Here is a 56,302-nt window from a genome sequence, read left to right as displayed (position 1 = left end):
GGTCTCGATCGCGCCGGGGGCGATGGTGTTGACGTTGATATTGGCTTGCGCCAGCTCGACCGCCATCACCTTGGTGAGGAGTTCCAGCCCCGCCTTGGCCGCGCCGTAGGCCGCCCGTCCGTTGCCGCCGCGCTGGCCCGACAGCGACCCGATGTTGACGATCTTGCCGCCGCCGACGCGCACCATCTCCCGGGCGCAGGCCTGCGCCACCATGAAGGCGCCGGTCAGGTTGACGCCGATGATGCGGTTCCAGTCGGCGAGGCTCGTCTCGAGGAACGGGGTGTTCGCGCCGATCCCCGCATTGTTGACCAGGATGTCGACGCGCCCGTGGGCGGCGAGGATCCGCTCCATCATGGCGGCGACCGAGGCCGGGTCGGCGACGTCGACGGAGAGCGGCATCGCCGCCGGGCCGATCCCGGCGGCGGCCTCCGCCGCGCCCGCCCCGTCGAGGTCGGCGATGACGACCTTCGCGCCCTCGCGGGCGAAGGCCGTCGCGACCGCGAACCCGATGCCCCGCGCGCTGCCGGTCACGAGGGCGATCTTGCCTGCGAGCCTCTGCGTCATGCCATCGGTCTCCTCACGCGGGGGCGCGGCCGCCCTGCTTGACGGCCGGGAAGAAGTCGGGCCGGCCGACCTGGCCGCCCTTGAGGGCCAGTTCGAGCCCGTCGAGCGGCGTGTCGGCGCCGTGGGCGCGGCAGAGCGGCGAGCCCGGATCGAGGGGGCTGAGCGCCGTGAGCGCGTCGATCCCGAGCTGCATCGCGGCATGGCCCGAGGTGTCGCCGCCCGCGATCACCGCCCGGGTCAGGCGGGCCGAGAGGACGATCTCGCGCAGGGCCCGCCCGAGCCCCGATCCCAGCCGCTCGCTCGCCAGAACCGGATCGAGCCCTGCAGCCTGCACGGCCTCGCGCAGGGCGGCGACGGCCGGGTCGTCGGGACCCGCCGCGCTGTAGATCAGGGGGTCGCGGCCGGCATCGAGCGCGGCCCGCGCCTCCGCGACGGCCCGGCCGATCTCCTGCGCGAAGGCCGCCGCGTCGACGACCCGCCTCGCATCGAGCCGGATGCCCGCGAATCCGTGGTCGAGGGCGTGCGCGATCTGCCCGGCCGTCGCCGGCGAGACCGAGCCGGACACCACCGCGATCCGGGTGGCCGCCGCGCGCCGGGCGACCGGCGCCTCCACCGGCAGGAGGCCGGCGGCGCGCCAATAGGCGACGAGGGCGGCCTCGACCCCCTGCGACCCGACCGCGAAGACAGGGTCGCCACCCCGCTCCCAGATCAGCCGGCCGGCCTCCGCCAGGGTCTCGGAATCGAGCACGTCGAGGGAGACGATCGCCGCGCCCTCCTCCCGGGCCCGGGCGAGGGCCGCGTCGGCCTCGCCCCGCTTCATCGCCACGAAGTCGACGAGGCCGATCGGCAGCGCGGTCTGGCGCGCGAGGTGGCGCCCGAGATCCGCCTCGTCCATCGGCGTCACCGGGTGGCGGGCCATGGTCGGGTGGCGGTCGAGGCGGTAGCCGGTGCCGCCCGCCATCGCGAACAGGTGGCCGAAGCTCTGGTAGCGCCCCATCCCCGGATCGGCGACGACCATCGGGGTCCAGTCGCCCGGAAAGATCCCGCGGGCGATCTCCGTCGCCCGGCCGATCGAGCCGACATGCGGGGCCGAATCGAAGGTCGAGCAGGCCTTGTAATGCGCGACCGGCGCGCCGAGCGTGGCGAGGAGCCGGAAGGCCGGGGGCAGCTCCCGGTCCATCCAGGCCGGCGGCTGCGAGCGCGCGACCCCGGCGATGCCGACGGCGCGATGATCCCGGAACGCCCGGAGGCGCTCCGCGCTCGGGGGTGCGAGGAAGAGCACGGTCTTCAGCCCCGCGAAGGCCAGCACCTCCATCGCCGCCGAGGAGCCGGTGAAGTCGTCGCCGTAGAAGGCGACGAGGGGGCCGTCGGGCAAGGGGCGCGGCAGGGAGCGGGGCGCGCTCACGCCGCGCCCTCGAGCGCCCGGGCCAGCGCCGGATGGGTGCGGGCATGGGCGTTAAGGTCGATGCCGGCGACCGCCGCCTCCCAGGCCTGGCGCAGGGCCGCGACGCCCTCCCCCGGCCCGCCCGGATGGGCGACGATGCCGCCGCCCGCCGTGACGATGAGATCGGTGGAGCCGAGGGCCGCGAAGGTGCCCGGCGCCTGCCGCACCGTCTGGCCGGAGGAGAAGACCGGCATCGCCAGGCACGGCTTGTCGGGAAAGAGCGGGGTCAGGCAGGTGCGCGCCGAGGTGACGACGCTGTCGTCGTCCTCCGCGAACTTGTTGTCGAGGCCGTTGACGTGCATGTGGTCGGCGCCGGCGAGGCGCCAGATCTTCTGCCAGGCGACGTAGGACCAGCCGAGCAGCGGGTGGCGGGTGAGGTAGCCCCAGCCGTTGCGGTGGGCGTGGATCGGCAATTCGGTCATGCGGGCCAGCGCGATCATGCCGACGAGGCCGACCGAGTTGAGGCTCGCCATGATGCAGGTGCCGCCGAGATCCCGCACGAGGTCGTGGCGCTTGCGCATCTCGTCGATCTCGCCGGTGAGGTTGAAGGCGACCATCACCTTCTTGCCGGTGCGCTCGGCGTGATCGTTGACGACGCGCATCACCGCGCGGGCCCGCGCCTCGAAGGGGCAGTGCGGCCCGTCCGCCTGCAACTCGTCGTCCTTGATGAAGTCGATGCCGCCCTCGCACAGGGTCCTGACCAGGGCGGCGGTCTCCTCGGGCCCGAAGCCGACGCTCGGCTTGATGATCGTGCCGATGAGCGGGCGCCCCTCCACCCCGGCGAGGCGGCGCGTGCCGGGAATCCCGAAGCGGGGTCCCGGATAGGCCGCCGCGAAGGCCTGGGGCAGGCGGATGTCGAGGAGGCGCAGGCCCGTGAGCGGGCGCAGCTCGAACAGGTTGCCGGCCACCGTGGCGAGGAGGTTCGGCAGGGAGGGGCCGAGATTCTCGATCGGCCAGGACAGGGTGACGCGCGCCCGGCGCAAGCTCTCCGTCGCGACCCGGGCGGTCGTCGGCAGGGACGGGGCGTCGACCGGCTCGTCCAGCACCTCCAGGCGCTCGACCCGGGCGGCCGAGCGCGCCTTGAGCTCGGGAGTCTCGCCGGGGACGGGCACGAAGGTGCCGCTCGACTGCTCGCCGGCCATCGTCTCCGCCACCCGGCGGGGATCGCTCGCGGTCTCGAGGAGGTAATCCGCCTCGATCCGGATCGGGGGCGCCGTCACGCGGCCCGCCGGGCGTCGAGGGGGCGGAACGGGGCGGCGTTCGTGCGCGCGTCGGGCGCGAGTCCGGTTGCGGCCTGCACGGATTCCTCCCAGTCTCCTCCCGGGGCGGCGCCGGCCCGTCTCCAGGATCCGGCTCTCCGCCTCCCGCGCGCCGGTTGCCGGCGTCGGCCCGGTTCGCGCCCCCGCATCGTCGGGGGCGCTTCCGGCGATGGGCAGCCTAGCGGAGGGCGGGGTCCGCGCAAACGCGACTTCGCCGCACCGGCCTGTGAGGAAAACTCATGCGCTCCTCCCCGCGCGCATGGCCGCCCTCAGACCCTCCGGCCCCCGATTCCGAGCCGTCGGATCAGCAGGAAGGCCGCCGCGGCGGACAGGGCCGCGATCAGGATCGCGATCGTCGAGCCCTCCTCCAGCTCGGCCAGCGGCAGGCCCTTGGTGTTCATCCCGAACAGCCCGGTGACCAGGGTCGGCGGCAGGAAGAGGGCGGTCAGGACCGACAGGGTGTGGAGCTGCCGGTTCGATTGCCGGGCGAGCAGGCCTGACAGCTCCTCCTGCAGGAGCCGGCTGCGGTCGGCCAGCACGACCATGTCACGGTCGAGGGCGTCGAGGCGCTGGGCGATGCGGGCGGCCGCCTCGCGGGTCGCCTCCGGCAGGTCCTCCCCGTCCTCCTCCAGGCGGTGAAACACCGCCCTGAGGCCGTGGAGCTGGCGGTGCAGCCGCACCGCGTCGCGGCGGATCGGCCCGAGCTGGCGGGTCTCGTCGCGGATGCGCTCGTCGAGGATGTGGTCCTCGATCCCGTCGAGGCGCTCGGACAGGGCGGTGCCGCGGGCGCCGATCGCCGCCGCGACCCGGCCGATCAGCGTCTCGAGGAGCGCCACCGGCCCGGCGAGCGACCGCCCCTCCGCCACCGCGTCGCGCACGGCGTCGGGGCCGAGGATCGGGTGCCGGCGCCCGCTGACGAGGTAGTTCGCGCCGAGCACGAAGTGCAGCCGGCCCGTCGCGTCGGGCAGCCGCTCCGGTGCGGCCGGAGCGTCGGCGTCGCGGGAGAGGTCGGCGATGACGCCGCCGACCTGGCCGTCCTCGACCGCGACCCGCTGGTGGGGATCGCTGGCGAAGGCCACCGCGGCGAGGTCCGGCGGGCCGAGGCGCCCCTCCGCCACGAGGCCCGGCACCCGCGCGTCGTTGAGGTTGACGTGGAGCCAGACGAAGCCCTCGCCGAAGCGGCCGAGCCCCGGGACGTCCTCGCCGGGCGCGACGAGGCGCCCGCGCCCGGCGGCGTCGAACCGCATCGCCCAGATCAGGCCCGGCAGGGCGGGCTCGTCGCTGAGGAGAGGGGCCATCCGGGCGTCCTTCGCGTCCCCGCCTGTCCGAGGGGGAACGACCGGGGACGCCGCCGCACCCGGCGGCCGTGGCTAGGGGGCAGGCGCGACGGTTCGATGACGGGTCCTCACCCTTCCATCGCCTCCAGCTCCGCGATCATCCCCTCGATCATCGACAGGCCGATCTGCCAGAAGGCCGGATCGCGGGCATCGAGCCCGAACGGTGCCAGCAGCTCGCCGTAGGGCTTGCTGCCGCCGGCGGCCAGCAGCGCGAAGTAGCGCTCGACGAAGCCTTCTTCCGCCGCCGGGTCGCCGCTCGCCCGCTGGTAGACGCCGTAGAGCGAGTTCACCAGGCAGTCGCCGAACGCGTAGGCGTAGACGTAGAACGGCGAGTGGATGAAGTGCGGGATGTAGGCCCAGTACGGCTCGTAGCCCTCGTCGAGGCGGATCGCGGGTCCCAGGCTCTCGGCCTGCACCGACATCCAGAGGGCGCAGATCGTCTCGGCGGTCAGCTCGCCCTCGCGGCGGGCCAGGTGGACCTTGCGCTCGAAGGAGTAGAACGCGATCTGGCGCACCACCGTGTTGATCATGTCCTCGACCTTGGCGGCCAGCATCGCCCGGCGCTGCACCGGGTCGGTCGTGGCTTCGAGCACCCGGCGGAAGGTCAGCATCTCGCCGAACACGCTGGCGGTCTCGGCGAGCGTCAGGGGCGTCGGCGCCATCAGGGCGCCGTTGGGGCCGGCCAGCACCTGGTGCACGCCGTGGCCGAGCTCGTGGGCGAGCGTCATCACGTCCCGCGGCTTGCCCTGGTAGTTGACCAGCACGAAGGGATGGGCCGAGGGCACCGTCGGGTGCGCGAAGGCGCCCGGCGCCTTGCCGGGGCGCACGGGCGCGTCGATCCACCCGCCGTCGAAGAAGCGCCGGGCGATCTCGGCCATCTTCGGCGAGAACGCGCCGTAGGCCGACAGCACGGTCTCGCGCGCCTCGGCCCAGGGGATCGTGCGCTGCTCGACCTTCGGCAGCGGCGCGTTGCGGTCCCAGTAGGCCAGGCTGTCACGCCCGAACCAGCGCGCCTTCAACCTGTAGTAGCGGTGCGACAGGCGCGGATAGGCCGCCTGCACGGCGGCGACCAGGGCCTCGACGGTGTCGCGCTCGACACGGTTGGCGAGGTGGCGGGCATCCGACACGTCCGAGAAGCCACGCCAGCGGTCGGAGATCTCCTTGTCCTTGGCGAGCGTGTTGGTGATGAGGGTGAAGACCCGCAGGTTCGACCGGAAGACGCTGCTGAGCGCGCCCGCCGCGTCCCGTCGCACGGTCTCGTCGGGGTCCTGGAGCTTGTTGAGGGTGGGCTCCAGCGTCAGCTCCTCGCCCCGCAGGGGGAAGCGTAAGGACGCGATGGTCTCGTCGAACAGCCGGTTCCAGGCCGAGCGGCCGGTCACCGACTTCTCGAGGAAGAGCTTTTCCGCCTCGTCGCTCAGCTGGTGCGGCTTCTCGCGCCGGATGTCCTCGAGCCAGGGGCGGTAGCGCGCGAGCGGCGGGTGGGCGGCGGCGGCGTCGATGCTCGCGTCCTCGATCCGGTTGAGCTCGAGGGTGAAGAACAGGAGGTCGCTGGCCGCGTTGGTCAGCCGCTCCTGGGTGTCGCCGTAGAACTTCGCCCGGCCCGAGTCGGTGGTGTCGCCGGAATAGACCAGGCCCGCATAGGACATCAGCCGGCCGAGGCGGTCCTCGATCGCCTCGTAGGCGGCGACCGCGGTGCCGAGGTTGTCCGAGGCCTCGGTGCCCGCCGCCAGGTCCCTGACGCGGCCGCGATAGCTCTCCGCGAAGGCGCGGCACTCGGCCTCGGCCTGCGCGAGATCGTCGGCGAAGGCGGGATCGTCCAGGCCGGCATAGAGGTCCGACAGGTCCCATTCCGGCAGCGGCCCGAGATCGACGGCGCGGGCCGTGGCCTGGGCGGTGCTCAGGGCGCTGTCCGACGGCGCGGCGGCACTCAGCGGCATGGACGATGTTCCTCTCGGGGTCGCAAGGCGGGGTCGCAAGGCGGGATCGCAAGGGATGCGCGTGCGCCCGGACATATCGGACGGCAGGCGCCCGCGATCAACCGACACGGCCGCGACGGCGACGCCTTGCGGCGCTGCGGCCCCACCCTGGCGTAACCTTCCGTTGGCGTTAAGGGCCACTTCACGGTTGTGGCGCAGCATACGGGTCGAAACGAAACACCCGCGCGATTCGCGCTGCGCCCCCGACCCGCTCGCAGGGATCGGGGCGCACGGCGCGGGAGAGCGGTCCCGCCCGGGGAGCCGGAAGGCTCCGGTTCCCCGCCGCGGTGCCGATCCCTCGAGGAGAACAGATGACCACCACGGTCCTCATCGTCGACGACGATCCCGTGCAGCGCCGGCTGGCGGAGGCCATGGTGCGGCGCCTCGGGTTCGAGCCCGTGACGGCCGAGAGCGGGGCGGCGGGGCTCGACGCGCTGCGCGCGCCCGATTCCAGCATCGACGTGGTGCTGCTCGACCTCGCGATGCCGGGCGGCCTCGACGGGCTGGGCGTGCTGTCCGAGCTGCGCAAGGCCGGCATCGACACGCCCGTCATCGTCCAGACCGCCAACGGCTCGATCGACGCCGTCGTCAACGCCATGCGGGCCGGCGCCGTCGATTTCGTGGTCAAGCCCGCCGGCCCCGAGCGGCTGCAGGTCTCGATCCGCAACGCCCTCCAGGTCGACCAGCTCCAGGACGAGATCCGGCGGATGCGCCGGCGGGCGTCCGGCGCCCTCAGCTTCCGCGACCTGACCTCGAAGAGCCCGGATATGGGCCGGGTGATGCGGCTCGCCGAGCGGGCGGCGAAATCCACCATCCCGGTGCTGATCGAGGGCGAATCCGGCGTCGGCAAGGAGGTGCTGGCCCGCGCGATCCAGGGCTCGGGCGAGCGCCGCGGCAAGCCCTTCGTCACCGTCAATTGCGGGGCGATCCCCGACAACCTCGTCGAATCGACCCTGTTCGGCCACGAGAAGGGCGCCTTCACGGGCGCGACCGAGCGCCATCTCGGCAAGTTCGTGGAGGCGTCGGGCGGCACGCTGTTCCTCGACGAGATCGGCGAACTGCCCCTCGACGCGCAGGTCAAGCTCCTGCGGGCGCTGCAGGAGGGCGAGGTCGATCCGGTCGGCGGGCGCAAGAGCGTGCGGGTCGACATCCGGCTGATCTCGGCGACCAACCGCTCGCTCCTCGACCTCGTCAAGCAGGGCCGCTTCCGCGAGGACCTGTACTACCGCCTCAACGTCTTCCCGATGACCCTGCCGCCCCTGCGGGCGAGGCGCGAGGACATCCCGGACCTCGCCCGCTCGTTCTGCGCCCGGTTCGCGGCGGAGGAGGGCAAGCGGGTGCGGGGCATCGCGGCGGAAGCGATGGCGCTGATCACCCGCTACGACTGGCCCGGCAACGTGCGCCAGCTCGAGAACGCGCTGTTTCGGGCCGTGGTCCTGGCGGACGGCGACGAGCTGACGGTGGCGGAATTCCCGCAGATCGCCGCCCAGGTCCAGGGCTTCGACGTGCGCATTCCGCCATTGCCGGCGGCGCCCGAGCCCGGCACCGGGCCCGCCCCGGTGCGGGAGATCGTCCGGGTCGAGGTGCGCGACCCCCACGCCCTCTCGCTGGTCGCCGAGGAGACCGGCGAGATGAAGACCATGGAAGGGCTCGAGGGCGAGATCATCCGCTACGCCCTGCAATTCTACCGCGGTCGGATGTCGGAGGTCTCCCGCCGCCTCGGCATCGGCCGCTCGACCCTCTATCGCAAGTTGAAGGAACTCGGTCTCGACGACGAGAAGGCGGAGGACGCCGCCTGATCCGGGTCTGCGTGACCCGTCGTGGTCCGAAGAAAACCGCATTTGGCGAGTCTTCAGCCGGAATCCGGCCGCATCCCGTGCGGCGATCACTGACCCTGCGGCAGGCCGGTCTGGCCGAACGCTCCGGCGGCATGCCGCCGGAGTGTGGCAGGTGTGCGATGGCACGGCATCCGATTCCGTGTTGACTAACCTAGATTACCAGCGTGGCCGCTCCTTCGGCCGCGGCTTCGAGGAGAGGACCATGGCTCCCAGGCGCAAGGTCGGCAGGAACGCGGGTGCGGCGGCCACCCTCGCGGTGCTGCTGGCCGCACAGGCCGGCCTGCCGGGGCCCCGGGCCGAGGGCGTCGCCGCCGGCAGCCCGGCCGCGCGCGCGCCGGCCGCGCCCGCCCCGGCGGTCGTCCCCCTGCCGGGACCGCCGGCTCCCGAGGCAGGCACCCCGAAGACCGTCTCCGCCACGGCCTCCCCCGACGCCGTCCCGGTTCCGCCCGCCAGCCCGCCGGGCGCCGCGGCTCTTCCAAGCGCCGCGGCTCTTCCAAGCGCCGCGGCTCTTCCAAGCGCCGCGGCTCTTCCAAGCGCCGCGGCCCTGCCAGGCGCTGCGGCCCCTTCGCCCACCGCAACCCCTTCGCCCGCCGAGGCATCGCCCGCGCCGGCCGAGACGGCGGCCCCCGCCCTGCCCCCGCCCGCCCCCGGCGACCCGGTCGCCGAGGCGGTGGCGGCGCGCCTCGCCGACCCGGGCTTCACCCTGATCCGGCGCCTCACCGCCAAGCAGCGCGAGGCGATGCAGGCCTTCTACGCGCTCGGGGCGTTCAAGGCGGTCTGGCTCACCGAGGCCGGCTGGAGCGACGCCGCCAAGGCGGTGATCGCCCGGCTGCAGGCGGCGGGCGAGGACGGGCTCGACCCCCTCGCCTACCCGATCCCGCTCCTCGACCCGCCCAATGCCACCGCGGCCGACCGGGCCGAGGCCGACCTGAAGCTCTCCGCCGCCGCCGTGCTCTACGCCCGCGACGCCCGCGGCGGGCGCATCGACCCGCCGCGGCTGTCGCGCTTCGTCACCCCGAAGCTCGACCTGCCCGGCGCCGACACGGTGCTGACCCGGCTCACCCCGGCGGGCGCGACGGCCGGCGGCCTGCTCCAGGCCTACAACCCCGCGCAACCCGGCTACCTCGCCCTCAAGGCGAAGCTCGCCTCGCTGCGCGCCCAGCAGCCGAACCGCGCCGTGCCGATGGTGCGCCTCCCCAAGGGCCCGGCGCTCAAGACCGGGATGCGCGACCCCCGCGTGCCGCTGATCCGCGCCCGCTTCGGCCTCGGCGGCGCCCGCGACGCCACCGCCTACGACGACGGCGTGGCGACCGCCGTCGCGAGCTTCCAGCGCGAGCGCGGCCTGAAGGCGAGCGGCGTCCTCGACCCCGCCACGGTGGCGGCGCTCGCCGGGCCGACGCCGGGCAAGCAGGAGGCCGACCTCCTCGCCAACATGGAGCGCTGGCGCTGGCTGCCGGCGGAACTCGGCCGCACCCACATCTTCGTCAACATCCCCGACTACAAGGTGCGGGTGATGCGCGACGGACGGGTGCTCGACGAGGCCCGGGTGATCGTCGGCAAGCCCGAATCCCCGACCCCGATCTTCTCCGGCGAGATGACCTACGCGGTGGTCAACCCGTCCTGGACGGTGCCGCCCTCGATCCTCAAGAGCCAGTTCCTGCCCGGCCTCGCCCGCGACCCGAACTACGCGGCGCGCCTCGGCTACCAGGTGGTGCGGCGCGGCAACGGCATCGCCATCCGGCAGCCGCCGGGCGAGCGCAACGCGCTCGGCTTCATCAAGTTCATGTTCCCCAACGACCATGCGGTCTACCTGCACGACACGCCGAACCGCAGCCTGTTCTCCCGCTCCGAGCGGGCGCTCAGCCACGGCTGCGTGCGCGTCGACGATCCGTTCCGGTTCGCGCAGGTCGTGCTCGGGCCGAACTGGCCGACCGAGCGGCTGCAGAAGCTGATCGGCAAGGGCGAGCGCACCGTGATGCTGCCCGAGAAACTGCCGGTCCACCTCGCCTACTTCACCCTGGAGGCGGACGGCTATGGCGGCTTGCGCAGCCTGCCCGACCTCTACGGCGTCAACGCCCGGGTGAAGGTGGCGCTCGGCCTCTCCACCGAGGCCCTGCCGCCCGAGGCCGGCCAGAAGCCGAAGACCGCCGGACCGAAGCCGCCCGGTACGGCGCCCCATCACCGCGACGTCGCGCAGCAGCAGGGCGCCCCCCGTCCGGCCCCGCGCCGGCCGGTGGCGACGGCGACGGAGCCGCCCGAGCCGGCCGTGGTGCAGCCGGCGCCGGACTACTTCGGGGAGACCGGGGCGATCCGGCGGGGATGGTGGTAGGAGGCGGGCGCTGGGATTGCCCCGGATCGCATGGCACGGGCGATCCCGAGCAGGGGCTCGCCGCCGGCGTGCCGGCGGCGGACCTCGTCGTAGGACAGCCTGCCATCGCATCCGGCTCTGTGCCCCCGCTTCCAGCTCTGGCTTGGAGCGGGCGAAGGCGCGGTCGCGCCGGGCGGGACGAGCGGTCGAGCCAGGGAGGGGCGGCAGGCTGCGCAATCGGGCATGGGCATCGTGGAGCCAGCGTTCGACGGGCTGCCGCATGTTGGTGAGCAGCTGCCATCGATCGGCGACCTGCTGCGCCTGGGGAGCGCCGAGGCTTGCGCCTCGGGCATACTCGGTCGAGCGATCCCGGGCGACGAGTTCGACGCTGGCTGGCTGCGTCCAGTTGCACGGGGATGATGAGGTGATCCTCGTGATGCTCTACGAACCGCGCGACACGGCGCTCGGGGATGGCGAGGGGAATATCCATGCCGCCCACGATGGGGAGGGCAGGCCTCCCCATCAGCGGCCCGAGTCGATTCACCGCCATCCACGCAAAACGAGCAAGAACCCGATCCGGGGCAATCCCAAGGCTCTGGCCTGACTGGCCCGGGCGCGGCATACCGCTCACCGATGACGCGGGGCTATCCGGGATGGAGGAGACCCGCGCCTCTTCCCTGTTCCGGACAGCCTCGGCGGCGACAGGAGACAGGACGTGCCGCGGCAGGGATCATCGAAGCGCGAGGCGATCGTCGCGGCCACGAAGGCGCTGCTGTGGGAGCGCGGCTACGAGGCGACGAGCCCGCGGGACGTGCTCGAGCGCAGCGGCGCCGGCCAGGGCAGCCTCTACCATCACTTCCCGGGCAAGCGGGAGGTGGCGGCCGCGGCGCTCGCCGAGATGGCCGAGGAGGAGATCGCGGTCGTCGACGGGCTGTTTGCCGCCGGCACCCCGCCCCTCGACCGCGTCCGGGCCTATCTGACCCGCGAGCGGCAGGCCCTGCGCGGCTGCCGCCTCGGCCGCCTCGCCAACGAATCCGCCATGGAGGAGCCGGCCCTGCGCGAACCGGTCGCGGCCTATCTCGGCCACATCCAGGCGTCCCTGCGCGCGAGCCTTCGGGAAGCGGAGGCGGCCGGGAGCCTGTCGCCCGGGATCGAGCCCGGCCCGCTCGCCGCCGCGCTGATCGCGGTGATCGAGGGCGGCTACGTGCTCGCCCGGGTGCATTGGGACGAGGCCGCGATGCGCGAGGCGATCGACGGCGCCGTTCAGCTGCTCGCCGCGGTGACCCGCCCTCAGGCGTGAGCCTGGGCCGCCGCCAGGATGCCGACGCCGAGCGCGATCACCCCGATGCCGAGGATCATCAGCGGCGTGACCGGCTCGCCGAACAGGATGGCACCGCCGACCGCCGCCCCGACCATGCCGATCCCGGCCCAGATCGCGTAGACGACCCCGATCGGCAGCATGTCCATGCTGGTCGACATCAGCCAGAGCGCGGTGCCGTAGCCGAGCACGACCAGCAGGGTCGGGCCCGGGCGGGTGAGGCCGTCGGCGGCCTTGAGCGCGAGGGTCGCGGTGATCTCGGCGCCGATCGCCACCGCGAGGGTCAGGAACGGGTTCATGCGCTCGCCGTCAGCGGCAGGGACGGGGCCGGCGGCACGAACATGTCGAGGTCGTCGGCGAACTGCTCGGTGATCTCCGGCGCGTTGGCGAGGCAGACCTTGAGGTAGTCGGCGAAGGCGGGCGGGGGCGGGAGGCCTTCCGCGAGGAGCCGCGCGTTCGAGAAGGTCAGGTCGAGGGACGAGAAGGCGTAGTAGGCCCGCACCGCCCGCAGCATCGCCTGCTTCAGGGAGCCGTCGAGGCCGAAGGTCTCGGCGAAGCGCCGGCGCAGCAGCGCCCGGTCGGCGGCGAGGTCGAACCGGGTGAAAGTCCGGACGCCGCCCGCCGGATCGGCGGCCTCGAAGGCCCGCATCAGGTCGTGCCAGGTGGCCCGCGCGCGAGCGCCGGCCGAGACGTGGTAGAGGTCGTGGGCGAGCTGCGACTTGCGCAGGAGCCCGAGCAGGCTGTCGGCGACCCAGTCGACCGGGACGACGTCGACGGCGCTGTCCGGATCGCACGGCACCAGGCGCAGCCGGTCGGCGGCGCGGATCACCCACAGGATGCTCGAGCTCGGCGCCGCGCCGAGCGTCGAGTGCCCGACGACGATCGACGGGCGGGCCACCACGATCGGCAGGTCCGAGAAGGTGCCGGCGAGGGATGTCTCGGCCGCCGCCTTCGAGACCGTGTAGGCGACGAGGTGGCGGGCGTCGCGGGACGGGTAGGCCGCCTCCTCGACGAGGGACGGCGCCTCGGCCCCGCAGATCATCGCGGTGCTGACATGGAGGAAGCGGGCGAGGCGCGGCATGGTCCGCGCGCGGCGGGCGAGCGCCAGGGTGCCGTCGTGGTTGGTGCGGCTGACGCGCTCCTCGCCCCACCACGAGGTGTCGGCGGCGAGATGCAGCACGTGGGTGACGGAATCGAGCCGCGGGTCGGCGTCGAGGTCGGCCCGGGTGAAGTCGCCCGGCACCACCTCGACGGAGCGGGCGAGGCGCTGGGCGGTGAACGGGTCGGTGAAGCGGGACAGCCGCGCGGCGATACGCTGCCGGCCCTGCTCGGCGCTGGGGCAGCGCACGAGGCAGACCCACTCGGTCCCGTCGCGCCGGCTCAACGCCTGATGAAGAACGGCGCCGCCCAGAAAGCCGGTTGCGCCTGTCAGTAGTATCCGTCCCACGCTGGACCTCCCCGCGTTCAGGAGAGATGCCACATGCGAGCGGACAGATAATCCCTTCCAGCGGCACCAAACTCGTATTGATGCTGTATGTTGCGTGCGCGCAACCGTCCATGTCTCATTGTGCTTAGATCATTCGTGCCATTCACCGAGGAAATCTCGAGAGATGGTCCTTCGCGATCGTCCACGTGGCCTAAGACTGAGCGAAGGCCATCATTCTCCCGCCTGCGGGACATCTTTCGGAAACAATCGCGGAGCGCTCAGCCCCGGCTCAGGAGGTGGGCGAGCAGCGCCCGCAGCTGGGCGGGCTTCAGCGGCTTGTGGACGAGTTCGCAGCGGGCGGCCCGCACCCGCGCCTCGACCTCGGCCGAATGGTCGGCGGTGGTGATGACCGCCGGGATGTCATGGCCGTGGACCGAGCGCAGCCAGGCCACGGTGTCGAGGCCGCAGGCGCCGCCGTCGAGGTGGTAGTCGGCCACGACCACGTCGGGGCTCCAGGTGGTCCCGAGGAGCCGCACCAGGCTCAGGTGGTCGCGGGCCGCGAAGGCGTTGGCATCCCAGCCGTGGAAGAGCCGCGCCAGGGCCTCCAGGGCCGCCTTGTCGTTCTCGATGAGGGCGATGCGGGCGCCGGTGAGGCTCGTCGGCGGCACCAGCGAGGGGGCGGGCCGGGGCGGCTCGGGGGCGCAAGGCGTCAGGTGCAGGCTGAAGCGCGAGCCGTGGCCGACGCGGGAATCGAGGCTCAGGTGATGCCCGAGCGCCTGGGCCGAGCGGCGCACGATCGCCAGGCCGAGGCCCAGCGCGATCTCGCCGTCGACGCTCTCCCGCCCGCCGCGATGGAATTCCTCGAAGATCAGCTCCTGCTCGCCCTCCGGGATGCCGGAGCCGGAATCGACCACGTCGATCCGGATCTCGGCCCCGCGCTTGCGCGCCGCCACCAGCACGCCGCCGGCGGCGGTGTAGCGGATCGCGTTCGAGACGAGGTTCTGGAGGATGCGCTGGAGCAGCACCAGGTCGCTCGCCACCCAGGCTTGCCCGCCCCGCACCGAGAGGCGCAGGCCCTTGCGGGCGGCGAGCGGCCCGAAGCTCGCCTCCAGGCTCTCGAGCACGTCGGCGACGCGCACCGGCCGCACCACCGGCTGGATCAGCCCGGCATCGAGCTTCGAGATGTCGAGGAGCGTCTTGATCAGGTCCTCGATGGTCTGCAGGCCCCGCTCGACCTGTCCGACGATGCCGCGGGCCTCCGGCCCGACCGGCATGTCGGCGAGCGCCGAGAGCGACAGCCGGGCGGCATTGAGGGGCTGGAGCAGGTCGTGGCTCGCGGCCGTCAGGAAGCGGGTCTTCGAGCGGTTGGCCTGCTCGGCCTCCTCCTTGGCGGCGGTGAGCGCCTGGTTCGACCGCTCCAGGCTGCGCATCAGCGCCGTCAGCTCCTCGGTGCGGGCGCGGACCTGGCCCTCGAGGGTGATGGCGGTCTGGAACAGCGAGTAGGCGCTGCCGCGCTGGTCCATCGTGCGCTCGACCTGGGACATCAGGGCGGCGTTGATGCGCTCCAGCTTGGCGATGCGGCGGTGCAAGGTCGCGACGTCCTTGGTCGCGACGTCCTCGGCGGCGACGGCGTCGCCCGCCGGCCCCGCCTTCGCCTCGTCCGTCCCGGTCACGGGCCGGCGGGCCGGCCGATGGCGATGCCCGTGAAGGTCTGGTTCAGGTGCATCGACCGGTACTGCTCGCCGTAGGTCTCGAAGCCGACGACGTTGTAGTGCCGGTAGAGCTCGGCGATGCTGTGGCGGGCCTGGTGGATCTCGGCGTCGAGGCGGCGCAGCACGCATTCGAAGCCGATCACCAGGTCGACGCCACCGAGCCGCGCGTCGAGCCGCGCGAGCTCCTCGCGGGTCGCCTCGACCAGGTCCTTCTGGCGCGCCAGGGTCAGGACCACGCCGCTCTCGATCGCGCAGTGGAAGCTGAGCGACAGATCCGGGTTGAGGTGGCGGATCGAGCGGCAGAAATAGTCGCCGCCGACCCGCACCACCAGCGGGTGCGCGGCGAAGCTCGTCGGCGTGAGCGCGTCGGGATCGAGGCCGAGCGCGTTGGCGTACTCGACCGCCGCCGGCTCGGCGTTGAGCTCGCGCACCGTGCGCTGCTCGTGGTCGGTGTCGGTGACCACGAACTTGACGCCGGTCGGCTCGAAATTGTCGTTCTTGAAGATCTCGACCGGGAAGTCGGACTCGACCAGCAGCAGGATCGCGGCCCGGCGGTGCACCCGCCCGTCATGGATCAGCGCCGTCTCGGAGAAGGTCAGCTCGTCGCCCGCCGAGCCGCCGACCAGCGGCACCCCGTCGAGCCCGTAGCCGATCGCGGCGATCACCGTCTCCTCCGCGTTGGCGAGCCCGTCGATCAGCGAGATGGCGAAACGCTGCCCGCCGCGAGCGATCGTCTCGAGCGCGCAGCGTAAGGAGCGGATCGAGGCGGCGGCCCGCTCGGCGTCGAGGTGGTCGACGGATTCCAGCACCGTCGAGGCGATGCGAAAGCCCTCGTGCGGGAAGGCGATCGCCACGAGGCCGCGGTCGAGCCCGGCCATCGGGCTGATCTCGCCCGAGGAGGTGCAGCCGGCGACCCGCACGCCCGGGAAGGCGCGGGCCAGCGCGGCGTTCAGCGCCTCGACCCCGTAGGCCGGCGAGAAGAAGATCACCAGATGAGCGATGCGGGTGACGTCGAGGGAGGACGCGAGCGCCGCCACGGCGGCCTCGGCCCCGGCGGCCTCGGTCCAGGCCGTCTGAATCCCGCAACGATGCGAGCGCGTGCGCGTGCCGTGCGCCGAATCTCCCCGCGCCAAGGACTCCCTCCCGTCTCGCCGGCTCCGCCGCGGCGTTGCCGCATTATGCGACGAGGGGTTGCGCAAGGCAACGGCAGCGGACGGACCTGCGGGTGCGCAGGCGCGGCCGGTGCGGCGGCCGCGCCTGCGCTGGGAAGCGGACGGGCGATCGCCCCCGCGATCGGTGGCCGCGCCGCCCCACGCGACGCGGCCACCGGATGCCACGCTCCGCTCCCGCCCGTTCCGCGGTGACGATGTCCTTGATCCGCCTCCGAGGTCGGGTGACGATAGGACCGGTTCGGCGCACGCCACCATTGGACCAAGGTGCAGCCGGCGGGATCTTCGCCGCGGCTCCGTACCAAAGCACGGTGGCTGTTGGCGCGGCCGCGTGATAACTCTTCCGTCGACTTCTGGGTGCGGCGGCGTTGCTGTGCCCGATCTGCGTTTGCGTGCGCCACGGGTCGGCGCCCTGGTGAGAGGATGATCCGCAGCGATGGTGGGATTGACCGGTCCGGCCCCTGAGGTGTCTCTTCCGCGGCCGGACGGGACGCCCGTCGCGGAGGGGTCGGACATGCACCTGATCATCGTCGACGATCACCCGCTGTTTCGCGATGCCCTGAGCAGCGCGGTCCGCCTCGCCTTCCCGGCCGCCGAGGTCGAGGAGGCGGACGGCATCGAGAGCGCCTGCGCGGCCCTGTCCCGGGCCCGCTCGATCGACCTGACGCTCCTCGACCTCACCATGCAGGGCGTCAACGGCTTCGATGGGCTGATCGCCATCCGCACCCGCTTCCCGCGCATCCCGGTGCTGGTCGTGTCGGGCCTCGACGATCCGCGCATCGTGCGCGAGGCGCTCGCCCATGGCGCCGCCGGCTTCGTGCCGAAGGCCGCCGGCAAGCCGGTCCTGATCCGTGCCATCACCGACGTGCTCAACGGCGCGGTCTTCGTGCCGGAGGGCCTCTCCGGCCCGGCCGAGGCCCCCGGCCGCAAGACCGGCAAGGCGCCGATCGCCCAGCGCATCGCCGAGCTGACCCCGCAGCAGGTCCGGGTGCTGCTGATGATCCGCCAGGGCAAGCTCAACAAGCAGATCGCCCACGAGCTCGGCGTCGGCGATTCCACCGTCAAGGCCCACGTCTCGGAGATCCTGCGCAAGCTCGGGGTCATCAGCCGGACCCAGATCGTGATCGAGACCGCGAACCTCGATTACGACCACATCCTGGCGGGCTTGCCGTCGAACTGAGCAGGGCCGCGGATCGCGCGAGCGGCCGCCAAGTCTATCCACGGAGTTTGTCCCACGCGTGACCGCGTCCTGAGGTGCCGTGGAGCGGCCTCAGGATGCGGTCGCGCGTGGGATGAGCATGCCTCTGCGAGCAGTGTGCACAAACGGAAGTCGACGACTGTCAAGGTCGAGGCTCGTCGGCACCAGAACGCGATGACGGCGACCAGTGTGATAGCCGAGACGTGTCACGGGCGAGCTTGTCATAGCGGGTGGCGATGTTACGGATGTCCTTCAGGCGGCACTATGCGTCCCCGCCCCGCCAGCATGAGCGCCACGATGCAAGCATTCCTATGGTCTGGCCAATGAAGAGCGGACACTCGCTTCGTCAGATCAGGTTTTTGTTTTGCCGCAGGTTTCTTGCGAAACCGGCGGCCACCTATGCGAGATCTGCTTAGGCCTGCGATCACCGCCACCCGCGGTAGTCTAGGTACATCCGGTAGCCCACGGCCCCCGCGAATGCAGCGACGAGGAGCAGCAGACCACCGTTGGCTTCATCAAGTTCGTCTAGGCTCAGCTCGCCTGTGTCCGCGTGCTGCTCTTCGGTCTGCGGCACGAGCTTGAATTCGGCAGAGTTGCGACGATCGGTTTCGAAAGCGACATCCGACATGGGTCTTCTCCAAGATGACAGGAACAACAAGGCTCAGATCGGTGGCTGTAATTCACCGAATCTAGATCGATTTTGGTTCGATCTGCAGTGTTAGACAGCCAGACTTCCATGACGTTTAAGATATTGGGATTATGCCCTCAAAGATACCGGGAGCCGCCAAGCAGGACCCGCGCGCCATACGCCGTTAAAAGACTTGCGATGAGGAGCGCAGGCAAGCCCCCATTGATCTCATCGAGTTCTTGCAGGCTTAGTTGATCGCTGTCCGGGCGCTGATCCTCGGTCTGTGACGTGATTCCAGGTTCTGCAGAATTGCTGCGATCGATTTTGAGAACGACATCCGACATTGATCCTCTCCATCACAGTCAGCGTAACCACAGGCTTCAGATCGGCACCTGTCCTGTCTTTTTGATAGATCGGCTTCGGTTCGCGCTGCGGTGCCGAACGGCACACTTCGCCTCGCTGCAGTCCTCGCTCGGCGAGGATGCGAGCTTGGCTACCCGTTCAGAACTCTACCGAGAGAAGCGTATGCCGAGAGCCCGGACGGCAAGCCTCCGGCCGTCAGACCACGGCTCGTGATGCCGCCAACGATGATGATCCCTCCGGCGACGGCGTCGAGATCGGCGTCAGACAAGGCATCGAGGACAGCCATGTCGATATCCGGCTCCTGCGAGGGAGCAGAGTCCTTCGTCGCGCTGATCAAAGACTTCACGGGTGCCGCTCCTTTGGCCGGAGGTTCGGTGAACGGGATGCGGCACAGGCTACCCGCGGCACGCTCCAGGTCCGTGCGCTGAGACACAGTGCCCTGCTCCGCGACGATCGCCCGGACACCCGAGCACTGCTCCGCATCTCCTCAGCGGCTTACCGCCAGCAGGACGGCGATGGTGCGAGGAGCAGGGCGAACCCGGAGGGGATGGCGGAGGCGAGCATCGTGATCGGTCCTTGGGCCGTTCACCGAACCCACCGGTACGCGTCAGATCGCGGCCTTGCGCGCCTGAACCAGCCGTCATCCCGTCCTGCGACGAAAGTATAATTCTCCACTATCACCGCCGGCCCGCCGCCGCATTGGCAGCCCTGGGCGTTTCCGTTACCCGAAAGTCGAAGAAGCCGCCGACGCATTGTCCCGCCCGGCGGCGTAGCCGGGAGGAATGCCTCATGACTGCCGTCCGGAAGCACGGGCCCTGGGCCCTCGTCGGGGCGCTCGGGGCCGCCGCCCTCGCCGTCGTGGCGACGCAGCGCGGCGAGACCGTCAACGCCCTCTGGATCGTCGTCGCGGCGGTCTCGGTCTACCTGATCGCCTACCGCTACTACTCGCTGTTCATCGCCGACCGCATCATGCGGCTCGACCCGAACCGCCAGACCCCGGCGGTGCGCCACAACGACGGGCTCGACTACGTCCCGACCGACAAGTACGTCCTGTTCGGCCACCACTTCGCGGCGATCGCGGGCGCCGGCCCGCTGGTCGGCCCGGTGCTGGCCGCGCAGATGGGCTACCTGCCGGGCCTGCTGTGGATCCTGTCCGGCGTCGTGCTGGCCGGCGCCGTGCAGGACTTCATGGTGCTGTTCGTCTCGATGCGCCGCGACGGCCGCTCGCTCGGCGAGCTGATCCGGGCCGAGCTCGGCACGATTCCCGGCATCGTCGCGCTGTTCGGCGCCTTCCTGATCATGGTCATCATCCTGGCGGTGCTGGCGCTGATCGTCGTCAAGGCGCTGGCCGAGAGCCCCTGGGGCACCTTCACGGTGATGGCGACGATCCCGATCGCGCTGCTGATGGGCGTCTACTCGCGCTGGATCCGCCCGGGCCGCATCGGCGAGGTCTCGATCCTCGGCTTCGTGCTGCTGATGGCCGCGATCATCTTCGGCCAGAACGTCGCCGACGACCCGACGCTCTCGGCGATGTTCACCTTCACCGGCACCCAGCTGTGCTGGATGCTGATCGGTTACGGCTTCGTCGCCTCGATCCTGCCGGTCTGGCTCCTGCTCGCCCCGCGCGACTACCTCTCGACCTTCCTCAAGATCGGCACGATCGTCGGCCTGGCCCTCGGCATCCTGGTCCTGGCGCCGCACCTGCAGATGCCGGCGGTGACGAAGTTCGTCGACGGCACCGGCCCGGTCTGGTCGGGCTCGCTGTTCCCGTTCCTGTTCATCACCATCGCGTGCGGCGCGGTGTCGGGCTTCCACAGCCTGATCTCGTCCGGCACGACCCCGAAGCTGATCGACAACGAGGTCAATGCCCGCTTCATCGGCTATGGCGGCATGCTGATGGAATCCTTCGTCGCCGTGATGGCGCTCGTCGCCGCCAGCGTCATCGATCCGGGCGTGTACTTCACCATGAACTCGCCCGGCGCCGTCGTCGGCACCACGGCGGAGAGCGCCTCGACCGCGGTCACCGCCATGGGCTTCCCGATCTCGCCGGACACGATCAAGCAGACCGCTTCCGATGTCGGCGAGCACACCGTGATCTCGCGGGCCGGCGGTGCGCCGACGCTGGCGGTCGGCATGGCCCACATCATCTCGAACGTCATCGGCGGCAAGGCGATGATGGCGTTCTGGTACCACTTCGCCATCCTGTTCGAGGCGCTGTTCATCCTCACCGCCGTCGACGCGGGCACCCGAGCCGGGCGCTTCATGCTCCAGGACCTGATCGGCGTCGCGGTGCCGGCCTTCAAGGACACGGCATCCTGGGGTCCGAGCATCGTCGCGACCGCGCTCTGCGTCGCCTTCTGGGGCTTCTTCCTCTACCAGGGCGTGACCGATCCGCTGGGCGGCGTGAACACCCTGTGGCCGCTCTTCGGCATCTCGAACCAGATGCTGGCGGCGATCGCGCTCACGCTGTGCACCGTGGTGATCTTCAAGATGAAGCGGGAGCGCTACGCCCTCGTCACCATCGTGCCGACGCTCTGGCTCGTCGCCTGCACCCTCACGGCCGGCCTGCAGAAGGTCTTTTCCGCCGACCCGCGGGTGGGATTCCTGGCGCATGCCGAGCGCTATTCCTCGGCGCTCGCCGAGGGCAAGGTGCTGGCCCCGGCCAAGACCGCCGATCAGATGAGCCAGATCGTCTTCAACGACCGCATCGACGCGGTGCTGGCGCTGCTCTTCGTCGGCGTCGTGGTGGCGATCATCGCCTTCGGCGTCCAGGCCTGCCTCAAGGCCTACCGCACCGAAAGCTGGACCGCCATGGAGGCGGATCCGCGGGCCGTGCCGGCGGCGGCGGAGTGAGGCGATGCCGAACGCCGCCGAGAGCTTGCGGGAGCGCTGGGCGACCCTGACGCGCTGCGTCTGCGACGGGGCGCGGCTGATGGTCGGCCAGGGCAACTACGACACCTACGTCGCCCATATCCGCAAGACCCATCCCGACCAGCAGCCGATGACCGCGACGGAGTTCTTCCGCGAGCGCCAGAACGCCCGCTACGGCGTGGGCGGCCGCGGCGGCTTCCGCTGCTGCTGACATTCTCGCCCGCGCAGGCTCCCGCGACCCTGCGCGGGCGAGACAACACGCAAGCCGCAAACCGGTTCCGCTGAAGACGAAACGTCTTCATGCTTCATTCAGGACACACCGGTAACGCTTGCGGCCGGATGATGGCCGTGATCTCGCCAGTCGCCGCTCCCCCACCACGATTGCGTAAAGCCCGCCTTAACTAGGGCTGATCCGGCAGCATGGCCGTAACGCGCAATCGGCACGGCTTGAACGGCCGAGGCGGTGCTAAGGATGAGGCCCCTCATCCGCACCCGCCGTGACACCCGTGGCCACCCTCACTCTTCCCGCCGCCGCCCCCTCAACCCGCCCGGCCCTGCCGGCTTTGCTCGGGGACCAGCCCCTGCGGGGCATCGCGCTGGTGGTGATCTCCACCATCTTCCTGTCGAGCTCCGACGCGACGGCGAAGTACCTCACCGGCCAGCTCGCCGGCATCGAGGTGGCGTGGCTGCGCTACACCGGCTTCGTCGCCGTGATGCTGGTGGCGGCCCTGGTCAGGGCGCATCTCAAGCGCGGTGCCTCGCCGTTCCGCAGCGCGCGGCCGGGCCTGCAGGTGGTGCGCGGGATCGCCCTCGTGGGCTCCGCCCTCCTCTTCCTCGCCGGCCTGCGCGTCCTGCCGGTGGCCGAGATCACCGCGATCGCCTTCGTGTCGCCGATCTTCGTCACCGCCCTCTCGATCCCGGTGCTCGGCGAGACGGTCGGCGCGCGGCGCTGGATCGCCTCCCTGGTCGGGCTCCTCGGCGTCCTCATCATCGTGCGCCCGGGCACCAGCGCGTTCCAGGCCGCGGCGATCCTGCCGATCGTCTCGGCCCTGTTCTGGGCCGCCGCCCTGGTCGTGACCCGCAAGATCAACGGCTACGACGCGCCCCAGACCACCATGACCTGGTCGGCCCTCGTCGGCTTCGCGGTGCTCTCGGCCGTCGTGCCCTTCGTGTGGGAGACCCCGAACCTGACCCAGGTCGCGATCGGCGCCGCGATCGGCTTCATCTCGACCGCCGGGCACTGGCTCGTCACCATCGCCTACCGCCACGCCCCGGCCTCGACCCTGGTGCCGTTCTCCTACACCCAGATCGTCTGGGCCGGCCTCCTCGGCTTCCTGTTCTTCGGCACCGTGCCGGATGCCACGATGGGCCTCGGCGTCCTGGTGATCTGCGGCAGCGGCCTCTACACCGCCCACCGCGAGCGGATGCGCCGGATCCCGGCCCCGACCGGGGTGCTGCCGGCGGGCGGGGTGCGCTGAGGGCCACGCACCGAGCACCGACCCTGTTCAGCGGGCGGCCTCCCTCGACGGCCGCCCGCTTCGGCGTCCGGACGTGTGCGTCCGGGCACCGCGCCCCTCGGTTGACCGTGGAATCGTGCGGTGTGACAGTCGCGGCGGCGGAACCGCCCGCGAGGGAGCCAGGCATGCCCCGTTTCCTCTTCCTGCTCGGCGCGGGCTTGGCCGGTGCCGCCCTCTTCCACATCCTGCGGTTCGTGCTCACCGGCACGCTCGAGCCGGCCCTGGTGCCCCTGGTGGCCGGTCTGGTGGCCTGGTCCGTCATCGTCGTCGCGGTGACGCTGCCCTGGGCCGAGCGGAACGTGCCGCCCGGCCAGCGCTACGGCTGGCTCATGGGCGGCCAGCTGAGCCTGGTCCTGGCGATCCTCGACGGCTCGGCCCTCTGGAGCCTGCCCGGCGGTCTCGGCAAGCTGGCCCTCGGCTTCATCCTGCTCGTGCCCGTCGTCGCCCTCACCCAGGTGACGTCCTTTGCCCTGTTCAGCCGCGCCGAGCGCGACGCCTGGTCGAGGCGCCCGCGCGCGCAGGCCGGGCAGGCGCCGGGCCTCCCGAACGGCTGACGCGGCCGACCGCGCCCGCCCTTCCAACCCGCCCCCAACCCCTCTAAGGACACGCCTCCCCGTCGCCCCCGAATCGCGGAGTCGTCATGTCCAGCATCACCCAGCGCATCGCCACGGAGCTCGGCGCGCAGGACTGGCAGGTCAAGGCGGCGGTGGAGCTGCTCGACGGCGGCGCGACGGTGCCGTTCATCGCCCGCTACCGCAAGGAGGCGACCGGCACCCTCGACGACGCCCAGCTGCGCACGCTCGAGGAGCGCCTGCGCTACCTGCGCGAGCTCGAGGCCCGCCGCGCCGCGATCCTCGAGAGCGTGGGGGCGCAGGGCAAGCTCGACGACGCGCTGAAAGGCCAGATCCTCGCCGCCGACACCAAGGCGCGCCTGGAGGACCTCTACCTGCCGTTCAAGCCGAAGCGCCGCACCAAGGCGCAGATCGCCCGCGAGGCCGGCCTCGGGCCGCTGGCCGAAGCTTTGCTCTCGCGCCCCGACCAGGTGCCGCTCACCGCCGCCGCCGCCTTCGTCGACGAGGGAAAGGGCGTCGCGACGCCGGAGGCGGCGCTCGAAGGTGCGCGCGCCATCCTGGTCGAGCGCTTCTCCGAAAATGCCGAGCTGGTGGGGCAACTGCGCGAGGCGGTCTGGAGCCGCGGCCGGCTCGTCTCGCGGGTGCGCGAGGGCAAGCAGCAGGCCGGCGCCAAGTTCTCGGACTATTTCGACTTCTCCGAGCCGCTGACCCGCCTCCCCTCCCACCGGGTGCTCGCCCTGTTCCGGGGCGAGAAGGAGGAGGTGCTGGACCTGCGCCTCGACGAGGCCCCCGAGGGGGCCGACGCCCAGAGCCTCTACGACGGCCGCATCGCCCTCGCGGCCGGGATCCAGGACCGCGGCCGGCCCGGCGACCGCTGGCTGATGGAGGTGGTGCGCTTCGCCTGGCGCACCAAGCTGAAGCTCTCGATCGAGCTCGACCTGCGCGCCCGGCTGTGGGAGGCGGCCGAGGAGGCCGGCGTCAAGGTCTTCGCCGGCAACCTGCGCGACCTGCTGCTTGCCGCGCCCGCCGGCGCCCGGACGACGCTCGGCCTCGACCCGGGCTTCCGCACCGGCGTGAAGGTCGCGGTGGTGGACGCCACCGGCAAGGTGGTGGCGACGGACACGATCTACCCGCACGAGCCGCGCCGCGACTGGAACGGCGCGCTGATCACGCTCGCCCGGCTGTGCCGGGCCCACAAGGTCGAGCTGGTGGCGATCGGCAACGGCACCGCCTCTCGGGAGACCGACCGGCTCGCCGCCGAGCTGATCGCCAAGCAGCCGGAGCTGACGCTCACCAAGGTGATGGTCTCGGAGGCCGGAGCCTCGGTCTACTCGGCCTCGGCCTATGCCAGCCAGGAGCTGCCGGGGCTCGACGTGTCGCTGCGCGGCGCCGTCTCGATCGCCCGGCGCCTGCAGGACCCGCTGGCGGAACTCGTGAAGATCGAGCCGAAGGCGATCGGCGTCGGCCAGTACCAGCACGACCTGGCGGAGGGGAAGCTGTCGCGCTCCCTCGACGCGGTGGTGGAGGATTGCGTGAACGGCGTCGGGGTCGACGTCAACACGGCCTCGGGCCCGCTGCTCGCCCGGGTGTCGGGGCTCACCGAGCGGGTGGCGCAGAACATCGTCGCGCACCGCGACGCCAACGGCCCGTTCCGCAGCCGTTCCGCCCTCAAGAAGGTCGCGGGCCTCGGGCCGAAGGCGTTCGAATTGTCGGCGGGCTTCCTGCGGATCCAGAACGGCGACGATCCCCTCGACGCCTCCGGCGTGCATCCGGAGGCCTATCCGGTGGTGCGCCGGATCCTCCAGGCGACGAAGAGCGACATCAAGGCGGTGATCGGCAACGGCACGGTGCTGAAGAGCCTGAACCCGACGTCCTTCACCGACGAGACCTTCGGCCTGCCGACCGTCACCGACATCATCGCCGAGCTGGAGAAGCCCGGCCGCGACCCGCGCCCGACCTTCAAGACCGCGACCTTCCAGGAGGGCGTCGAGAGCATTGGCGACCTGAGGCCCGGCATGGTGCTGGAGGGCGTGGTGACCAACGTCGCGGCCTTCGGGGCCTTCGTCGACATCGGCGTCCACCAGGACGGCCTCGTCCACATCTCGGCCCTGTCCAGGACCTTCGTGAAGGACCCGCGGGCGGTGGTGAAGCCCGGCGACGTGGTGCGGGTGAAGGTGCTGGACGTCGACGCGCCCCGCAAGCGCATCGCGCTCACGATGCGCCTCGACGACGAGGTCGGCGCGCGGGCGCCCCGCGACCAGGGCGCCCCCCGCCGCGACGCCCCGCGCCCGCCGGCGCGCCGCGAGGAGCCCGCCGGCGGCGGGGCGCTCGCCGACGCGCTGCGCAAAGCGGGGCTCGACCGGGGGCCGCGGCGGTGAGGGCCGGCGGGGCATCATGACCTCGGCAGGATCCTCGAGATCTCGGATCGCGAGCCGCGCGTGAGAATGCGGCCGAGAGCCGAATGGACACGAAGAGAGGGAGGAAGCGATGAGCGACGATCTCAAGACGGCCGCAGACGCGATCCTGCGGCGCGGGGTGGACCGGGCCCCTCACCTGCCCGGGGTGGTGGCGATGGCGACCGACCGGGCGCGCACGCTCTATGCCGGCGCCGCCGGGCGGCGGGTCGCGGGCGAGGACGCGCCGATGACCACCGACACGGTCCTGGCGATCTTCTCGACCACCAAGGCGGTCACCGCCACCGCGGCCTTGCAGCTCGCGGAGGAGGGCCGGCTCGACCTCGACGCCCCGGCCGCCAGCTACGTGCCGGCGCTGGGCGAGGTCCAGGTGCTGGAGGGCTTCGCCAAGGACGGCAGCCCGCGCCTGCGGGCGCCGGCGCGCCCGGTCACCACCCGCATGCTGCTGCTCCACACCGCCGGCTTCGGCTACGACATCTTCAACGAATCCTATGCCCGCCTCCTGCGCGAGAGCGGGCGGGCGAGCGTGACCAGCGGCACCCGCGCCTCGCTGATGACCCCGCTGCTGTTCGATCCGGGCGAGTCCTGGGAGTACGGCAGCAACATCGACTGGGCCGGCCAGGTGGTCGAGGCGGTGACGGGCCAGCGCCTCGGCGCCGTGATGCGGGAGCGGATCTTCTCGCCCCTCGGCATGGACTCGACCGGCTTCGTGCTGACGCCCGGCATGCGCACCCGCCTCGCCCGGGTGCACCAGCGGGGCGAGGACGGCGCGCTGACGGCGCTCGCCGGCTTCGAGCTGCCGCAGGAGCCGGAGGTCGAGATGGGCGGCCACGGCCTCTATTCCACCGCCGAGGACTACCTGCGCTTCATCCGGATGTGGCTTAACGACGGCGCCGGCCCGCACGGGCCGGTGCTGCGGCCGGAGACCGTCGCGATGGCGGCGACGAACGGGCTGGGGCCGACGCTGAAGATCCGCGCCCTGCCCGGCGTGAAGCGCCACCTCTCGCACGACGCCGAGTTCTTCCCCGGCATGCCGAAATCCTGGTCCTTGAGCTTCATGATCAACGACGAGGCGGCGCCGACAGGCCGCTCCGCCGGGTCCCTGGCCTGGGCGGGGCTCGCCAACCTGTATTTCTGGATCGACCGGCATGCCGGGGTCGGGGGTTTCTGGGGCACGCAGGTCTTCCCCTTCGCCGATCCGGCCTCGGTCGAGAACTACCTCGACTTCGAGACGGCGGTGTACCGGAGCCGGGCCTGAGGACCGGGTGGCGGTTCCCGGCTCATCCGAACCCTCGACCTCATCCTGAGGTACTGGCGATCAAGAATCACTGGCGATCAAGGATCGCCGGCGATCAAAGTCGCGCCGCAGGATGAGGGCGCGGGCGGGATTCCCGTATCGACCCATCATGACCCAGAGCCTCACGCCCCGATGAACACCCCGGCGATCGCCGCGCTCGTCAGGTTCGAGAGCGTGCCGGCGAGGATCGCCCTGAGGCCGAAGGCCGCGACCTCGGCCCGGCGCTCCGGCACCAGGCTGCCGAAGCTCGCGAGCTGGATCGCGATCGACGACAGGTTGGCGAAGCCGCACAGCGCGAAGCACAGGATCGCGGTGGTGCGAGACCCGAGCTCGCCGCTCTTCAGCACCGGCGAGAGGTTGGCGTAGGCCAGGAACTCGTTGAAGGCGAGCTTCTGGCCGATGGCGCCGCCGACGAGCGTCGCCTGGTCCCAGGGCACGCCCAGGAGCCAGGCGAGGGGCGCCAGCACCGCGCCGAGCATCCCCTCGATCGAGGCGCCGGGCAGGCCGAAGAGGCCGCCCGCATAGCTGACGATCCCGTTGACGAGCGCGATCAGCCCCACGAAGGCGATCAGCATGGCGCCGACCGCGACCGCCACGGCGAGGCCCTTCTGGGTGCCGTCGGCGGCAGCCTCGATCACGTTGACGGCCCGGGTCTCGCCGAACTCGACCCGCATCGTCTTGACCCGGCTCGGCTCGGTCGAGGGCACCAGGATCTTGGCGTAGAGGAGCCCGCCGGGGATCGCCATGAACGAGGCGGCCAGCAGGTAGGGCATCGGCACGCCGAGGCCGGCATAGCCGGCCAGGATCGAGCCGGCGGTGGAGGCCGCGCCGCTCGTCATCACGGCGAAGAGTTCGGCCCCGGTCAGCAGCGCCAGGAACGGCCGGAGCGCCACCGCGATCTCGCTCTGGCCGATGAAGATCGTGATCACGGCCGAGAAGGTCTCGATCCGCGAGGTACCGAGCACCCGCTGCAAAGCCGCCCCCAGGGCCCGCGCCAGCGCCTGCATGATTCCGAAATGGTAGAGCACCGCGATCAGCGCCGAGACGTAGATGATCTGCGGCAGCACCCGCAGCGCCAGCACGAAGCCGCCGCCGCCGAACAATTCGAACATCTTCGGCTCGACGAGGCCGCCGAACAGGAACGCCACGCCCTTGTCGCCGTAGGACAGGACGGCCTGCACCGCGTCGGCGACGGCCCCGAGGCCGGCACGGCCGGCGGGCCAGAACAGCACCAGGGCGCCGAGGGCGACCTGCACCGCCAGCGCCGACAGCACCACCCGCGGCCGGATCGCCCGCCGGTTCGTCGAGAACAGCACCGCGATCGCGATCAGGAACGCGATGCTGGCGGCGGCGTGGATCAGGCGGTCCGGCATGCAGGCTTCCCCATCGGCAGCGTCGAGCAAGCCTGATGCCGCATCGTACCGGGCCGGTTCAAGCACGACGGCTCGCGTTGGGGCACGCCTTGGTCCTGCCCAGAAGAGCGGCGATCTCACGGGACAGCTCCGGGGGGCCCGCTCCCGATCGTCGCCGTCACGGGAGGGCAACGCCATGCCGCCGCTCCGCCACCTCGCCCTCGTCCTCGCGGCGCTGGCCGGCCTCGTGGTCTCGGCCCTTCCCTCGCGGGCCGCGCCGGCGGAGCGCCGGATCGCCCTCGTGGTCGGCAACGGTGCCTATGCGGGCGGACCGATCCCGACCGCCGCCAACGACGCGGGCCTCGTCGCCCAGACCCTCCAGGCGGCGGGGTTCGACGTGGTGGGCGCCCGCGACCTCGACGAGGAGTCCCTGCGGCGCGCCCTGCGCGACTTCACCGACAAGGCCGCGGCGGCGGGCGCGGATGCCGTGGCGTTCGTGTATCTCGCGGGCTACGGCCTGCAGCTCGAGAACGAGGCCTATTTCGCGCCGGTCGATGCCCGGATCGCGACCGCCTCCGACGTGCCGCTCCAGGCCCTGCGGGTCTCCGACTACGTCAAGCGCCTCGCCGCCCTGCCGCTCAAGGCCCGCTTCGTGGTGCTCGACGCGGCCCGCACGGCCCCGTTCCGCCTCACGGGCGATCCGCTGGCCGGCGGCCTGCCGCTCGTCGAGGCGGAGCCCGGCAGCCTGATCGCCACCAACGCCGCCCCCGGCACCGTCGGCCCGGCCGAGACCGGTCCCTACGGCGCCTATGCGCTGGCGCTGGTCGAGATGATCCGCGAGGGCGGCCTCGTCCCCGCCGCCCTGTTCGAGCGGGTGCGCCTGCGGGTGGCCGAAGTCACCCGCGGGGCCGCGGTGCCGTGGAGCGCGTCGCGCATCGCGGCGCCGTTCGTCTTCCTGGAGCGCGAGGCCGGGGCGCCCTCGCTCGCCGGCTTCGAGCCGCCGGCAAGACCGCTCGGCGAGATCGGCGCCCGCGAGGCCTACGCCGCCTGCCTCGCCCGCGACACCCTGCCGGCCTACGAGGAGTTCGTCGCCGCCTATCCGCGCGACCCGCTGGCCAGGCGCGTGCGGGCCATCATCGCGGCGCGGCGCGAGGCCCTCACCTGGCGGCGCAGCGCGCTTGCCAACACGCCGGAGGCCTACTGGTCCTACCTCGCCCGCTATCCCCGCGGGCCCCATGCCTGGGACGCCCGCCGGCGCCTCTCGGCACTCGCCGCCGCCGTCGAGCCGCCGCCGGATTACCGCGTGCTCACCTACGACGTGCCGCCGCCTCTTCCCGAGGAGGTGGTCTATGTCGAGCGGCCTGCGCTCCTTCTCGACGATCCGGCCTACGCCCTGCCGCCGCCGCCGGTCGCCTTCCTGCCGCCGCGCCCGACCGTGCTGGTGGAGCTGGCCCCGCCCCCGCCGCCGGTCGAGGCCTACCTGCTGCCGACCCCGGTCTACGTGCCGGTGCCTCCTTACGTGGTCGCGCCGCCGGCGGTGGTGCCGCCGCCCAACCCCGCGCTGTTCCACAACCTCCACGCCCGGACCCCCGACGGGCCCGAGCCGGCGGGGGCGGCCCGCCTCGCGCCGGTCGCCGGCGCCGTCGCGGGCGCGGCGCTCGGGGCCGCGGCGTCCCGCGTCGCCCTGCCGCCGGCCCTCGCCCAGAAGGCGGCCCTGCGGCCGGATCCGCGCGGGGCGCCGGGGCAGATCCCGCGCCCGAACGGCCCGGCAGGAGGACCGGTCGGCGGGCCGGTGGCCCTGCGGCCGAGCCTGCCCGGGCAGATCCCGGCGCCGGCAGGCCCGCGCGCCCCGGGGCCTAATCCCGGCCAGGCCGTTCCTCCAGGCCAGGCGCTCCCCGGAGCGGGCGGCGCCCCGCTGCCGGCCGTCGCCGGCCGTCCCGGCATGCTCCCCGGACAGCCACCGGCCGGGCGCGCGCCCGGCCTCGGCCAGATCCCGCCCGCAGCCGCGCCGCCCGCAGGCCCGCCCGCCGCGGCTGGCCGGCCAGGCCAGCCGGCCCTGGCGGCCCGTCCGCCGCAGGCGCCGGCCCCGGCCCCGCAGGGCCTGCAGCCGCAGGGGGTGCGGCCGCCGATCTCGCCGCTGCGCCCGACGCAGCCGCCGCGGATGGCCGTGCCGGCCCAGCCGCCCCGGCCGGCAGCCCAGGCGATGCAGCCGCCCCGCATGGCCGCTCCCACCCGCGCGCCACGGCCGGATGACGGTTTGCAGCGGATGCGGATGGAGCAGGCGGTGCGACAGCAGGCCATGCAGCAGCAGGCGATGCAGCGGCAGCAGGCGATGCAGGCGCAGCAGGCCCAGGCCCGCCAGCGCTTCGAGGCGCAGCAGATGATGCAGCGCCAGCACCAGGAGATGCAGGACGCGATGCGGCGCCAGCAGGCCCAGGCGATGCGCCAGCCGCAGATGATGGCGCCAAGGCCGCAGCCGATGCAGCCGCATCCGCTGCAGGTCGGGCCGCGCCCCACGCCCCACGCCCCGTCGCCGGGCCGCGGCTGCGGCCGCCCGGGCGAGCCGCCCTGCCGCTGAGGCAAGGCGGGGCCGACCTCACGCGCGACGGAACGGACGATCGCCCCATCCGGGGTTCTCGGCCGCTCCGGGCCCCGGGCCGGCGCCGGAGGGTTGCGGCTGTGTCGCGGGAACGGGCCGGGCTGTCCGCCCGACCCTCTCAGGTCTCACGCCGCCAGGGCGTAGCCCGGCTCCGGCGTCGCCGCCATGAACTGCGCCCGGGCGAGCTCGGCGAAGCGGCCGCCCTCGGCCACCAGTTCCTCGAAAGTCCCGCTCTCGACGATGCGGCCCTGGTGGAAGACCAGGATGCGGTCGGCGTCGCGGATCGTCGAGAGGCGGTGGGCGATCACGAAGGTGGTCCGCCCCTCCATCACGGCTTCGAGCGCGCCCTGGAGCTTGCGCTCGGTGGCGGCGTCGAGGGCGCTCGTCGCCTCGTCGAGGATCAGCACCGGCGGGTTCTTCAGGAGCGCCCGGGCGATCGACAGCCGCTGGCGCTCGCCGCCCGAGAGCGAGCGGCCGCGCTCGCCGATGACCGTGTCGAGCCCTTCGGGCTGGCGCGCCATGAATTCGGAGGCCTGGGCCCGCTCGAGGGCGTCGAGCATCTCGGCGTCGGTGGCGTCGGGGCGGCCGACCTGGAGGTTCTCGCGGATCGAGCGGGCGAACAGCATCGGCTCCTGGAACACCACCCCGATGTTGTGGCGCAAGGACGAGAGGCCGATGTCGCGCAGGTCCTCGCCGTCGATGCGGATCGTGCCGGATTCCGGATCGAAGGCGCGATGGAGGAGGCCGAGCGTCGTCGACTTGCCGGAACCCGTGGTGCCGACGAGGGCCACGGTCTCGCCGGCCCGGGCCGTGAACGAGATCCCGTCGAGGGCCGGGCGGCGGCCGTCATAGGAGAAGCGCACGTCCTCGAACGAGACGTCGCCGGACAGCCGCGCCACCGCCTTGGCGCCGGGCCGGTCGTGGACGGCCGGAGCGGTGTCGAGAATGTCGAAGAATTCCTGCATCTTCGGCGCCTGCAGGAAGACCCCGTTGACGAAGGCGACGACCTGGTCGAGCCGGGCGACCAGCATGGTGGCGAGGCTCATGAACGAGACCACGTCGCCGACCGTCGCCAGGCCGTGGCCGTGCAGCACGATGCCGGTGACGAAGATCGCCGTCATGGTGAGCGTCGCCGAGGCGCGGGTGGCGACCGAGGCGAGCGCCCACCACGACAGGACCGGGATCTGGGCCGCGAGCAGGTCGCGGATGATGCCGTGCATCGCCTCCTTCTCGGCCTTGGCGCGGGTGAAGGACTGGATCACCGCGACGTTGCCGAGGGCGTCCGAGGCATGCGCCGCGAGGCCCGAATGGTACTCCTCCACTTTCCCCTGCAGCGTCTCGGTGCGGCGCAGGACGAAGGTGGTGAGCCCGGTGAACACCACCATCAGGGCGACCAGGATCGAGCCGAGCTGCCAGTTGAGGAAGAGCGTCATCGGCAGCAGCACGACGAGGGAGACGAGCGCGGCGCAATGGTCGCGGAAGAAGCCGAGCCAGGTCGCCGCCATGCCGCTCGTGCCCTCCAGCATCGCCTTCAGCACCCGGCCGGAATGGTTGGCGGAGTGGAAGGCGAGCGGCAGGTCGAGGACGTGCTCGAAGTAGTTCGCCATCGCGGCGAGCCGGCTGCGATGCGCGAGCCGGTCGGCGTGGAGCGCGATCAGCACGCCGGCGGCGATCGAGAACAGCCCGAAGCCCACCCAGGCCCCGACGAGGACGAGCAGGTCCTGCGTGCCGGTGCCCCCGGCCGACGGATGGGTGAGGCGGTCGATGATGCGGCCGAACAGCACCGGCTCGGCGAAGGCCGCGACCGCCAGCGCCACGTTGGCGGCGGCCAGGAGCGCCCCGAGGCGCAGATCGGACCCGAGCTGGCCCATGACCCGGACGTAGAGCCTGATCAGCCGCATGGCTTGTGAACCCTAGACAGAGATGCCCTTGTGTGCGGCCCGGGCGCCCGCCCGCCGCCTGCCCCGCGCGCGGCCGTCTGCGGCGGCCGTTCGATCGCATGGTGGCCGGTATGCCCGATCCTCGCTGAACGGCGCATGACGGCACCGGGGCGGGACGCGGCTTTTTACCCTTCGTTGAGCCTGTCGGCGTTAGCCTGCTGCGCAGGAAGCACGCGACGAGCCCGGCGCGAGGCGGCCCCGCGATCGGGGACGCGGCCGGACCGGACGCGCGACGGCGCACGAAGGGGCCGACCACAGATGGATATCGCAACCGGCGCCGGCCTCGTCGGCGGCATCGCGGTCGTGTTCGTGCTCATCATGATCGATGGCGGCAACTTCGCCGCGTATTTCGACAAGCACGCGGTGATCGTGATCTTCGGCGGCGCCACCGCCGCCACCATGCTGCGCTTCCCGTTCTCGGTCATCCTGCACGGCGTGCCGATGGGCCTGCGCTTCGTCTTCAACATGCGCTCGGTCAAGCCGCGCGAGCTGATCGACGAGATCACCAAGATCGCCGACGTGGTGAAGCGGCAGGGCCCGATGGCGCTCGAGAACCTCGACATCTCGGACCCGTTCCTGGCGCAGGGCGTGCGCTACATCGCCGACGGCTACGACCGCGAGTTCATCCGCGACACGATGGAGCGTGACCGCGACAACTTCCTGATGCACCTCGACGAGGGCTCGAAGGTCTACCGCGCCTTCGGCGACTGCGCGCCGGCCTGGGGCATGATCGGCACGATCCTCGGCATGGTGACGATGTTCGCCAACATGTCGGACCCCTCGAAGCTCGGGCCCGCCATGGCGACCGCGCTGCTGGCCACGCTCTACGGCGCGCTCATCGCCAACATGGTCGCCCTGCCGATCGCCGACAAGCTGCACGTCAAGCTCGAGGAGGAGGACGTGTCGCGCACCCTGATCATCGACGGGGTGCTGCTGATCCGCGACTCCAAGAGCGCCTCGCTGGTGCGCGAGATGCTGATCGCCTACCTGCCCCACAATCACCGCGACGAGATGGCCGCCGAAGCGGCCTGATGCACCACGACGAGATGGCCGCCGAGGCGGCCTGATGCACCGCGACGCGATGGCCGCCGAGGCGGCCGGAGCGGACGCCGGCGTGCCCTTCCGAGGAGACCTGAGCGGTGGCTAGAAAGAAGCGCGGGGCGCATGGCGGCCACGGCTGGTTCGTGACCTTCGCGGACCTGATGGCGCTGTTGATGAGCTTCTTCGTGATGATCGCCGCCTACTCGACCCAGGACCAGAAGAAGCTCCAGGCGGTGGCGGGCTCGATGCGCGACGCCTTCGGCAACAACCGGGAATCGCGCTTCAACGGCATCATCGAGCGGGACGGCCTGCCCTCGGCCAGCAAGCTGCGCGACACCCGCGACATCCCGCCGGAAAAGTCCTCCGACCGGGCCGAGCCGCCGAACCCGGACGAGATCCTGTCCGACGGGCTCCAGCACAACGCCTACAAGGACGGCTTCGGCCTCGCCATGACGTCGTTGCGCCAGGCCCTGCAGGACCTGCCGGAGATCGCCGAACTGTCGAAGAGCATCGTGATCGAGGTGACGGCGCGCGGCCTCGACATCTCGCTCGTCGACCAGGACAACCGCTCGATGTTCCCGGAGGGCTCGACCCGGCCGAACGACCGCACCCGGCAGGTGCTCGAGCGGATCGCCCCGACCCTGCGGCGGATGCCGAACCGCATCGCGGTGACCGGCTACACCTCCGCCGACCGCCCGGGCCGCCGCCCCGCCGCCCCGCCCTGGGAACTCTCCGCCGGCCGCGCGATCAGCGTGCGCGAGGTCCTGGCCGGCAGCGGCCTGCCGGGCGACCGCTTCGCCTCGGTGTCCGGCAAGGCCGACACGGAGCCGCTGTTTCCGGACAATCCCTACCTCCCGGCCAACCGGCGGGTGACGGTGACGCTGCTCAACGAGGCGCCGCCGACGCCGCGGGGGGTCGGCTTTCCATAGGGCGTCCCCGCGGGGACCGAAACAACCTCCGCCTGATCCGTTCGTGCAGACATCGAGCGCGTCTCCCCTGTCCCACACCTTGCAGCGATCCCGGGGCGGACCGGGATCGCTTGGAGAGGGGATCCCGCGCCCTGTTCGCGTCGGCACCGATCAGGTGGGGCTCGCAGGAGCCCTTCGATCGCGGCACGTCAGGTCCGAGAACGTCCGAAAAGGTGTGATCCACGACCGGACCGGGAGGCCGGCGAGGCGCCTTCGGTCGGCGTCGCGCGTCCGTCTCGCGGGACGAGGTCCCGCGCCGCATCCCGGCCCCTGAGGACCGGCGCCGCCTTCAGGCCGAGATCGCCCGGTCGGACTCGCCGTCCTCGCCGAAGCCGAACTCGTCGAACACGGCCGCGGCTGCGCGGATCATCGCCTGCACCGAAGGGAGGTCGCGGATGTCCGGGCTCGCGGTGTGTTGCAGGTCGAGGATGCCGGCGGCGAGGCGCAGGGCCTGGATCTCGGCCCGGGCGGCCTGGGAGAGAGCGGATTGCGACAGGGGGGAATGGATCGCGGTCGCCATGGTGTGTGCCTGGTGGAGTACGGAACGGTTCTGGGGGTGAGCCGGCCCCGAGCGGGGACGGAAGGCGGAGGACCCGCGGAGAGTCACGACCAATGCTCCTCCAGGGGCGCGAGGCCGGACGGCGGGTAGGTGTGGCCGACATGCCAGAGCGCGAGGCGGATCAGGTCGAGGGCGACCGGATCCTCGCAGGCGGCGGCCTGCCGGTAGGCCTCGATCAGGTGCTCGGCCAGGCGGTCGGCCGGGGGACGTCCGCTGTCCGGCGGCCGGCCGGAGGGGAGCGCCGACGGGACGGAGAAGCGGGTGCCGTTCTGATGCGCCATCGCGTCGGCCTTCAGGCTGCCAGGCCGCGGCCGCCCGGAGCCCGGGCGCGGTCCGGCGGGGGCGCCGGCCGGGGACGGGCCAGGACGGACGTCGCGATCCCGTAGGCGGCCCGGGTGCCGCTCAAGGCGCTCTCGGTCATCGCGATCGTGACGGCGCAGAGCGAGGCGCCCGCATAGGCGACCGGCAGGCCGAGGGGCCGCGGGCGCCAGCCGAGCTCCGCCATCCTGGGGATCCAGTAGGTCTCGCTGACGAGGTTCAGCCGCGGGATCCCCTGCTCGAGGCAGTGCTCGATCAGGCCGGCCGCCACCACGCCGGCCGCCCGCGACAAAGGCCTGTCCTCGCGGAAGCGCGGGGAGAGCAGGAACCGCGTGCATTCCCAGGTTCCTGGGCTGCGCTCGAACCCCCGCAGGTCGGCGAGGTGCGAGAACACCTCGGAGAGCGGGGTCGGGCGCTCGGCGGGCAGCAGGCGTGTCCCGCCCGCCACCCGGCCGGCGCCGTCGAGGGCCAGGAGGTAACGCGTGGCCTCGGTGTCGAACGGATCGCACGCCGTGCCGCCGTCGCCCGCCCGCAGCACCCGGCGGCAGGTCTCCTCGACGATGCCGAGGCGCAAGGCACGGTGCTGATCGAGCGCGTCCGCGTAGGCCGCGCGGCTCGCCCGGTCGATGACGTGGAGGCGGATCATGCGCTGACGTCCCTCGGTCCGGCCTCCATAAGGCCAGAGGCGAATGACCTCAGGTATCCCCGAAAACCGGTAGGGCGGCGCTGGCGCGCGCAATTGGCGCAGTTTTGTCGGGCGCAACCTTGCGGTGATCGCGGCGGCGCGACGCCGCCGGGCCGGAGTTCAGAGTACGATCTCGCGCAGGCGCAGGGCCTCGATCACCGTATGGGTGGTGTTGCGGGTGCCGATCTTGCTGCGGGCATTGCGCAGGTGGGTCGCGACGGTCTCGCTCGACACGCCGAGGAGGTCGGCGATCTCCTCGCGGGTGCGCCCCTGCGCGGCCCAGGACAGGACGTCCCGCTCGCGCGCGCTCAGGAGCCGCCCGGTCGGCTTGCGCCGCCGGGCGGTGGTGCGGGTCGCCGCCGACCAGGCATAGAGCCCGAGCAGGTGGATTGCCCGGCGCACCCGGGGCGGCATCTCGATCCGCTCGCCGGCGAGCGAGATCCCGCCCTGGAACCCGTGGGCGTCGTGGATCGGCACGCAGAAGCCCGCCCCCATGCCGTGCTCGCGGGCCTCCTCCATCACCCGGTGGGCCTGGGGGGCGACCGCCGCCTCGTAGGGCACCTCGCTCCAGGCGAAGGGCTCGGTGGTGCGGAAGCAGTGCCGCACCACCGGATCATAACGGTAATGGCCGACCCGGTCGTAGTGCGACAGCCAGCCCTCCGGCCACACGTTGAGCAGCAGGTTGGGGCCGAGCCGCTCGCTCGGCTGCGGCAGCCGCGTGATCGCGAAGTAGGAGAAGCCGCAGCGGGCGACGAGATCGAGGATGGTTTTCTGCACGTCGAGGGGGTCCGACAGGCCCTCGAGGCCGTCGATCAGGTCGAATGCTTGATGAATGAACGCGTCATCGGCGTCCGCCATGACCCACCCCTGAAGCCCACGCCGCCCTCGCGCGAAGCGAACCGGTTCCGTGCCGCGATGCCCGTGAGCCCGCGCCAGTATTAGAATCCTACCAGCAAAGATCAATGCGCGCGCGAGCGCCCGCGGTCACCGTCCCCGGCGTTGCCTCAGGCCAGATTACGCACTATCGGGAGCGGCACGAAGCCCTCCGCTGTCGAAGGTCTGGCCGATGAAAGCGCGCGTCACCGTCACCCTGAAGACCGGCGTCCTCGACCCCCAGGGCAAGGCGATCGAAGGGGCGCTGCGCTCGCTCGGCATCGCCGGCATCGCCGGGGTGCGCCAGGGCAAGTTCTTCGAGGTCGACGTCGAGGCTGCCGACGAGGCCGCCGCGGAGGCCACCGTGAAGGCGGCCTGCGACCGGCTGCTCGCCAACACCGTGGTCGAGAACTACCGCGTCGAGATCGCCCGATGAAGGCCGCCATCGTCGTCTTCCCGGGCTCGAACCGCGACGCCGACGTCGCCCGCGCGCTGCGGCTGTCCGGCGCCGAGGTCACCTCGGTCTGGCACACCGAGACCGCGCTTCCCGCCGGCACCGACCTCGCGGTCCTGCCCGGCGGCTTCTCGTACGGCGACTACCTGCGCTGCGGCGCCATCGCGGGCCGCGCGCACGCCATGGATGCGGTGCGGGCCCACGCCGCCCGCGGCGGCCTGGTGCTCGGGATCTGCAACGGCTTCCAGATCCTGTGCGAATCCGGCCTGCTGCCGGGCGTGCTGATGCGCAACGTCAACCGCCGCTTCATCTGCCATCGCCAGACCCTTCGGGTCGAGCGCACGGACACCGCCTTCACGCGGGCCTACGGCCAGCACCAGGTGATCGACGTCTGCGTCGCCCATGGCGAGGGCAACTACTTCGCCGATCCCGACACGCTCGCGCGGATCGAGGGCGAGGGCCGGGTGGCGTTCCGCTACTGCGACGAGGCCGGGCAGCTCACCGTCGCGGCCAACCGCAACGGCTCGCTCAACTCCATCGCCGGCATCTACTCCGAGACCCGCAACGTGCTCGGGCTGATGCCGCATCCGGAGAATTTCGTCGAGGGCCTGGTCGGCGGCACCGACGGGCGCGGCCTGTTCGAGAGCCTGGCCAAGGCCGCCTGAGCCGTCACGGTCCGGGACGGACACATGAGAGGGCGGGCCTTGACGGGCCCGCCTTTCTCGTCAGTGCCCCTCGAACTCGATCAGGGTGCGCACCGGCAGGTCGAGGGCGCGCAGGCGGTCGGCGCCGCCGAGTTCCGGCAGGTCGATGACGAAGCAGGCCGCCACCACCTCGGCGCCGATCTGGCGCAGGAGGTTCACCGCCGCGGTGGCGGTGCCGCCGGTGGCGATCAGGTCGTCGACGAGGATCACCCGGTCGCCGGGCCGCACCGCGTCGGAATGGATCTCCATCTCGTCGGTGCCGTATTCGAGCGCGTAGGCGATCGAGACCGTGGTGTGGGGCAGCTTGCCCTTCTTGCGGATCGGCACGAAGCCCGAGGAGAGCTGGTGGGCGATGGCGCCGCCGAGGATGAAGCCCCGCGCCTCGATGCCGGCGACCTGGTCGATCCGGCCCCCCGCGAAGGGGTGGACCAGCTCGTCCACCGCGCGCCGGAAGGCGCGGGCGTCGCCGAGCAGCGTGGTGATGTCGCGGAAGACGATGCCGGGCTTCGGGTAGTCCGGGATCGAGCGGATCGCGTCCTTGAGCGCGGACAGGGTGCGCGGGTCCATGCGGGGCCTTCCGGTGATGCGTGAGCGGGGACTTTAGACCAGATCGGGGGCCGGCCGGAGGGCCGACCCTGGGGGCCTTGCGGCGCCGTCAGCCGCCGACCTTGCGCAGGATGGCGACGAGCTCGCGGTGCAGGACCTCGTTGCCGCAGGCGACCGAGCGGGCGGTCATCGGGTCGGCGCCGCCGTCGGCGCTGCTGGCGAAGCCCCCGGCCTCGCGCACCAGGAGCAGGCCCGCGGCCATGTCCCAGGTCTGGATGTCGCGCTCCCAGTACAGGTCGGCCCGGCCGCAGGCGACTGCCGCGAGGTCGAGGGCGGCCGAGCCGGTCTGGCGCACGCCGCCGGTCACCGCCATCACGGCGGCGAGTTCCTTGAGCAGGCGCGGATGGCTGCCGCGGCCGAGATAAGGCGAGCCGTAGAGCGCCAGGCTGTCGGCGAGATCCTGCCGCCCGGCGACCCGCAGGCGCTTGTTGTTGAGGAAGGCGCCCTTGCCGCGCTCGGCGATGTAGAGCTCGTCCTTGATCGGCTCGTAGATCACCGCGGCGACGATCGTGCCCTCGCGCTCGAGCCCGACCGAGATGCAGAAATGCGGCACGCCGTGCAGGAAGTTGGTGGTGCCGTCGAGGGGGTCGACGTGCCAGGTATGGGTCTTGTCCTGGCCCTCGATGGTCCCGCTCTCCTCCATCACCAGGCCATAGCCCGGCCGCGCCTTCATCAGCGCCTCGCGCAAGGTCGCCTCGGCCTTGCGGTCGGCGGCGGAGACGAAGTCGCCCGGCCCCTTGCGGGAGACCTGCAGGTTCTCGATCTCGCCGAAGTCGCGCTTGAGGCCGCGCGCCGCCTTGCGCACCGCGTCGACCATCACGGTCATCAGGGGGGAGACGATCATCGGGCGGCGGCTCCCGGGATGCGGGTCGGGGTCATGGACGAATCCTTCGAGGGCGGGCGCGAGCGGCCCGGCATGACAAAGAACGGGGACGCGCCCGCACCGGGGTGCGGGCGGCGGCCTTCTGGCGATTGCCTCTAAGCCGCATCGCGCGGCATGTCACATCGGTTCGCGGAGAAAATCCTGCCGGGGGCCAGACCCGTGCGTCCGGCCGTCGGCGGCAGGGTCTATTGCTCGGAGGACCCGGGCAGGCCAAGCGGCGCCCGATGCCGGCGGGTCTCGCGGGTCAAGGCGGCGAAGCAGGGGCCAGCCAAGATCGGGGCGCGACCGGCGTGACGGTGGGCCGGATCGTCGGGGCTCAGGCCTCCGGCCTGCGGTCGCGTGTCAGGGCGCCTGACCCTCGACGATGAAGATGCGGAAATCGGCGTAACGGTCGCCGATCTTGCGCGCCTCGCGGTAGGCGTCCGACGCGAAGGTCGCGACCGCGATCTCGCGCGTCTCGAACCGGATGACCGCGACCCGGCCGGGCGGAGCGCCGTCGACGGCGGTGGGGGCGCCGGGCCGCGCCAGGAAGGTTCCGCCCGCCTTCGCGAACACCTCCGCCGCGCGGGGGAAGAACTCGCGCGCGAATTCCTGCGGCTGCCGCACGTCGAGTTCCACGATCGCGTAGGCCGGCGGCTTGCCGTCCGCCGCCAGCGGCGGCGCGGTGCCGGCGGTCGAGGCCAGGCCGACGAGTCCGCCCGAGAGCAAGGCAGCGACGCGGACATGTCGAGTCATCGGATGCCTCATCGAGCACGGCGGCCCTCGAACAGAGAGCGCAGATCACCGCCTGCCGCAAGATCCGGCATCCGACCAGGATGGCGAAGTCGCGGTTACATGTAGAAATATCCGGGGGGCGAAGGCGGCGGAACAGCGGCATCCGCGCGGGACGTCAGGTCACGCGGCCGTTGCTCGCCGGGGCGATCACGGTGCGCCGGGCCTGCGAGCCGGCGCACCGGCACCGCGAGGAGGAACGCGGCCTCGATCACGTCCAGGGCCGCTCCCGGACCGGGCGGCGCGATCCACCCATCGTCGTGGACCGTGCGCGTCGATCCACAGTCCACGACACTGCGATCGACCGGGGTCACGGACCTCCGATCCTCGAACCTCATCCAGAGGTGCCGGCGATCGGAGATCGCCCACGATCGAAGATCGCCGGCCACCTCAGGATGAGGGTGTGGGTTGGAGATGCGTCGCCGCAGACAGATCGGCAGCGGCGTGTCCCGTGGCGTCGATGACGTAGCTCTGCCCATCTTGTTTTTTTATCTTTCTGTCCGCCCAACTGGCGGCCGTCTGCGGCCGGCGGGATGGCTCTCAGAACGGCGACCCGACGCTCATCCGCAGGGCCCGTGGATCGCCCTTCACCCGGGCCGGGTACGCGATCGTGCGGGCGCGGGCCGGCCGGGTCCCGAGGGCGATCATGCGGACCAGGCTCGCCCGGGCGAGGTCGTGCTCGGTCAGGGCCGTCTCGCCCGGCGCCCGGGACTGGGCGAGGCAGGCGGTGAACGGGAACGGCGCCAGGGCTGCCAGGGGATAGGGGTGCCAGCCATCGGCGCCCGGCGGGCTCGGGCGTTCCAGGATCCACTCCGCGCTCGCGCCGGAGACATGCCGCCCCCCGGGCGCCGCGACGTCGAAGGGCTGGAGCAGCGTGCCGGTGGTCTCGTTCTTCAGGTTGAAGCGCACCGTCGCGGGGTCGAGGAGCGTCACGATCGCGCTCACCGCGTCGCCCGGCGCCACGGCGAGGCCGAGGGGAAGGGGGGCATTGGCCTCGCCGCGGGCCCACCACTGGACCCAGGTTTCATAGCGGGCGCGCTGGCCGTCCCAGGTCTGCAGCGTGCCGATCTGCGGCAGGCTGGCGTTGCGGTAGAAGCCCTGCCCGTCGAGGCCGATCCAGGTCGAGGCGCGGGCCGGCGGGCCCCCGCCCGTGACCGCCGGCACGCGCCAGCGCGCCATCACGCCGACGAAGCTGCGGCCATGGCCGGCGGTGAGCGTGCCGCCCGCCCAGTTGGCGCTCCGGCGCACCGGCACCGCGGCGTGGGTGAAGGCCCTCAACCGCGGGGCGACGCTCGCCCGCGGCAAAGCCGGCACGAGGCGCAACGGGCGGTCCGGCGGCGGTTCCAGGATCGCACGGCGGAAGGCCGACGCCGCCGGACCGTCCCCGGGCCGCGGGACGGGCAGGCCGTAGCGGGCGAGGGTCCGCGCATCGGTCCGCGCCAGGTCGAGATCGGCCGGCGGCAGCGGGTGGAGCCGGAGGGCGAGGCCCCCGGCCAGGATCTCGGTGGCACCTGTCTCCGTCGCGCTCTGCGTCTCGCGCTCCTGCGGCTCACCCGTCATCGCGCCCTCCCCCCTCACGGCGTCTCCGGCGGCAGGACCAGGTCCGGGTTGAACTCCCGGGCGGCCTTGATCACCGCGTCGCCGAAGGCCGGCAGGGCGTAGTGCCGGCGGCTCAGGCCGTCGCCGGAATGCCGCGCCAGGGTCTCGAACACGGCGTTCGCGAGCCGGCGGCCGGCGACCGAGTCGCTGGGATAATGCAGCCCGGCGATCTCGCGGTTGCGGGCGACGCGCCGGGCGAGCGCCTTCAGGGTCTCGTTGACCGGGCGGCGCTCGGCATGGGGCAGGCCGGAGAGGCGCAACGCGAAGGCGACGCAGCGCGCCATCAGGCGCGACTGGGTGGCGTGGCCGCTCGGGAAGGAGGCGTGCCCCGGCACCGGCACCGGCGGCATGAGGGCCGGGCAGAGGAAGGAGGGGCGCGGCCGGTCGAAGGCCTCCTTGAAGCGCAGGGCCGCGAAGGAGCCGACGAGGCTCGCGGCGTGCAGCACCCGGTAGGTCCGGGGATGGGAGCCCGGCGTCATCGACAGGGCCTCCATGAAGGCGGTGATGAACTCGACGTCCTGGGCCAGGATCTCGGCCATGGCCGAGGCGCGCTCGTCGCGGGCCAGCACGACGAGGGTCTCGAGTTCGAGTTCCTGGCCGGTCGGGCCGCCCGCCGGGCCGCGCAGGTCGAGGAGGATCTGCGCCAGGGCGTCGTTGAGGCCGTCGGTGTCCCAAGGAGTGGCGGCGAACTCCCGCAGCACCCGGTAGGCGTACCAGCGCCCGGCCCAGGCGCGGTTCTCGAAGGCGAGCGGGCGCCCGGTCGGCGCGTCGGCGCTGCGGAAGGCGATCCTCTTGCGCGTCGCACCCGCCGGGGTCTCGTCGCGGATGAAGACCGGGCGCCGCAGGGTGCCGATCTCGATCTCGTCCTGCGTCACCTCCAGGGAGAACGGGAAGTCGGCCCGGTCGGGCACGAACCAGCCGCCGCCGGCATCGCCGTTGATGCCGGCATTGCCGGTATTCCCCGTGTTCCCGGTATTTCCCGTATTGCCGGTGTTGCCCGTGTTGCCGGTCATCGCTCACCTCCCCCGGCGCGCCACGCGAGGATGTCGGCGCGCTCCCGCCTCGCGGCCAGACCCGATTTCGGAGCGCAGGCCCGCCCCGAAAGGCGTATCCGGCGATCCCGCTCAGTCCGGCAGCCCCGCCATCCGCAGGTGCCCGAGCCAGCGCGCCAGGACCGGGGGCGCGAAAGGGCAGCGCGGCGCGTAAGAGGCGAGCCGGAAATCCGGCTGCAGCCGCATCAGCTCCGCCGCCGCCTCGCGGGCCTCGGCCGCACGGCCCGCCGCGGCGAGGCTCGCCGCGAGGATGCGCAGGGTGAAGCGAATGGCGCGGTTGCGGGCGACGGCGCTGAGCGCCCAGGCGGCGGCCTCGTCGTGATCGCCCGCGATGTAGTGGGCCTGGGCGAGCAGGCCCTCGTGCCAGAAGGTGTAGGGGTCGCTCGGCGCCAGGCGCTGCCCGGTCGCGGCATGCGCGATCGCCAGCCTTCCGTCGCCGGAGAAGCCGTGGGCGGCGCTGCTCATCGTCCAGGCCATGGCGACGCTCGGGCCGGCCTCGATCGCCCGGTCGAGGAAGCGCCGCGCCGTGATCCGATCGCGCAGGAGGTAGGCCTGGACGTGGCCGTAGATCGCGAGCGCCAGGGGGTCGTTGCCGTCGCGCTCGACCGCCGCGCGGGCCCGGTCGGCGGCGGCGCGCCCGTCGCCGTCGGGATCGGGCGAGCCCATCTCGCCGACCCGGAGGACGTGCCACCAGGCCGCGTAGGCGAAGGGCGGCGCGTAGGACGGGTCGAGGGCGATCGCCTGCTGCAGCAGGCCGCCGGCGCGGGCGAAGCTCTCGGCATCCATCCGGGTCAGCTGGTCGAGGGCCTGGAGCAGCAGGTCGTAGCTCGTCAGGCTCGCGGGGTGCTTGCGCAGGGCCCGCTGCAATTCGCGCTCGCGCACGTGCGGGGCGATGGTGCGGATCAGCTTGAGGGCGATGGTGTCCTGAAGGGCGAAGACCTGGTCGATCACGCCCTCGTAATGGTCGGCGCTGACCACCGCGCCGGTCCCGCACTCGATCAGCGCGGTGCAGACCCGCAGCCGGCCGCCGTCGCGCTGGATCGCCCCATCCATGACGTAGCGCACCCCGAGGCGGCGGCCGAAGGCCGCCGGGTCGGGGCGCCGGCGGCGATAGGCCAGGGTCGAGCCGCGGGAGATCACGAACAGGTCGCGCAGCGACGACAGCGCCCGGACGATCCAGTCGGTGAAGCCGTCCGCCAGGGTATCCCTCAGGGTGTCCGGGTCCGGCTCGCCGGTCCGGAACGGCAGCACCGCGATCGAGGCGCGCGCCTCGGCCCCGGGCGCGGTCTCGCCGGTGCGCGCCGCGCCGGCCAGGGGCCGCAGGGCGAAGACCCGCACCGGCCGGGCGTGGTTGCGCAAGGGAAGCGGCCCGAGATCGATCGCCCGCGACGTCGCCTCGGCGCTCGCCTCCGAGAAGACCGCCTCGGACACGATCACGTCGCCCGCTTCGGCATAGGCCTGGAGCCGGGCCGCCACGTTGACCCCGTCGCCGAACACGTCGCCGTCCTCGACGATGACCTCCGCGAGGTTGAGGCCCATCCGGAAGGCGAGGCGCGAGGCCTCGGGCTCGCCCTCGGTCGCCCGGGCGATCCCGCGCTGCAGGGCGAGCGCGCAATCGGCGGCCGCGGCGGCCTGCGCGAAGGTGGCGATGAAGCCGTCGCCGGTATTCTTGACGATTCGGCCGCCGCATCCCGCGACCCGCGGATCGATGATGCCGGTGCGCAGCGCCTTCAGGCGGCGGTGGGTCTCCTCCTCCGCCGCCTCGCTGAGCCTCGTGTAGCCGACGACGTCGGCGACCAGGATGGCGGCGAGGCGGCGCTCCATCGCCGGACCCTCAACCCATGGCGGAGCGCCGGCCGGGCCCCGTCTCCAGCCTACAGCCATGGTTTCGCATCATGACCCGCCTCGAACGACCGGAGAGCGAACAGCCCGCTTCAATGCAGAAAACCCTCTGCTTTGATAAATATCAATATCCCCGCGCAGGCTTGGCGCGAATACTGTCATAGGTGGAAGCAGAGGTCCAGCCTCGGGTGCGGACGGGCCAGCGCGTGCGGCATGCCCGAAGGTCGGGCCCGGCGCAGCGGGACGCCCCTCGCGCCGCGGGCCAAACCACCCTATAAGCCCGGCTTCCGCGACCGACCTGACCGGTTATCGAAGAGGTGCGCGAGGAGAGGACGATGAGCGAGCGTTGGACCCCCACGAGCTGGCGGCGGCTGCCGATTCAGCAGGTTCCGGACTATCCGGATGCCGCGGCCCTGGCCGCGGTGGAGCGGCAGCTCGCGAGCTTTCCTCCGCTGGTTTTTGCAGGCGAGGCGCGCAAGCTGAAGCAGGGGCTCGCCAAGGTCGCGGCCGGCGAGGCGTTCCTGCTCCAGGGCGGCGACTGCGCCGAGAGCTTCGACGAGCATTCCGCCGACAACATCCGCGACTTCTTCCGCGTCTTCCTGCAGATGGCGCTGGTGCTGACCTTCGCGGGCGGTTCGCCGGTGGTGAAGGTCGGCCGCATCGCCGGTCAGTTCGCCAAGCCGCGCTCCTCGCCGGTCGAGATCGTGGACGGCGTCTCGCTGCCGAGCTACCGCGGCGACATCGTCAACGGCATCGGCTTCACGGAGGCCGAGCGCGTGCCCGACCCGCGCCGGCAGGCCGAGGCCTACCGCCAGTCGGCCGCGACGCTCAACCTGCTGCGCGCCTTCGCGACCGGCGGCTATGCCAACCTCGAGAACGCGCATCGCTGGATGCTCGGCTTCGTCAAGGACTCGCCCCAGTCCTCGGCCTATGCCGACCTGGCGCAACGCATGACCGAGACCCTCGACTTCATGCGGGCGATCGGCATCAACCCGGAGACGCACCAGGAGGTGCGCCAGACCGACTTCTATACCAGCCACGAGGCGCTGCTGCTCGGCTACGAGGAGGCCCTGACCCGGGTCGATTCGACGAGCGGCGACTGGTACGCCACCTCGGGCCACATGCTGTGGATCGGCGACCGCACCCGGCAGGCCGACCATGCCCATGTCGAGTTCGCCCGCGGCATCAGGAACCCGATCGGGCTCAAGTGCGGCCCGTCGCTCAAGGCCGACGACCTGATCCGGCTCGTGGACCTGCTGAACCCGACGAACGAGGCCGGCCGCCTGACCCTGATCTGCCGCTTCGGCGCCGACAAGGTCGGCGAGCACCTGCCCGGGCTGATCCGGGCGGTGGAGCGCGAGGGCCGGACTGTCGTGTGGTCCTGCGACCCGATGCACGGCAACACCGTGACGGCGAGCGGCTACAAGACCCGGCCGTTCGAGCGGGTGATGAAGGAGATCCAGGGCTTCTTCGACATCCACCAGGCGGAAGGGACCCATGCCGGCGGCATCCACCTCGAGATGACGGGCAAGAACGTCACCGAGTGCACCGGCGGCGCCCGGGCCCTGACGGCCGAGGACCTGCACGACCGCTACCACACCTATTGCGACCCGCGCCTCAACGCCGAGCAGGCGCTCGAGGTGGCGTTCCTGACCGCCGATCTCGTCAAGCGCGAGCGCCGGCAGCACGAGCGCCCGCGGATCGAGGCCGCCGAATAGGCCGTTTCCGCGGGGCGGGACCATCGACGGCCCCCAGAGGGGCGCCGCTTCGGGCGGTGCCCCTCCGAGGCCTTCGCGCTACAGGGGATGCGGTGGTTCGGGGCGAGGCGTCAACGCACCCGGTCATCCGAAATCCGATTGATCGCTTCGCGATGCGGATTGCGGCGTCGCTCAGGCGTGCGGAGCGAAGCTCCGCCGTCGCGGGCTGGTGAGACCGGCCGCCCGGGCAAGCGGCGGAGGGCGTGCCTGCCCGTGTGACGGTGCAGGCCTCGTGCGCGTCAGAAGCGGCCGGCCTGGATCCCCCATCCTCGGAGGACGGAGGACGCGGTGGCGCGCGATCCGGAGCGCCGGATCACGGCGGCCGCGGCGAGACCAGGGAACCGGGAAAGGGGATGTCACGCCGATCGATGGCGGCGGTAGACCGTCACCGTCCCGGCGCGATAACCGCATAACCCGAATCTCGCGCCATCCCGAACCATTCTTCCATCAATCCTGTCAGTGCAGGTACCCCAGGAAGAACAGGATAAGAATGATCGGGATCGGGATCCCGATCAGCCAGAGAAGCCCACCTTTCAGCATCGTTGCCTCCATTACTCCGCGAATACTCTGTTAGAGCATAAACGGAGCTTGGCGCGATTCGGTTCCGCCCGGGCCGTCGTCCGGGGCGGGGATGCCGTCGATGCTTACGCCGCCCGCTCGACCGCCTCAGCCGTCGCCGCGACGCTGATCCGGTCGCGCCCCCGCGCCTTGGCCTCGTAGAGCGCCGCGTCGGCGCGGGCGATGGCCGCCTGGATGTCCGGGTCCCGCGGGGACAACGTCGCGACCCCGATGCTGACCGTGACCGGGATCGTGCCGCCGGCATGGGGGATCTCCGCCGCCCGCACCGCGGCGCAGAGGCGCTCGGCGATGAGCGCCGCCTCGGGCCCTCCGAGGCCGACGAGCAGCACCACGAATTCCTCGCCGCCGAAGCGCGCCACGGTGTCGGTGCTCCGCACCGCCTCCGCCAGGAGGGCGCCGACATGGCGGATCACGGCGTCGCCCGCATCGTGGCCGTTCTGGTCGTTGACGTGCTTGAAGTGGTCGATGTCGACGACCAGCACGGCGATCCCGCAGCGGCCGCTGCGGGCCTGGGCGAAGGCGTCCTCGGCCGGCGCCGCAAAGCCGCGCCGGTTGAGGAGGCCGGTGAGCGCGTCCGTGCCGGCGACCTGGCGCAGATCCTCGATCTGGCGCCGGTAGAAGGCGGCGACGCGGGTCGAGCGGGCGGCGACGTCGTTGAGCTCGCGCTCGGCGGTGCCGATCCGCCGCAGGAGCGAGCGCAGCGCCGCCGAGAGCGCGACGAATTCCCGGGATCCGTCGAGGCGCGGCAGCGTCGTGGCATCGGCGTCGCGGCCGATCCGGTCCGCGGCGGCGGTCATCCGCCGGAGCGGCGCCGCGGCGCGGCGGCCGAGGCACAATGCCAGCGCCACGCCGATCATCGCGACGGCGGCGCCGAGGCCCATCAGCGCCTCAACCGAGCGCCGCACCGGCGCGAGGACCTGCGCCTCGGGCCGGGTCGCGACCACGAGCCAGCCGAGGCCGGGATCACCGCCGGCGATCTCGCTCCGCTCGCCCTTGGCCGCCGAGGCGAAGCCCGCCAGCAGCGTCTCGCCCCCGATCGCCGCCGCGAACCGGCCGCTCCCCTGCTCGACCATGGCGCCGACCCGGCCCGGCCCGAACGGCGTGGCGCCGAGATGCGGCCCCAGGATCACCCGCCCGCGCCGGTCGAGTACCCACAGGTCGGTGCCGGACAGCCCCTCGTCGAGGAAGCGGCGGCGCACCCGGATCGCCCAATCCCAGCTCAGGTGACCGCCGAGCACCCCGATGACGTGGCCGGCCGGGTCGCGCACCGGCGCGGCGAGGTCGACGAGCCGCAGGGGCTCCGGCTCGGCACGCACGAGAAGGCGGTTCAGGAGGCTCGCCTCGTGCACGTCGCCGACATTGGGCCGGGTCAGCCCGGTCTCGAACCAGGCCCGGCCGGTCATCGCCAGGCCCTCGAGCATGCCCTCGGTCCCGACCCGCACGCGGCCGTCCGGCGCGACGAAGCCGAGCCAGGCGTAATCCGGCGCCGTCGTGCGGATGGCCGAGAGGACGCCGCGGATCGCCGTCGGATCGCCCCCCCAGCGCTCGCGCAACGGTTCGAGGCCGGCGAGAACCTGGATCTCGCGGAACCGCTCGCGCAGGGTGGCGTCGAGGCTCTCGGCCATGCCGGCGGCGAGACGGGCGAGACGGGCCTCGGCGAGCGCGAGGGCGCTGCGGCGCTCGAGCCAGACGGCGCCGGTCACCGTCGCCCCCACGAGGGCGAGGCAGAGCAGGCCGACCAGCGCGGCGATCTGGTGCTCGAACCGGAATCGATTCCTGAACGACACGCCCCACCTCCGCGATCGGAGGCCCGTTCTCGCCGGTGCCCCTCAACGATCGGTTCGGCGGATCGCTTGCATTCGAACGATCGCCCATCATCCTGGGGGCTGCACCCCTTCGCCCCTTGCCTACGCCTCCGGGCTCGGGCGGCGCCCCTGGCTGTGGAGGCGCCGCTCCTGGGCTCCGCGCTCGGCGGCGTCGGTGAGCTGGGTGATCAGGGCGCCGGCGGCGCCGAGGGGGATCAGCAGGAAGATGGTGCCGCCATCCGGCCCGCTCACCTCGGCCGCCAGGGTGTCGCCGCCGTCGATCGTGCTGACGGCGGTCACGCTGGCGATGGCCAGAACCTGGGGTCGTGCGTCGTCGGTCATACCCGCCACTCCTGCGGCACAGATGCCACGAAAGCGGCCCTGAACAACTCCTAACATGCATCAATATAGAGCAAATTTGCTCGCATTGGTAAGCAATCCGTCTTAGGCCGGTCGGCTCGGCATCGCGTTACGGCACCGCGCAGGTGAGCCCGGCCCCGTCGGTGCCCGGACGGGGGACCTGCGGGTAGGCGCAGACCGGCCGCGACCAGAGCACCGCCCCGCCGGCGTCGCGCTTCGTCGCCACGAGCTCGCGCGGCGCCTCGCCGGCCTCGACCCAGCGCTCCAGCGCCGTCAGCGGATCGATGCCGGTGTCGCTGATCCCCGGCCCCGCGGTGCCGATGCCGCAATGATCCATGCCCGGCACCATGAACAGGCGCGCCGTGTCCTTGAGCGTGTCGAGCGTCCCCGCCCCTCTGGCGAGGGCCTCGTAGAAGGCGACGGTCATGAACGGCGTGACCAGCGGGTCGCCCCAGCCGTGATAGAGCAGGAGCTTGCCGCCGGCGTCGCGGAAGGCAGCGAGGTCGGCGACCGGGCGCACCGCCTCGGCCGCGGGATCGTAGGTGGCGGCGTTGTAGATCTGCGCCTGGGGCGCCATCCGGGCCGGATCGGCGGCAAAATCGAAATCCGTGACCCGGTAGGACGGCCCGGGCGAGGGCCAGAACGCCATGTAGCGCAGGAAATCGGCGGCGAAGAGCGGCAGGATCGCCGGCGCATTCCCCAAGCCCGTGAGCCAGCGCGGCCAATGCGCCTCCGAGCCGAAGGGCACGCCCCCCGGATAGAGCGGCCGGCCGCCGGCATCGGTCGGCCCGGCATACCACTTCTCCAGCACACCGATCTCGGCCTCGCTCAGGCACTCGGGTGAGGCCGGGCCGGTGCAGCGCAGGGAGGACGGCTTGAAATTGCATTGCCGCGGGTCTGCGACGAGGCCGGCCTGGTCCTTCGTCCCGCAGGACGCCGCGACCGCGTCGGCGACGAGCTTGACCCGCGGCGTCGTCAGGATCGGCTTGCCGTCGGCGCCGGTATTCGCCTTCGTCACCCAGGCGAAGGTTGTGGCGACGAGGCCGGTATAGTCGAGGGCCGGGGCGCCGCTGATGATCCCGTCGAAGTCCTTGGGATACTTCAGCGCCTCCATCGCGGCCATGCGGCCGCCGGTGGAGCAGCCGGCGAAGTAGGACTTCTGTTGCGGCCGGTCGTAGAAGGCACGGACCAGCGCCTTGGCGGCCCGGGCGGTCTCGGTCACGGCGCGCTGTCCCCAATCCATCCGGGCGACGAGATCGCCGGCGGCCCAGCGGCCGTCGGCCGCACCGGTGCCCCAGTGCCCCCCGTCCATCGTCGAGGCGGCGTAGCCCCGGCGCAGGCCGTGATTCATCGCGTTGGTGAAGCCGGGCTGGTCCGAGAGGAGGCTGCCGCAGAAGCCGCCGCAGCCGGTGCCGTAATACTTGCCGTTCCAGTTCTGCAGCGGCAGCCGCACCTCGAAGCTGGTCGCCGGCCGCACCGTGCCGAGCACCCGGCAATAGGCCGGCAGGTCGCCGGTCGCCGGCACCTCGGCGGCGGAGTGGAGATTCACGGCCTCGATCTTGAGGTTGGCGAGCGCCCCGCACTCGCCGGCGATGGCCGGTGCCGCCGCCAGGCCGGCCGCCACCCCGACCGCGATCCCGAATCGTCGCCGCATCATCCCGCCTCCCCGCTTTTCGCGCAGCTTAGCGGCAACCCCTTGCGCCGTCGCCAGCGGAATGCGCTAAACCCGCCGCCAGACCAAGAGAGATCAGGCGGGGAACGCGATGGCAGGCAGCACGGCCGGCACCGGGCGGGATTTCGGGGATTTCGGCACCTACGACTACATCGTGGTCGGGGCGGGCTCGGCGGGCTGCGTGCTCGCCAACCGCCTCTCGGCCGAGCCGCGTCGCCGCGTGCTGGTGCTGGAGGCGGGCGGGCGCGACAACTGGATCTGGTTCCACATCCCGGCCGGCTACCTCTTCGCCATCGGCAACAAGCGGGCCGACTGGCTCTTCACCACCCAGGCCGAGGCGGGGCTGAACGGGCGCCAGCTCGCCTATCCGCGCGGCAAGGTCATCGGCGGGTCGTCGGCCATCAACGCGATGATCTACATGCGCGGCCAGGCGGCCGATTACGACGGCTGGCGCCAGCTCGGCCTCGCGGGCTGGGGCTGGGACGACGTGCTGCCCTACTTCCTCAAGCACGAGGACCACATCGCGCCGCCCAACGGCTTCCACCGCTCCGGCGGCGAGTGGCGGGTCGAGCCGCCGCGGATCCGCTGGGCGATCCTCGACGCGATCCGCGACGCGGCCGAGGCCGCCGGCATCCCCAAGATCCCGGACTTCAACACCGGCGACAACGAGGGTTCTTCGTATTTTCAGGTCAACCAGCGCCGCGGCCGGCGCTGGAGCGCGGCCCGCGGCTTCCTCAAGCCGGCGCTCAACCGTCCGAACCTGCGGCTCGAGACCGGGGTGCATGTCGAGCGGGTGCTGATCGAGGACGGCCGCGCCGCCGGCGTGGTGTTCGAACGCGGCGGGCAGCGCTACCTGGCGCGGGCGCAGGGCGAGGTGGTGCTCTCGGCGGGCGCCGTCGCGAGCCCGAAGCTGCTCGAGCTCTCCGGCATCGGCGACGGGGCGCGGCTCCAGGCCCTCGGCGTCGCGGTCGCGCATCACGCGCCGGGCGTCGGCGAGAACCTGCAGGACCACCTGCAGATCCGCCCCGTCTACAAGGTGACGGGGGTGCCGACGCTCAACCTCACCTACGCCAACCTGATCAAGCGCGGCTGGATGGGGGTGGAATACGCGCTGTTCCGCACCGGGCCGCTCACCATGGCGCCGAGCCAGGTCGGGGTGTTCACCCGCTCCTCGCCCGACTACGCCACCGCCAACCTCGAATACCACTTCCAGCCGCTCTCTCTCGACAAGTGGGGCGAGGGCCTGCACCCGTTCGGCGCCTTCACGGCGAGCGTCTGCAACCTGCGCCCGTCGAGCCGCGGCAGCGTGCACGCCGCGAGCCCCGACCCGCTCGCGCCTCCCGAGATCCGGCCGAACTACCTGTCGACCGAGGAGGATCGGCGGGTGGCGGTGGATTCGCTCAAGCTCACCCGCCGCATCGTCGCGCAGGCGCCGCTCGCCCGCTACCGGCCGGAGGAGCACCTGCCCGGCCCCGGCATCACCGACGACGCGGCCCTCTTGAGGGCCGCGGGCGACCTCGGCACCACGATCTTCCACCCCGTCGGCACCGCCCGGATGGGAGCCGACCACGATGCGGGCGCGGTGCTGGACGCACGGCTGCGGGTGCGCGGGGTGCGGGGCCTGCGGGTGGCCGACGCCTCGGCGATGCCGCGCATCACCTCCGGCAACACCAACTCGCCGACGATCATGCTGGCCGAGAAGGGCGCCGCGATGATCCTGGAGGATGCCGGATGAGGGCGCGGCCCCCGGACTATTCCGCCGCCATCAGGACCGGGGCGCGGTCACCCTGGGACAGGTAGATCAGGCAGGAGCAGCGCAGCAGCGAGGCGAAGTTGCGCACCTCGCCGTGGCGCTCCAGCACCTCGTCGTGCAGCTTGGTGGCGAATTTCGCGACGCTGAGACCCTCCTGCCGGGCGATCTCCTCCAGGATGGCCCAGAAGGCCGCCTCGAGCCGCAGCGAGGTGCAGTGCCCGCCGATCCGCAGCGAGCGCGTCTCGCAGGCGTAGCGCTCCGGCGTCTGCTCGGCGAAGATCCGGCACATGGGGCTCCTCCCTGGTTATGAGGCCAGAGTATTGAAGCGGGGGCGCGGTCGGCAAGCGGCTGATGCGTCGCGGGCGAGGCAATCGCGGCGCAGCGATCCCTGAGTGCGAGGGCTGCCGAAAGGGAACGTCTCGGGATCGGGCTTGCAGCCTCGGCGTGAGCGCCGCGTTGAGACCTCAACGGCAAGGGAGGTACGCGATGGCGCAGGAGAGCGTGCAGGAGACAGCGTCCGGCGGATTGATGCGCACGAAGCCGATCGACCGCCTGCGGCAGGACGCGGAGGGCGGCGGCCACGGCCTCGAGCGGACGCTGGGTCCCTGGAGCCTGGTCGGGCTCGGCATCGGGGCGATCATCGGGGCCGGCCTGTTCTCGCTCACCGGCATCGCGGCGGCGGAGAATGCCGGGCCGGCAGTGGTGATCTCGTTTGCCATCGCGGCGATCGGCTGCGCCCTCGCCGGCATGTGCTACAGCGAGCTCGCCAGCATGATCCCGGTCTCGGGCAGCGCCTACACTTACGCCTACGCCACGATGGGCGAGTTCGTTGCCTGGATCATCGGCTGGGACCTGGTGCTCGAATACGCCGTCGGCGCCGCCACGGTGTCGGTGAGCTGGTCGAAATACGTCGCCACCCTGCTGCAGGACTGGGGCGTGACGCTGCCGCCGCGCCTCCTCCACTCGCCGTTCGAGACCGTGACTCTCGCCGACGGTTCAAGTGTCCACGGCCTCGTCAACCTCCCGGCCGTGCTGATCCTGTGCCTGATCTCGCTGCTCTTGATGCGCGGCGTGCGCGAATCGGCGCGGGTCAACGGCGTGATCGTGGTGGTGAAGGTCGCCGTGGTGCTGGCCGTGGTCGGGGTCGGCCTGTTCTACGTCAAGGCGCAGAACTACGTGCCGTTCATCCCCGACAACACCGGCACCTTCGGCGAGTACGGATGGAGCGGCATCATGCGGGCGGCCGGCGTGGTGTTCTTCGCCTATATCGGCTTCGATGCGGTCTCGACGGCGGCGCAGGAGGTGAAGAATCCCCAGCGCACGATGATGACCGGCATCCTCGGCTCGCTGGCGATCTGCACCGTGCTCTACATCGCCTTCGCGGCGGTGCTGACCGGCCTCGTTCCCTACGCGCAGATGAAGGGCGACGCGGCGCCGGTCGCCACCGCCATCAAGCAGACGCCGTTCCCGTGGCTCCAGAGCCTGGTGACGCTCGGCGTCATCGCGGGCTTCACCACCGTGATGCTGGTGCTGCTCTACGGCCAGTCGCGGGTCTTTTACGCCATGGCTAACGACCGGCTGCTGCCGAAATTCTTCGCCGCCATTCACCCGACCTGGCGCACGCCGTACCGCTCGAACCTGTTCTTCATGGTGTTCGCGGCCTTGCTCGGCGGGTTGACGCCGATCAGCACGCTCGGCCACATGACCAGCATCGGCACGCTGCTCGCTTTCATCATCGTCTGCGCCGGCGTCGTCATCATGCGGCGCACCCACCCGGACGAGCCGCGGGGCTACCGCACGCCGCTGGTGCCGATCGTGCCGGTGGCCGGCATCCTGGTCTGCCTGGCGATGATGCTGTCCCTCGACGGCGAGACCTGGCTGCGCCTGGTGATCTGGCTCGGGATCGGGCTCGCGATCTATTTCGGCTATGGCCGGCGCCACAGCCGGGTCGGGCGCGAGGCGGCGCGCTGAGGAAGGCCCTCTCCCCTGGCGGCGGCGCGCGGGACTGGGCTAGATCACGTCCGATCCCGCGCGAAGGCGCGCGCCAGGAGGGTTTTGGCATGGAGATCCACCGGAGCGGGTCCCGCCCGTCGCAGACGGGCTCCGCGGAGTATTTTACCGGCCGGGTGCGGATCGACCCGCTGCTCAGCCCGCCGGACCCGGCCCGGGTCGCCGGCGCCCACGTCACCTTCGAGCCGGGCGCGCGCACGGCCTGGCATACCCATCCCCTCGGCCAGACCCTGATCGTGACGGCGGGGCTCGGCTGGGCCCAGACCGAGGGCGGTCCGCGCGAGGAGATCCGGCCCGGCGACGTGGTGTGGTTTCCCCCCGGCGTGCGGCACTGGCACGGCGCCACCGCCACCACCGGCATGAGCCACATCGCCATCCAGGAGAAGCAGGGCGGCAGCGCCGTGACCTGGCTCGAGCCGGTCACCGACGCCCAGTACGGCGCCCGCTAGACGAGGGACCGATCCCATGCCGCACGTCATCGTCAAGCTCTATGCCGGCCGGAGCGACGAGCAGAAGCAGCGCATCGCCGACGCGATCACGAAGGCGCTGATGAGCGCGACGGGTTGCTCCGAGGGCGCGGTCTCGGTCGGCGTCGAGGACGTCGAGCCGAGCGCCTGGACAGCCACCGTCTACGAGCCCGACATCGTCGCCAAGGCCGAGACGATCCTCAAGAAGCCGGGTTACGCGCCGCCCTGAACGCGAACAAGCCCGCCAGGGTGACCGGGCGGGCTTGTTCGTTTCGGTTGGTTGCGGGGACAGGATTTGAACCTGTGACCTTCAGGTTATGAGCCTGACGAGCTACCGGGCTGCTCCACCCCGCGCCAGGGTGTCGTCGTGATGAGGGAACGTTGCGTGCTTGGCAGGTCTGGCGGTGACCGACTCTCCCGTGTCTTGAGACACAGTACCATG

General features: G+C 72.1%; 50 protein-coding genes, 1 tRNA gene and 1 pseudogene (1 of these 52 cut by a window edge). 21 read left to right on the top strand and 31 right to left on the bottom strand.

Translation table 11 applies throughout. The features are described 5' to 3' along the window. From EU555_RS22145 to EU555_RS22125, 5 genes are all read right to left on the bottom strand, one after another. Window positions 1–564, bottom strand: partial view of an SDR family NAD(P)-dependent oxidoreductase gene (locus EU555_RS22145; RefSeq protein WP_135417402.1) — the 5' portion only. 222 nt of this gene lie to the left of the window's left edge; 564 of the gene's 786 nt are visible here — the first part of the coding sequence; the start codon lies at window positions 562–564; the stop codon falls past the left edge of the window. A gap of 13 nt (window positions 565–577) precedes the next feature. Beyond that, window positions 578–1,969, bottom strand: a complete 1,392-nt coding sequence (locus EU555_RS22140) for a four-carbon acid sugar kinase family protein (protein WP_245524432.1) — start codon at window positions 1,967–1,969, stop codon at window positions 578–580. Further along, window positions 1,966–3,228: a ribulose-bisphosphate carboxylase large subunit family protein gene (locus EU555_RS22135; RefSeq protein WP_135417401.1), complete on the bottom strand. Its 1,263-nt coding sequence runs from the start codon at window positions 3,226–3,228 to the stop codon at window positions 1,966–1,968. Before EU555_RS22135 ends, EU555_RS22140 begins: the two co-directional genes overlap by 4 nt. A gap of 308 nt (window positions 3,229–3,536) precedes the next feature. Further along, window positions 3,537–4,565, bottom strand: a complete 1,029-nt coding sequence (locus EU555_RS22130; RefSeq protein WP_245524431.1) for a CorA family divalent cation transporter — start codon at window positions 4,563–4,565, stop codon at window positions 3,537–3,539. Between the two features lie 107 nt (window positions 4,566–4,672). Next, on the bottom strand, window positions 4,673–6,541 hold the full coding sequence (locus EU555_RS22125) for a M3 family oligoendopeptidase (protein ID WP_135417400.1): 1,869 nt from the start codon (window positions 6,539–6,541) through the stop codon (window positions 4,673–4,675). Window positions 6,542–6,891: 350 nt separating this feature from the next. On the opposite strand from EU555_RS22125, the gene EU555_RS22120 reads away from it, so the two are divergent. From EU555_RS22120 to EU555_RS22105, 4 genes are all read left to right on the top strand, one after another. Next, complete coding sequence (locus EU555_RS22120; protein WP_135417399.1) at window positions 6,892–8,379, top strand: sigma-54-dependent transcriptional regulator; 1,488 nt, start codon at window positions 6,892–6,894, stop codon at window positions 8,377–8,379. 241 nt (window positions 8,380–8,620) lie between these two features. Next, window positions 8,621–10,747, top strand: a complete 2,127-nt coding sequence (locus tag EU555_RS22115; protein WP_135417398.1) for a L,D-transpeptidase family protein — start codon at window positions 8,621–8,623, stop codon at window positions 10,745–10,747. A 403-nt stretch (window positions 10,748–11,150) separates the two neighbouring features. After that, window positions 11,151–11,330 (top strand): hypothetical protein, encoded by a 180-nt coding sequence (locus tag EU555_RS22110; RefSeq protein ID WP_135417397.1) that lies wholly within the window; start codon window positions 11,151–11,153, stop codon window positions 11,328–11,330. A 111-nt stretch (window positions 11,331–11,441) separates the two neighbouring features. Beyond that, a complete protein-coding gene (locus EU555_RS22105; protein ID WP_135417396.1) occupies window positions 11,442–12,026 on the top strand; it encodes a TetR/AcrR family transcriptional regulator in 585 nt (194 codons plus the stop codon). Here the strand turns inward: EU555_RS22105 and EU555_RS22100 are convergent. The 4 genes from EU555_RS22100 to EU555_RS22085 form a co-directional block, all read right to left on the bottom strand. Next, window positions 12,017–12,343: a DMT family transporter gene (locus EU555_RS22100; protein ID WP_135417395.1), complete on the bottom strand. Its 327-nt coding sequence runs from the start codon at window positions 12,341–12,343 to the stop codon at window positions 12,017–12,019. The two genes, EU555_RS22105 and EU555_RS22100, sit on opposite strands and share 10 nt — an antisense overlap. Further along, a complete protein-coding gene (locus EU555_RS22095; protein WP_245524430.1) occupies window positions 12,340–13,491 on the bottom strand; it encodes an SDR family oxidoreductase in 1,152 nt (383 codons plus the stop codon). Before EU555_RS22095 ends, EU555_RS22100 begins: the two co-directional genes overlap by 4 nt. A gap of 257 nt (window positions 13,492–13,748) precedes the next feature. After that, window positions 13,749–15,014 carry an ATP-binding response regulator gene (locus EU555_RS22090; protein ID WP_135417466.1) on the bottom strand — a complete coding sequence of 422 codons (1,266 nt, stop codon included), beginning with the start codon at window positions 15,012–15,014 and terminating at the stop codon, window positions 13,749–13,751. A gap of 125 nt (window positions 15,015–15,139) precedes the next feature. Beyond that, the gene (locus EU555_RS22085) at window positions 15,140–16,315 is read right to left on the bottom strand and encodes an FIST N-terminal domain-containing protein (RefSeq protein WP_245524429.1); all 1,176 of its coding nucleotides are present in this window, start codon (window positions 16,313–16,315) and stop codon (window positions 15,140–15,142) included. A 550-nt stretch (window positions 16,316–16,865) separates the two neighbouring features. Here EU555_RS22085 and EU555_RS22080 point away from each other — a divergent pair. Next, window positions 16,866–17,531 carry a response regulator gene (locus EU555_RS22080; protein ID WP_135417393.1) on the top strand — a complete coding sequence of 222 codons (666 nt, stop codon included), beginning with the start codon at window positions 16,866–16,868 and terminating at the stop codon, window positions 17,529–17,531. Between the two features lie 179 nt (window positions 17,532–17,710). Here EU555_RS22080 and EU555_RS37630 read toward each other — a convergent pair. From EU555_RS37630 to EU555_RS22065, 4 genes and pseudogenes are all read right to left on the bottom strand, one after another. Further along, window positions 17,711–17,811 (bottom strand): annotated as a pseudogene (locus EU555_RS37630) (IS5/IS1182 family transposase); the annotation flags it as partial. 162 nt (window positions 17,812–17,973) lie between these two features. Further along, window positions 17,974–18,177 (bottom strand): hypothetical protein, encoded by a 204-nt coding sequence (locus tag EU555_RS22075; protein WP_135417392.1) that lies wholly within the window; start codon window positions 18,175–18,177, stop codon window positions 17,974–17,976. Window positions 18,178–18,314: 137 nt separating this feature from the next. Further along, window positions 18,315–18,521 carry a hypothetical protein gene (locus EU555_RS22070; RefSeq protein WP_135417391.1) on the bottom strand — a complete coding sequence of 69 codons (207 nt, stop codon included), beginning with the start codon at window positions 18,519–18,521 and terminating at the stop codon, window positions 18,315–18,317. Window positions 18,522–18,670: 149 nt separating this feature from the next. Beyond that, on the bottom strand, window positions 18,671–18,886 hold the full coding sequence (locus EU555_RS22065; RefSeq protein WP_135417390.1) for a hypothetical protein: 216 nt from the start codon (window positions 18,884–18,886) through the stop codon (window positions 18,671–18,673). Between the two features lie 443 nt (window positions 18,887–19,329). Between EU555_RS22065 and EU555_RS22060 the strand changes: the two genes are divergently transcribed. The 6 genes from EU555_RS22060 to acmB all read left to right on the top strand — a co-directional run bounded on the left by EU555_RS22060 (window position 19,330) and on the right by acmB (window position 27,172). Continuing rightward, window positions 19,330–21,393, top strand: a complete 2,064-nt coding sequence (locus EU555_RS22060; RefSeq protein ID WP_135417389.1) for a carbon starvation CstA family protein — start codon at window positions 19,330–19,332, stop codon at window positions 21,391–21,393. A gap of 4 nt (window positions 21,394–21,397) precedes the next feature. After that, window positions 21,398–21,622, top strand: a complete 225-nt coding sequence (locus EU555_RS22055) for a YbdD/YjiX family protein (protein WP_135417388.1) — start codon at window positions 21,398–21,400, stop codon at window positions 21,620–21,622. A 295-nt stretch (window positions 21,623–21,917) separates the two neighbouring features. Next, the gene (locus EU555_RS22050) at window positions 21,918–22,889 is read left to right on the top strand and encodes a DMT family transporter (RefSeq protein WP_135417387.1); all 972 of its coding nucleotides are present in this window, start codon (window positions 21,918–21,920) and stop codon (window positions 22,887–22,889) included. Window positions 22,890–23,053: 164 nt separating this feature from the next. Next, window positions 23,054–23,482: a hypothetical protein gene (locus EU555_RS22045; protein ID WP_135417386.1), complete on the top strand. Its 429-nt coding sequence runs from the start codon at window positions 23,054–23,056 to the stop codon at window positions 23,480–23,482. Between the two features lie 86 nt (window positions 23,483–23,568). After that, the gene (locus tag EU555_RS22040; RefSeq protein WP_135417385.1) at window positions 23,569–25,878 is read left to right on the top strand and encodes a Tex family protein; all 2,310 of its coding nucleotides are present in this window, start codon (window positions 23,569–23,571) and stop codon (window positions 25,876–25,878) included. Between the two features lie 109 nt (window positions 25,879–25,987). Next, window positions 25,988–27,172 (top strand): methyl acetate hydrolase AcmB, encoded by a 1,185-nt coding sequence (acmB, locus tag EU555_RS22035; RefSeq protein ID WP_135417384.1) that lies wholly within the window; start codon window positions 25,988–25,990, stop codon window positions 27,170–27,172. Between the two features lie 161 nt (window positions 27,173–27,333). Here acmB and EU555_RS22030 read toward each other — a convergent pair whose 3' ends face one another. Beyond that, complete coding sequence (locus EU555_RS22030; protein WP_135417383.1) at window positions 27,334–28,584, bottom strand: NupC/NupG family nucleoside CNT transporter; 1,251 nt, start codon at window positions 28,582–28,584, stop codon at window positions 27,334–27,336. Between the two features lie 175 nt (window positions 28,585–28,759). On the opposite strand from EU555_RS22030, the gene EU555_RS22025 reads away from it, so the two are divergent. After that, window positions 28,760–31,141: a caspase family protein gene (locus tag EU555_RS22025; protein WP_135417382.1), complete on the top strand. Its 2,382-nt coding sequence runs from the start codon at window positions 28,760–28,762 to the stop codon at window positions 31,139–31,141. 146 nt (window positions 31,142–31,287) lie between these two features. On the opposite strand, the gene EU555_RS22020 is transcribed toward EU555_RS22025, so the two are convergent. Further along, entirely contained in the window at window positions 31,288–33,063 is a 1,776-nt protein-coding gene (locus EU555_RS22020; RefSeq protein ID WP_135417381.1) for a glucan ABC transporter ATP-binding protein/ permease, read from the bottom strand. A 297-nt stretch (window positions 33,064–33,360) separates the two neighbouring features. On the opposite strand from EU555_RS22020, the gene EU555_RS22015 reads away from it, so the two are divergent. Both EU555_RS22015 and EU555_RS22010 read left to right on the top strand, forming a co-directional pair. Further along, window positions 33,361–34,134, top strand: a complete 774-nt coding sequence (locus EU555_RS22015; RefSeq protein WP_135417380.1) for a motility protein A — start codon at window positions 33,361–33,363, stop codon at window positions 34,132–34,134. A gap of 107 nt (window positions 34,135–34,241) precedes the next feature. After that, window positions 34,242–35,072, top strand: coding sequence for an OmpA/MotB family protein (locus EU555_RS22010; RefSeq protein ID WP_135417379.1), 831 nt, complete (start codon window positions 34,242–34,244; stop codon window positions 35,070–35,072). Window positions 35,073–35,400: 328 nt separating this feature from the next. Here the strand turns inward: EU555_RS22010 and EU555_RS22005 are convergent, their stop codons facing one another. The 4 genes from EU555_RS22005 to EU555_RS21990 all read right to left on the bottom strand — a co-directional run bounded on the left by EU555_RS22005 (window position 35,401) and on the right by EU555_RS21990 (window position 37,531). Continuing rightward, window positions 35,401–35,631 carry a hypothetical protein gene (locus EU555_RS22005; RefSeq protein ID WP_135417378.1) on the bottom strand — a complete coding sequence of 77 codons (231 nt, stop codon included), beginning with the start codon at window positions 35,629–35,631 and terminating at the stop codon, window positions 35,401–35,403. 83 nt (window positions 35,632–35,714) lie between these two features. Further along, the gene (locus tag EU555_RS22000) at window positions 35,715–35,951 is read right to left on the bottom strand and encodes a hypothetical protein (protein WP_135417377.1); all 237 of its coding nucleotides are present in this window, start codon (window positions 35,949–35,951) and stop codon (window positions 35,715–35,717) included. Between the two features lie 11 nt (window positions 35,952–35,962). Then, window positions 35,963–36,634, bottom strand: a complete 672-nt coding sequence (locus EU555_RS21995) for an acyl-homoserine-lactone synthase (protein ID WP_135417376.1) — start codon at window positions 36,632–36,634, stop codon at window positions 35,963–35,965. Window positions 36,635–36,793: 159 nt separating this feature from the next. Next, window positions 36,794–37,531, bottom strand: coding sequence for a helix-turn-helix transcriptional regulator (locus tag EU555_RS21990; RefSeq protein ID WP_135417375.1), 738 nt, complete (start codon window positions 37,529–37,531; stop codon window positions 36,794–36,796). Window positions 37,532–37,739: 208 nt separating this feature from the next. Here EU555_RS21990 and purS point away from each other — a divergent pair, with 208 nt between their 5' ends. Next, window positions 37,740–37,982, top strand: coding sequence for a phosphoribosylformylglycinamidine synthase subunit PurS (gene purS, locus EU555_RS21985; RefSeq protein ID WP_135417374.1), 243 nt, complete (start codon window positions 37,740–37,742; stop codon window positions 37,980–37,982). Further along, window positions 37,979–38,665 carry a phosphoribosylformylglycinamidine synthase subunit PurQ gene (gene purQ, locus EU555_RS21980; protein ID WP_135417373.1) on the top strand — a complete coding sequence of 229 codons (687 nt, stop codon included), beginning with the start codon at window positions 37,979–37,981 and terminating at the stop codon, window positions 38,663–38,665. The genes purS and purQ overlap by 4 nt, the downstream gene beginning before the upstream one ends. A 60-nt stretch (window positions 38,666–38,725) precedes the next feature. Here purQ and EU555_RS21975 read toward each other — a convergent pair whose 3' ends face one another. The 7 genes from EU555_RS21975 to EU555_RS21945 form a co-directional block, all read right to left on the bottom strand. Continuing rightward, on the bottom strand, window positions 38,726–39,271 hold the full coding sequence (locus EU555_RS21975) for an adenine phosphoribosyltransferase (protein WP_135417372.1): 546 nt from the start codon (window positions 39,269–39,271) through the stop codon (window positions 38,726–38,728). A gap of 88 nt (window positions 39,272–39,359) precedes the next feature. After that, window positions 39,360–40,154 carry an inositol monophosphatase family protein gene (locus tag EU555_RS21970; protein WP_135417371.1) on the bottom strand — a complete coding sequence of 265 codons (795 nt, stop codon included), beginning with the start codon at window positions 40,152–40,154 and terminating at the stop codon, window positions 39,360–39,362. Window positions 40,155–40,535: 381 nt separating this feature from the next. Then, window positions 40,536–40,928, bottom strand: coding sequence for a DUF1330 domain-containing protein (locus EU555_RS21965; RefSeq protein ID WP_167858635.1), 393 nt, complete (start codon window positions 40,926–40,928; stop codon window positions 40,536–40,538). A 95-nt stretch (window positions 40,929–41,023) separates the two neighbouring features. Further along, on the bottom strand, window positions 41,024–41,278 hold the full coding sequence (locus EU555_RS21960) for a hypothetical protein (RefSeq protein ID WP_135417369.1): 255 nt from the start codon (window positions 41,276–41,278) through the stop codon (window positions 41,024–41,026). A gap of 226 nt (window positions 41,279–41,504) precedes the next feature. After that, window positions 41,505–42,524, bottom strand: coding sequence for a G1 family glutamic endopeptidase (locus EU555_RS21955; RefSeq protein ID WP_135417368.1), 1,020 nt, complete (start codon window positions 42,522–42,524; stop codon window positions 41,505–41,507). Window positions 42,525–42,538: 14 nt separating this feature from the next. After that, window positions 42,539–43,576: a phosphatase PAP2 family protein gene (locus EU555_RS21950; protein WP_135417367.1), complete on the bottom strand. Its 1,038-nt coding sequence runs from the start codon at window positions 43,574–43,576 to the stop codon at window positions 42,539–42,541. A gap of 111 nt (window positions 43,577–43,687) precedes the next feature. Then, window positions 43,688–45,439, bottom strand: a complete 1,752-nt coding sequence (locus EU555_RS21945) for an adenylate/guanylate cyclase domain-containing protein (protein ID WP_167858634.1) — start codon at window positions 45,437–45,439, stop codon at window positions 43,688–43,690. Between the two features lie 353 nt (window positions 45,440–45,792). Between EU555_RS21945 and EU555_RS21940 the strand changes: the two genes are divergently transcribed. Beyond that, on the top strand, window positions 45,793–47,175 hold the full coding sequence (locus EU555_RS21940) for a class II 3-deoxy-7-phosphoheptulonate synthase (RefSeq protein WP_135417365.1): 1,383 nt from the start codon (window positions 45,793–45,795) through the stop codon (window positions 47,173–47,175). A 683-nt stretch (window positions 47,176–47,858) separates the two neighbouring features. On the opposite strand, the gene EU555_RS21935 is transcribed toward EU555_RS21940, so the two are convergent. The 3 genes from EU555_RS21935 to EU555_RS21925 all read right to left on the bottom strand — a co-directional run bounded on the left by EU555_RS21935 (window position 47,859) and on the right by EU555_RS21925 (window position 51,615). Then, on the bottom strand, window positions 47,859–49,580 hold the full coding sequence (locus EU555_RS21935; protein ID WP_135417364.1) for a sensor domain-containing diguanylate cyclase: 1,722 nt from the start codon (window positions 49,578–49,580) through the stop codon (window positions 47,859–47,861). Window positions 49,581–49,700: 120 nt separating this feature from the next. Next, window positions 49,701–49,940 carry a hypothetical protein gene (locus EU555_RS21930; RefSeq protein WP_135417363.1) on the bottom strand — a complete coding sequence of 80 codons (240 nt, stop codon included), beginning with the start codon at window positions 49,938–49,940 and terminating at the stop codon, window positions 49,701–49,703. Window positions 49,941–50,067: 127 nt separating this feature from the next. After that, window positions 50,068–51,615, bottom strand: a complete 1,548-nt coding sequence (locus tag EU555_RS21925) for a tannase/feruloyl esterase family alpha/beta hydrolase (RefSeq protein WP_205820979.1) — start codon at window positions 51,613–51,615, stop codon at window positions 50,068–50,070. 106 nt (window positions 51,616–51,721) lie between these two features. Here EU555_RS21925 and EU555_RS21920 point away from each other — a divergent pair, with 106 nt between their 5' ends. Next, complete coding sequence (locus tag EU555_RS21920) at window positions 51,722–53,365, top strand: GMC family oxidoreductase (RefSeq protein WP_135417362.1); 1,644 nt, start codon at window positions 51,722–51,724, stop codon at window positions 53,363–53,365. A 16-nt stretch (window positions 53,366–53,381) separates the two neighbouring features. Here the strand turns inward: EU555_RS21920 and EU555_RS21915 are convergent, their stop codons facing one another. After that, window positions 53,382–53,672 (bottom strand): ribbon-helix-helix domain-containing protein, encoded by a 291-nt coding sequence (locus EU555_RS21915; RefSeq protein WP_135417361.1) that lies wholly within the window; start codon window positions 53,670–53,672, stop codon window positions 53,382–53,384. Between the two features lie 239 nt (window positions 53,673–53,911). Between EU555_RS21915 and EU555_RS21910 the strand changes: the two genes are divergently transcribed. From EU555_RS21910 to EU555_RS21900, 3 genes are all read left to right on the top strand, one after another. Then, on the top strand, window positions 53,912–55,354 hold the full coding sequence (locus EU555_RS21910) for an amino acid permease (RefSeq protein WP_425375138.1): 1,443 nt from the start codon (window positions 53,912–53,914) through the stop codon (window positions 55,352–55,354). 89 nt (window positions 55,355–55,443) lie between these two features. Beyond that, window positions 55,444–55,842: a (R)-mandelonitrile lyase gene (locus tag EU555_RS21905; RefSeq protein ID WP_135417359.1), complete on the top strand. Its 399-nt coding sequence runs from the start codon at window positions 55,444–55,446 to the stop codon at window positions 55,840–55,842. A gap of 16 nt (window positions 55,843–55,858) precedes the next feature. Continuing rightward, window positions 55,859–56,089: a tautomerase family protein gene (locus EU555_RS21900; RefSeq protein WP_135417358.1), complete on the top strand. Its 231-nt coding sequence runs from the start codon at window positions 55,859–55,861 to the stop codon at window positions 56,087–56,089. Window positions 56,090–56,137: 48 nt separating this feature from the next. On the opposite strand, the gene EU555_RS21895 is transcribed toward EU555_RS21900, so the two are convergent. Next, window positions 56,138–56,214: transfer RNA gene (locus tag EU555_RS21895), tRNA-Met, on the bottom strand. Window positions 56,215–56,302 lie beyond the last annotated feature (88 nt).

Source organism: Methylobacterium nonmethylotrophicum, from assembly GCF_004745635.1.
Classification (GTDB): domain Bacteria; phylum Pseudomonadota; class Alphaproteobacteria; order Rhizobiales; family Beijerinckiaceae; genus Methylobacterium; species Methylobacterium nonmethylotrophicum.
Note: the sequence above shows the minus strand (reverse complement) of the source record. Positions and strands in the feature narration are given on the sequence as shown.

Excerpts from the sequence above, each read along its gene's own strand:
- EU555_RS21945 (WP_167858634.1), bottom strand. The coding sequence starts at position 45,439 with ATGGAGCGCCGCCTCGCCGCCATCCTGGTCGCCGACGTCGTCGGCTAC.
- EU555_RS21940 (WP_135417365.1), top strand. The coding sequence starts at position 45,793 with ATGAGCGAGCGTTGGACCCCCACGAGCTGGCGGCGGCTGCCGATTCAG.
- EU555_RS22020 (WP_135417381.1), bottom strand. The coding sequence starts at position 33,063 with ATGCGGCTGATCAGGCTCTACGTCCGGGTCATGGGCCAGCTCGGGTCC.
- purQ (WP_135417373.1), top strand. The coding sequence starts at position 37,979 with ATGAAGGCCGCCATCGTCGTCTTCCCGGGCTCGAACCGCGACGCCGAC.
- EU555_RS22000 (WP_135417377.1), bottom strand. The coding sequence starts at position 35,951 with ATGGCGCATCAGAACGGCACCCGCTTCTCCGTCCCGTCGGCGCTCCCC.
- EU555_RS21920 (WP_135417362.1), top strand. The coding sequence starts at position 51,722 with ATGGCAGGCAGCACGGCCGGCACCGGGCGGGATTTCGGGGATTTCGGC.
- EU555_RS21975 (WP_135417372.1), bottom strand. The coding sequence starts at position 39,271 with ATGGACCCGCGCACCCTGTCCGCGCTCAAGGACGCGATCCGCTCGATC.
- EU555_RS21970 (WP_135417371.1), bottom strand. The coding sequence starts at position 40,154 with ATGATCGTCTCCCCCCTGATGACCGTGATGGTCGACGCGGTGCGCAAG.
- EU555_RS21925 (WP_205820979.1), bottom strand. The coding sequence starts at position 51,615 with ATGATGCGGCGACGATTCGGGATCGCGGTCGGGGTGGCGGCCGGCCTG.
- EU555_RS21965 (WP_167858635.1), bottom strand. The coding sequence starts at position 40,928 with ATGACTCGACATGTCCGCGTCGCTGCCTTGCTCTCGGGCGGACTCGTC.
- EU555_RS22015 (WP_135417380.1), top strand. The coding sequence starts at position 33,361 with ATGGATATCGCAACCGGCGCCGGCCTCGTCGGCGGCATCGCGGTCGTG.
- EU555_RS22115 (WP_135417398.1), top strand. The coding sequence starts at position 8,621 with ATGGCTCCCAGGCGCAAGGTCGGCAGGAACGCGGGTGCGGCGGCCACC.
- EU555_RS21990 (WP_135417375.1), bottom strand. The coding sequence starts at position 37,531 with ATGGCGGACGCCGATGACGCGTTCATTCATCAAGCATTCGACCTGATC.
- EU555_RS22120 (WP_135417399.1), top strand. The coding sequence starts at position 6,892 with ATGACCACCACGGTCCTCATCGTCGACGACGATCCCGTGCAGCGCCGG.
- EU555_RS21900 (WP_135417358.1), top strand. The coding sequence starts at position 55,859 with ATGCCGCACGTCATCGTCAAGCTCTATGCCGGCCGGAGCGACGAGCAG.
- EU555_RS21950 (WP_135417367.1), bottom strand. The coding sequence starts at position 43,576 with ATGACCGGCAACACGGGCAACACCGGCAATACGGGAAATACCGGGAAC.
- EU555_RS22130 (WP_245524431.1), bottom strand. The coding sequence starts at position 4,565 with ATGGCCCCTCTCCTCAGCGACGAGCCCGCCCTGCCGGGCCTGATCTGG.
- EU555_RS21930 (WP_135417363.1), bottom strand. The coding sequence starts at position 49,940 with ATGACCGACGACGCACGACCCCAGGTTCTGGCCATCGCCAGCGTGACC.
- EU555_RS21955 (WP_135417368.1), bottom strand. The coding sequence starts at position 42,524 with ATGACGGGTGAGCCGCAGGAGCGCGAGACGCAGAGCGCGACGGAGACA.
- EU555_RS22060 (WP_135417389.1), top strand. The coding sequence starts at position 19,330 with ATGACTGCCGTCCGGAAGCACGGGCCCTGGGCCCTCGTCGGGGCGCTC.
- EU555_RS22040 (WP_135417385.1), top strand. The coding sequence starts at position 23,569 with ATGTCCAGCATCACCCAGCGCATCGCCACGGAGCTCGGCGCGCAGGAC.
- EU555_RS22030 (WP_135417383.1), bottom strand. The coding sequence starts at position 28,584 with ATGCCGGACCGCCTGATCCACGCCGCCGCCAGCATCGCGTTCCTGATC.
- EU555_RS22070 (WP_135417391.1), bottom strand. The coding sequence starts at position 18,521 with ATGTCGGATGTCGTTCTCAAAATCGATCGCAGCAATTCTGCAGAACCT.
- EU555_RS22080 (WP_135417393.1), top strand. The coding sequence starts at position 16,866 with ATGCACCTGATCATCGTCGACGATCACCCGCTGTTTCGCGATGCCCTG.
- EU555_RS22025 (WP_135417382.1), top strand. The coding sequence starts at position 28,760 with ATGCCGCCGCTCCGCCACCTCGCCCTCGTCCTCGCGGCGCTGGCCGGC.
- EU555_RS22045 (WP_135417386.1), top strand. The coding sequence starts at position 23,054 with ATGCCCCGTTTCCTCTTCCTGCTCGGCGCGGGCTTGGCCGGTGCCGCC.
- EU555_RS21915 (WP_135417361.1), bottom strand. The coding sequence starts at position 53,672 with ATGTGCCGGATCTTCGCCGAGCAGACGCCGGAGCGCTACGCCTGCGAG.
- purS (WP_135417374.1), top strand. The coding sequence starts at position 37,740 with ATGAAAGCGCGCGTCACCGTCACCCTGAAGACCGGCGTCCTCGACCCC.
- EU555_RS21905 (WP_135417359.1), top strand. The coding sequence starts at position 55,444 with ATGGAGATCCACCGGAGCGGGTCCCGCCCGTCGCAGACGGGCTCCGCG.
- EU555_RS21910 (WP_425375138.1), top strand. The coding sequence starts at position 53,912 with ATGCGCACGAAGCCGATCGACCGCCTGCGGCAGGACGCGGAGGGCGGC.
- EU555_RS22100 (WP_135417395.1), bottom strand. The coding sequence starts at position 12,343 with ATGAACCCGTTCCTGACCCTCGCGGTGGCGATCGGCGCCGAGATCACC.
- acmB (WP_135417384.1), top strand. The coding sequence starts at position 25,988 with ATGAGCGACGATCTCAAGACGGCCGCAGACGCGATCCTGCGGCGCGGG.
- EU555_RS22125 (WP_135417400.1), bottom strand. The coding sequence starts at position 6,541 with ATGCCGCTGAGTGCCGCCGCGCCGTCGGACAGCGCCCTGAGCACCGCC.
- EU555_RS22055 (WP_135417388.1), top strand. The coding sequence starts at position 21,398 with ATGCCGAACGCCGCCGAGAGCTTGCGGGAGCGCTGGGCGACCCTGACG.
- EU555_RS21995 (WP_135417376.1), bottom strand. The coding sequence starts at position 36,634 with ATGATCCGCCTCCACGTCATCGACCGGGCGAGCCGCGCGGCCTACGCG.
- EU555_RS22090 (WP_135417466.1), bottom strand. The coding sequence starts at position 15,014 with ATGTCCCAGGTCGAGCGCACGATGGACCAGCGCGGCAGCGCCTACTCG.
- EU555_RS22005 (WP_135417378.1), bottom strand. The coding sequence starts at position 35,631 with ATGGCGACCGCGATCCATTCCCCCCTGTCGCAATCCGCTCTCTCCCAG.
- EU555_RS22075 (WP_135417392.1), bottom strand. The coding sequence starts at position 18,177 with ATGTCGGATGTCGCTTTCGAAACCGATCGTCGCAACTCTGCCGAATTC.